The sequence below is a fragment of the Pseudomonas sp. P20 genome, from assembly GCF_016463925.1.
In the GTDB taxonomy this organism is placed as follows: domain Bacteria; phylum Pseudomonadota; class Gammaproteobacteria; order Pseudomonadales; family Pseudomonadaceae; genus Pseudomonas; species Pseudomonas aeruginosa.
In genome coordinates this window covers 112,735-160,522 of the sequence record NZ_JAEMVM010000001.1, presented here as the reverse complement: position 1 = coordinate 160,522, position 47,788 = coordinate 112,735, and the positions used below count along the sequence as shown (strand labels likewise).

Below are 47,788 nucleotides of genomic sequence, written 5' to 3'. Positions count from 1 at the left end.
CGGTAGGGCGAATAACGCCCCCAGGCGTTATCCGCCGTAGCCTCTGCCGAGCTGGCGGTTATTCGTCCTACGCCGGGCTTTCCTCCAGCGGCTGCTCGCGCAGCAGCTCCAGCCAGGCCTGCGCCGCCCGCGACAGGTAGCCGCCACGGCGCCAGATGAAGGCGATGTCCCAGCGCAGGTCCGGCTCCTTGAGCAGGACCCGCACCACTCCCGGGCGTTCGATCTCGCGAGCGATCACTCGTGGTAGCAGCACCACTCCCTGGTTGGCCGCCACCAGCGCGCCGAGGAAGTCGGCCTGGCCGCTGCGGCCGCCTTCGCGCGGGCTGAAGCCGGCCTCCAGGCAGGCGCGCAGCAGGCGGTCGTTGAGGGTGAAGCTCTGCTGGTAGAGCAGGAACGGGCTGTCCGCCAGTTCGCCGAGGGCGACGCTGGCGGCAGCGGCCTTGGGATGCCCGGCCGGCAGCAGCACGTCCAGCGGTTCGTTGCAGAACGGCTGGTAGTCGAAGCCGTCGTCCGCCGGGGTGAGGCTGCCGGCCAATTCCAGCTCGCCGGCCAGCACCGCCTGCTCCATGGTCTTGCTGCCGCCCTCCACCAGGTGCACGGCGATGTTCGGATAGCGCCGCCGGTATTCGGCGAAGCGTTGGGCGAACAGCGCGTCGGCACCGAGCAACGGCAGGCCCAGGCGCAGTTCGCCGCGGTTGAGCTGGCTGAGGTCGTCCAATTCGCTGAGCAGGTCGCGGCGCAGCCGCAGCATCTCCTCGGCGCGGCGAAACACCACGGCGCCGGCGTCGGTCAGGCGCACGTGCGGCCCGTTGCGTTCCAATACCTGCACGCCAAGGCTCTGCTCCAGTTGGGCGACCTGCTTGCTGATGGTCGACTGGCTGGCGTGGCGGACCTGAGCCGCCTGGGTGAAGCTGCCCTGGCGGACCACTTCGACGAAGCTGCGGAGTTGACGGAATTCCATTCTGGAATGGCTCTCATGCGGACAATTCGCTTTGGGGATGATAGGCCGGGCCTTATCCTTTCTCCATCCCCGATTTCCCAGCCAAGGCCTTTCCCATGTTGCCCCCGCTCGTCCGCCGTCTGTCCCGCCTTGCCGCCGAACTGGCGGTACTCATCGCCTTCTGGTGGGCTGGCGGCTGGCTGGCGAAGGCCATCGGCCTGCCGCTGCCGGGCGGGGTGGTCGGCCTGGCGGCGCTGTTGCTGCTGTTCGCCAGCGGCCTGCTGCGTCCGGCCTGGCTGCAGGCCGGGGCCGGCCTGTTGCTGGCGGAGATGTTGCTGTTCTTCATCCCGGCGCTGATGAGCCTGCTCGACTACGGCGCGCTGCTACGCAGCGAGGGCTGGCGCATCCTCCTGGTGATCATGCTCAGCACCCTGCTGGTGATGCTGGTCACCGCGGTGTCGGTGGAGTGGATGTGCCGCTGGAGGGCGCGCCATGAGTCTCGATAAGCAAGCCCTGTTCTGGTTGGCGGCGACCGTCGGCGGCTACCTGCTGAGCCGCCAGCTGTACCGCCGGGTGAAGTGGTACTGGCTGTCGCCCATCGTGTTCGTCCCGGTGCTGCTCTACGCCCTGGCGATTCCCACCCATACCCGCTACGCCGACTACGCCCGCGACACCAATTGGCTGGTGGCGCTGCTCGGTCCGGCGACGGTGGCCTTCGCCATCCCGATCTGGCAGCAGCGCGAGCTGCTGATGCGCCACTGGCCGGCGCTGCTGGCCGGGATGTTCGCCGGCACCGCGGTGGCCATCGGCAGCTCCTGGGCGCTGGCCCAGGCCCTGGCGCTGGACGGCCAGGTCACGCTGTCGTTGCTGCCGCGCTCGATCACCACGCCGTTCGCCATGGAGATGTCCCACGACCTGGGTGGCGTGCCGGAACTGACCGCCGCCTTCGTGATGATCACCGGGGTGTTCGGCGCGGTGATCGGCGGCACCCTGCTGCGCGTCCTGCGCTTGCGCACGCCGCTGGCCCGCGGCGCGCTGTTCGGCGTCGGCGCGCACGGCGCCGGCACCAGTCGGGCCTACGAGTTCGGCGGCGAGGAAGGTTCGGCGGCCGGTCTGCTGATGGTTCTCACCGGGCTGTTCAACCTGCTGGTCGCACCCCTGGTCGCCCACTGCCTGTAGCCTGCGCGCATAGGCCGGCTGAATCCTCCGCCATTCAGCCGGCGCGCGAGTGTAAGCCCGGCGACAGTCGCCGGAGGAGGGCGGGGCTAGACTGCGGGCATCCGATAACGACAAAAGAGGATGCCGCCGTGACCGCCGTTCACTCCCTGCCCGCCGATGTGCAAGCCCAGGTCTCCGCCGCCGAATGGCAGACCCGCGTCGATCTCGCTGCCTGCTACCGGCTGGTCGCCCTGCACGGTTGGGACGACCTGATCTTCACCCACATCTCGGCCAAGGTGCCGGGCACCGAGGACTTCCTGATCAACCCGTTCGGCCTGATGTTCCACGAGATCACCGCCTCCAGCCTGGTGAAGGTGGACGCCAGCGGCAAGAAGCTGATGGACAGCCCCTACGAGATCAACCCGGCCGGCTACACCATCCATAGCGCGGTGCACGAGGTCCGCCACGACGTCGAGTGCGTGCTGCACACCCATACCGCCGCGGGGATCGCGGTGTCCTGCCAGAAGCAGGGCCTGTTGCCGCTGTCGCAGCAATCGTTGTTCGTGCTCTCCAGCCTGTCCTACCACGCCTACGAGGGCGTCGCCCTGAACCATGAGGAAAAGGCCCGCCTGCAGGCCGACCTGGGGACCAGCAACTTCCTGATCCTGCCCAACCACGGCCTGCTCACCTGCGGCGGTTCCATCGCCGATACCTTCCTCATGATGTTCACCCTGCAACGCGCCTGCGAGGTACAGGTGATGGCGCAGAGCGGCGGCGCCGAGCTGATCCACATCCCGGGGCAGATCCTCGCCGGCGCGCGCGACATGATCGCCGGGGTGATGCGCAGCAAGACCGGCATGGGCGGCCAACTGGCCTGGCCGGCGCTGCTGCGCAAGCTCGACCAGCAGAACCCGGGCTACCGCCAGTGACCGCGGCGCTGCCCGGCATTCCCCTGGAGGCCTGGCGGAGGCGCGGCCGCACCCTGGATTTCAAGGGCTTCCCGATCCGCTACTGGGAAGCCGGGCAGGGGCGGCCGTTGCTGCTGATCCACGGTTTTCCCAGCGCCGCCTGGGACTGGCACTACCTCTGGGAGCCGCTGGCGCAGCGCTACCGCGTGCTGGTCTGCGACCTGCTCGGCTTCGGCGATTCGGCCAAGCCGCGCGCCCATCGCTACAGCCTGCTGGAGCAGGCCGACCTGCAACAGGCGCTGCTTGGCCACCTGGGAGTCGACGAGCCGCTGCACGTGCTGGCCCACGACTACGGCGACAGCGTCGCCCAGGAACTGCTCGCCCGCCATCACGAAGGCCGGCTGCGGCTCGCCTCCTGCGTGTTCCTCAATGGCGGGCTGTTCCCGGAAACGCACCGCCCGGTGCTCAGCCAGAAGCTGTTGCTGAGCCCGTTGGGCGGGCTGTTCGGCCGGCTGTTCGACCGCCGCGCCCTGGCGCGCAACTTCGCCAAGGTCTTCGGCCCGCGCAGCCAGCCCGGCGAGACCGAGCTGGATGCCTTCTGGAGCCTGATCGAAAGCAACCAGGGGCAGCGGGTGATGCATCGCCTGATCCGCTACATCGTCGACCGCCGCGAGCAGCGTGAGCGCTGGGTGGCGGCGTTGCAGCACGGCGGGGTGCCGTTGCGGGTGATCGACGGCGCCGTCGACCCGATCTCCGGGGCGCACATGGTCGAGCGCTACCGGCAACTGGTCGCCGATGCCGACTGCGTGCTGCTCGATGGCATCGGCCATTATCCGCAGATCGAAGCGCCGGCGGCGGTGCTCGAACATTACCTGGCGTTTCGCGCCCGACTGGATGATTCAGAGTTTTCTTAAGCGAGTTTGAGATTGCAGCAAGTGCCATCGCGCAAGGATCGGGGCTAGGGTGCTGGCGCCTCGCTGGACGAGGCGTTTCGTCACCCATGGAGGTCTCCATGCACGATCCCGTTTCTCCCTTGCGCGCGTTCGACGAGGGCTCCTGGTTGTTCCGCCAGATGGTGCAGGCGCAACCGTTCATCCGCCAGTCCGGGATGGTCCTCGCCGAACTCGGCCTGCTGCTGGCGCTCGGGCTCGGCTACCTGTGCTGGCAGGAAGGCAGTCGCTGGTACGCCGTCGGCGCCGGCCTCGCGTTGCTCGGCAGCCTGCTGCTGGTGGTGGTCCGGCACAACTACGACTGGTGGCTGTTCAAGCTCGGCCCGCGTGGCCGGCTGTACATTCCGTTCGACTGAAGCGGAACATCCCGCTGCCTTATCGGGCGCCATTCATGGCGGCGCGAAGCCTTGTCCCCGCCGGCGGGCTGGCCGACACTCGGGCAATCCTTCCTACTGCCCTGGAGTCCCGAACATGAGCGATGCCCTGCGTTTCGACGACCAAGTCGTGATCGTCACCGGAGCCGGCGGCGGCCTTGGCCGCGCCCACGCCCTGCTGTTCGCGAAGCATGGCGCCCGGGTGGTGGTCAACGACCTCGGCGGTAGCACCCATGGCGAAGGCGCCAGTGCCTCGGCGGCGGACAAGGTGGTGGCGGAGATCCGTGCCGCCGGCGGCACCGCGGTGGCCAACCACGACTCGGTCACGGACGGCGGCAGGATCGTGGAGAACGCGCTGGACGCCTTCGGTCGCGTCGACGTGGTGGTCAACAATGCCGGCATCCTGCGTGACAAGACCTTCCACAAGATGGAGGACGCCGACTGGGACCTGGTCTACCAGGTGCATGTCGAAGGCGCCTACAAGGTCACTCGCGCCGCCTGGCCGCACTTGCGCGAGCAGGCCTACGGGCGGGTGGTGTTCACCTCCTCGACCTCGGGCATCTACGGCAACTTCGGCCAAAGCAACTACGGCATGGCCAAGCTCGGCCTCTACGGCCTGACCCGCACCCTGGCCCTGGAAGGGCGCAAGAACAATATCCTGGTCAACGCCATCGCCCCCACCGGCGGTACGCGGATGACCGAGGGGCTGATCCCGCCGCAGGTCTTCGAGCAGCTCAAGCCGGAGCTGGTCAGCCCGCTGGTGGTCTACCTCGGCAGCTCGGCCTGCGAGGATACCTCGGGGCTCTATGAGGTCGGCGGTGGCTGGATCGGCAAGGTACGCTGGGAACGCAGCCTGGGCTTCGGCTTCGATCCGAAGGCCGGCTTCGACGCCGAGGACGTGGCCGCGCACTGGCAGCAGATCTGCGACTTCGAGAACGCCGCGCACCCGGCGGACAACGTCGAGGCGCTCCGTGAAATGATGGCCAACCTGCAGAAGCACGCGCTCTGAGACGCCCGGCGGATGCGGCGCGGCCGCGGGAAAAGGACTAAGGTGAAGACCGGCTGACGCCGGTCTTCTGCCATCCGGCCGGTGTCTTTTTTCGCTTTTTCCGCAGGGAGTCTGTCATGAGTGTCATCGTCGAACGCAACGGCCCGGTCACCACCCTGGTCATCGCTCGCCCTGAGCGGCGCAATGCGGTGGACCGGCCGACCGCCCAGGCCCTGGCCGACGCCCTGCGCGAGTTCGAAGCGGACGATACGGCGCGGGTCGCGGTACTCACCGGCAGCGGCGGCAATTTCTGCGCCGGCGCCGACCTGGCGGCGGTGGCCGAGGATGGCGAGCGGCGCAATCGCCTGGAGGCGGAGGGCGACGGACCGATGGGGCCGAGCCGCATGCAGCTCGGCAAGCCGCTGATCGCCGCCATCGAAGGCTATGCGGTGGCCGGCGGGCTGGAGCTGGCGCTGCTCGCCGACCTGCGGGTGATGGCCGAGGACGCTATCTGCGGAGTGTTCTGCCGGCGTTTCGGGGTGCCGCTGATCGATGGCGGCAGCGTGCGCCTGCCACGGATCGTCGGGCAGGGCCGGGCGCTCGACCTGATCCTCACCGGGCGTCCGGTGAAGGCCGACGAAGCGTTGCAGATCGGCCTGGCCAACCGGGTGGTGCCGAGCGGTTCGGCGCGAGCCGAGGCCGAGGAGCTGGCGGCGGAACTCGCCGCCTTCCCGCAGACCTGCATGCTCGCCGATCGCGCCAGCGTATACGCGCAGTGGGAACTGTCCTTCGACGTGGCCCTGGCCAACGAATTCCAGGGCGGGCTGGCGGTGATCGAGAGCGGCGAGACCCTGGAGGGCGCGCAGCGCTTCAAGGACGGCGAGGGGCGCCACGGGCGCTTCGAGTGACGCCGTCGCGCCGCCCGGGCTAGCGGTGGATGATCACGTAGCTCTTGCGCACGGTTTCCTGCACATCCCACACGCCAAGACTGTTCTCCGGCAGCAGCAGGGCATCGCCGGCCTCGATGCGGATGGTCTCGCCGCCGTCCGGGGTGAAGGTGCAGCGGCCTTGCAGGAAGTGGCAGAACTCCTGCTCGACGATCTGCCGCCGCCAGCGTCCGGGGGTGCATTCCCAGATGCCGGTTTCCACCTGGTCGGTGCGCTCCACGGCGTAGGCGCGGGTCTGCGCGACCGGCTCGCCAAGGGGCACCGCGACCGGGCTGGCGGCGCCAAGATCGGCGCCGGCGGTATTTTTCAGAAGGGTCAGGGCCATGCGGTTTTTCCTCTGTGGGAGGTGGAGGGGATTCTCAGCGCATCAGGCTTTCCATGCCGGCCGCGAGGGTTTGCGCCAGGCTGCGGCGCCAGGGCGCGCTGTGCGGGTCGGCAAGGACCCGGTCCTCATGGACGAAACTGCGGATGATCGCGTTGTAGCCGAGCCAGCGGCAGGGTTCCGGTTCCCAGCGGGCCAGGCTGTCCAGCGGACGCTCGCCCAGCACCCAGGGCTGCCGCAGCAGCTCGCTGTCCTCACCGAGGATCAGCGCGGCCAGGGTGCGGCCGCCGAGGTTGCTGGCGCCGACCCCTTCGCCGCCGTAGCCGCCGGAGAGGGCGATGCCACTGGCGCGGTCGAGCAACATGTGCGGGCGGAAGCGCCGGGCCATGCCGAGGTTGCCGCCCCAGGTGTGGCTGATCCTGGCGTCCTTGAGCAGCGGGAAGAGTTCGCCGAACAGGTAGCGACGCAGGCCGACTTCCTCGTCGTCGAGGCTGAAGTCGCTGCGCAGCTTGCCGCCGAAGCGGTAGCCGCCCCGCGCGCCGAAGGCCAGGCGGTCGTCGGCGGTGCGCTGGCCGTAGGTGACCTGGCGGCTGAATTCGCTGAAGGCCTGGCCGCGCTCCAGGCCGATCTCCGCCCAGACCGACGACGGCAGCGGCTCGGTGGCCACCAGCAGACTCTGCACCGGCAACTGGTAGTGGCCCAGCGGCGGCAGGCTGGCGGCGTAGCCTTCCACTGCCGGTACGATCCATTCGGCGCGCAGTTCGCCGCGCTCGGTGCGCAGCAGGCCGCGTTGCCAGTGCAGCACCCGGCTCTTCTCGAACAGCCGCACGCCCAGGCGCTCCACCGCGCGGGCCAGGCCGCGCGCGAGCCTGGCCGGCTGGATGGTGGCGCAGTGCGGCGAATGGATCGCCCCGTAGCTGCCGGGGATGCGCAACTGCTGGTCGAGTTCCTGCGGCGTCAGCCAGCGGTAGTCGCTTTCGTCCAGGCCTTCGGCATAGAGATCATGCAGATAGGCGCGCAGGCGGCGTTCCTGTTCCGGGTAGCGCGCCGCGCAGTAGAGCACGCCGCCCTTGCGGTAGTCGCAGTCGATGCCTTCCTCTTGCAGCACCCGCGCGACTTCGTCGGGAATCCCGTGCAGCAGGTCGTAGCCGGCCCGGCGCCGCTCCGGCGGCAAGCCGGCGAGCAGGCCGTCCTCGCCGAGCAGGTTGCCCATCAGCCAGCCGCCGTTGCGCCCCGAGGCGCCGAAGCCGGCGGTTTCTGCCTCGACGATGGCGACGCGCAACTGCGGCGCCCGGCGCTTCAGGTAATAGGCGGTCCAGAGGCCGGTGTAGCCGGCGCCGACGATGGCCACGTCGACCTCGAGGGATTCTTCCAGGGACGGGCGCGCTTCGAGCGGATCGTCCAGTTGATTCATCCACAGGCTGAGGTGGCGCCAGGCCGACATAGAGGGCTCCATAGCGAGAGGGAAGGGGGAATGCGGCGAGGGTAGGAAGATGCCGTGCGCCTGTCGTGCGCGCGGGTCCGCTGGGAAATCTCAGCGGCGCGACGACAGGCGCTTCAGGTATTCGCGCGGAGACTGGCCGGTGTGCTGGCGGAAGCAGCGGTAGAAGGCCGACAGCGAATTGAAGCCGGCGGCGAAGGCCAGTTCGTCGACCCGTCCGTGCAGCTCGCCGGAAAGCTGGCCGAGCAGGTGTTGCAGGCGGGTCTGGTTGACGTACTGGTAGAAGCTCAGGCCGAGCACCTGGTTGAGCAGGTAGGAAATCTGGTTGCGCGTATAGCCGGTGGCATTGGCCACCTGGGTCAGGTCCAGGTCCGGATCGAGATAGGGCTGGGCCTGTTGGAAGTAGTGCTCCAGGTCGCGTGCCAGCAGGCTCAGCTGCTTGGCCGAAAGCCCCAGGCGGCTGGCCGGCGGCCGGCCGTCGCCGCCGGCCTGGGCTCCGCCGCCGCTTTCGTGGACCAGCGAGGCGTATTCGTTGATACGCCAGATCAGGCCGTCGCGCACGGTGATCGCCTCGCTGGCGCGGAACGAAGCCAGGCGGCCGCTGAGGGTCACCCGCAGGCGGTACTGGATGAAGGCGGTATCGCCGTCGAAGCGGATACGGTCGGTGTGCTCCAGCGACTCGTCGGGGCCCTTGGGCATGGTCGCCTCGACGTACTCGCGGAGATCGGCCAGGCGCATCCGGCGGTTCTGGAAGAAGTCGTTGTATTCGACCTCGGGATGATAGAGCGCCATCACCGCGTCGATGTCGCGGTGCTTCCAGCTGAGGTGGTAGCGCATGACCGTCTCGCGGGTGGCGTCGGCGAGGTCGCGGTCGGCGGGAATGGTCTGTTCGGGCTGCATGCAGCGAAGGATGCCATCGCCGCCGCCGGCGGAACAGTGCCGCGCCGTCATCCATGCACTGGATGACGGCGTATCCATCCTGCATATGGCGTTCGCCGAGGCGCTTTCCAGGGCCCCTGTTCACTCTTTCGGGCGACAGCCGGAATACCTCCTTGGTGCGCTTACCGCCGTTCGGGCCGCTGGGTAGGGTGTAGCCACCTCGACCCTGTCAGGAGAGCCGCATGACAACAACAAAAAGGCGCGGAATCTTCCCTCTGCACGCACTCGCTGCGGCCACAGCCCTGGGTTGCGCCACCCAGGCCTCGGCCGTGTCATTCAACATCGGGGAGATCGAAGGGCAATTCGACTCGTCGCTGTCGGTGGGGGCCAGCTGGTCCATGCGTTCCGCCGACAAGGACTACATCGGCACCCGCAACGGCGGCCACGCCTCGTCGCAGACCTCCGACGACGGCCGGCTCAACTTCAAGAAGGGCGAAACCTTCTCGAAGATCTTCAAGGGCATCCACGATCTCGAACTCAAGTACGGCGACACCGGCGCGTTCTTCCGTGGCAAGTACTGGTACGACTTCGAGCTGAAGGACGAACACCGCCTGCTCTACGACATCGACGACCACAACCGCAAGGAGGGCGCCAAGTCCTCCGGGGCGCAGTTGCTCGATGCCTTCCTCTACCACAACTACAGCATCGGCGACCTGCCCGGCAGCGTGCGGGTCGGCAAGCAGGTGGTGAGCTGGGGCGAGAGTACGTTCATCCAGAACTCGATCAACAGCATCAACCCGATGGACGTCGCCGCGTTCCGCCGGCCCGGCGCGGAGATCAAGGAAGGCCTGATCCCGGTGAACATGCTCTACCTGTCCCAGGGCATCAGCGACGCGCTGACCGTCGAAGGCTTCTACCAGTTGGAGTGGGACCAGACGGTGATCGACAACTGCGGCACCTTCTTCTCCACCACCGACGTGGTCGCCGATGGCTGCGAGCGGATGGTCTATGCCGGCAGCGACTTCGACCCGAACCCGGCCAACGGCTACCGCTATCTGCCGCGCGCCGGCGATCGCGATGCCCGCGACAGCGGCCAGTGGGGCCTGGCCCTGCGTTGGTACGCGGCGGAGCTGAACGACACCGAGTTCGGCCTGTACGCGATGAACTACCACAGTCGCAACCCGTACTACAGTGTGATCGCCGGCAACGGCCTGGCCACCTCCGACCCGGTCACCGGGCGCTCCACCGGCTATTACTTCATCGACTATCCCGAGGACATCCGCCTCTACGGCCTGAGCTTCCAGACCAACATCGGCAGCACCTCGGTGGCCGGCGAGCTGAGCTACCGGCCGAACATGCCGCTACAAATCAACAGCACCGACATGTCGATCGCCGCGATCTACCCGACCACCCTGTTCGGCAACCCGATCTACGACAGCGGCTTCGCCACCCCGCGCGCCGGCGAGGTGATCAACGGCTACGTGCGCAAGCCGGTGACCCAGGCACAGGTGACCGTCACCCAGTTCTTCGACCGGGTACTGGCGGCCGACCGCCTGACCGTGGTCGGCGAAGTCGGCTACAACCACCTCAGCGGGGTCGACGGCGACGACCTGCGCTACGGCCGCGACGCCATCTACGGCATCGGCGAACTGCCGAACAACGCCTTGTGCACCGGCGCGCTCAACGTGGCCAACCCGCAGGAGTGCAACAGCCACGGCTTCTACACCCGCAACTCGTGGGGCTATCGCCTGCGCGGGATCCTCGAATATCCCAACGTGTTCGCCGGGGTCAACCTGAAGCCGAACCTGGCCTGGTCGCACGACGTCGAGGGCTACGGGCCGAACTTCAGCGAGGGCGCCAAGGCCGTCAGCGTCGGCCTCGATGCCGACTACCAGAACACCTATACCGCCAGCATCAGCTACACCGACTTCTTCGGCGGCAACTACAACCCGATCAACGACCGCGACTTCCTCGCGGTGAGCTTCGGGGTGAACTTCTGAGGTCCGCCGCCCCTCGGGGCGGCCGCTTTCGCGGATACGAACAAGGATAACGACGCATGAAAACAGCACGACTCCTGTCCTCCGGGGCGCTGGCCCTCAGCCTGCTGGCCGGTTCGGTGACGGCGGCGGTTTCGCCCGACGAGGCCGCCAAGCTCGGCAGCAGCCTGACCCCCATCGGCGCGCAGAAGGAAGGCAACGCCGACGGCAGCATCCCGGCCTGGACCGGCGGCCTCGCGGCCAGCGCCGGCAAGGTCGATGGCAAGGGCTTCCTTTCCGATCCCTTTGCCGACGAGAAGCCGCTGTTCACCATCACCGCGCAGAACGTCGAGCAATACAAGGACAAGCTCTCCGACGGCCAGTTGGCGATGTTCAAGCGCTACCCGGAAACCTACCGGATCCCGGTGTACAAGACCCATCGCACGGTGGCCCTGCCGGCCGAGATCGACGAGGCGGTCAAGCAGAGCGCGCTGAACGTGCAGCCGATCAACGACGGCAACGGCCTGTCGAATTTCGAGAAGAGCCGCTACTACGCCTTCCCGATTCCGAAGAACGGCGTCGAAGTGCTCTGGAACCACATCACCCGCTACCGCGGCGGCAACCTCAAGCGCACCATCGTCCAGGCCACCCCGCAGACCAACGGCAGCTTCACGCCAATCCGCTTCGAGGAGTCGGTGGCATTCCCGCAGAACATGCCCGACCTCGACCAGAGCAAGGCGGCCAACATCCTCACCTTCTTCAAGCAGCAGGTGACCGCGCCGGCGCGCCTGGCGGGCAACGTGCTGCTGGTCCACGAGACCCTCGACCAGGTCAAGGAGCCGCGCCTGGCCTGGGTCTACAACGCCGGCCAGCGCCGCGTGCGGCGCGCCCCGCAGGTGGCCTACGATGGCCCGGGCACCGCCGCCGACGGCCTGCGCACCTCGGATAACTTCGACATGTTCTCCGGCGCCCCGGACCGCTACGACTGGAAGCTGGTCGGCAAGCGCGAGATGTACATCCCCTACAACGCCTACAAGCTCAACGACCCGACCCTGAAGTACGGCGACATCATCAAGGCCGGGCACATCAACCAGGACCTGACCCGCTACGAGCTGCACCGGGTGTGGGAAGTGGTCGGCACGGTGAAGCCGGGTGAGCGGCACATCTACGCCAAGCGCCACATGTACATCGACGAGGACAGCTGGCAGATCGCCCTGGTCGACCACTACGACGGTCGCGGCCAGCTCTGGCGGGTCGGCGAGGGCCACGCGCAGTACCACTACGACCAGAAGGTCGCCGGCTACACCCTGGAGGCGCTCTACGACGTGATCGCCGGTCGCTACCTGGCGCTGGGCATGAACAACGAGGAGAAGCGCGGCTACGAGTTCGGCTTCAAGGCCTCGTCCGCCGACTACACGCCGGCCGCCCTGCGCAACGCAGGGGTACGCTGAGTCCCGGCCAGTCGCGACGAGCGTGGCGTCTTGTGCCGACGCGCTCGTACGTTATGACGGCCCATCACCCGGCGCAATCATCGTTCAGCAGCGGGGCAGGCGCGGTCTAGGCTCCCGGCAAGGCGCTTCGACAGAACAAGAGCACTGCCATGACCGAGCCGACCGAGCTGCCCGCCGCCTTGCCGCGGCTGCCGCCGCAGCACCTGCCGCGGCCCCGTTTGCACCAGCCGCTGCTGCGCGGCGAATGCCGCCTGCGACTGCTCTGCGCGCCCGCCGGCAGCGGCAAGACCGTCCTCCTCGGAGAATGCGCGCGGCGGGCGCCGCCTGGCGTGCAGGTGGTCTGGCTGGCGCTGGGCGGGGAAGCGCTGGACCCCGCGACCTTCCGCCGCCGCCTGGCCGGCGCCCTCGGCTTGCCCGAGGAAAGCGACGAAGCGCAGCTGTGCCGGCGGTTGCGCAACGCATCCGCGCTGTGGCTGCTGCTCGACGATTACCCACGGCACCCCGACCCCGCCCTCGACGCCTGCCTCGATCGCCTGTTGAGCGCGGCCTCGCCACGGGTGGGCTGGTGGCTGGCGAGCCGGCGGCGGCCGCAGTGCAACCTGGCGCGGTTGCTGCTGGAAGGGGAGTTGCTGGAGGTCGACGGCGGCCTGCTGGCGTTCGATGCCGACGAGGTCGCCGAACTGCTCCGCCTGCACGGTCGCAGCGCCGATGCCGCTGCGACCGGGGCGCTGCTGGAACGCAGCGGCGGTTGGTGCGCCGCGTTGCGCTTGCGCCTGCTGGTCGGCGAAGAGACGGCCGGACCGTTGTTGCAGGAATACCTCCAGCACGAGTTGCTCGACGAGCTGCCGCCGCCGCTGGCCGACGCCGCGCGTGCCCTGGCCTGGCTGCCGCAAGTCGGTCCGGAGCTGTTCCGCCGGCTGTTCGAGGAGCTGCCCCACGGGCTGGACGACCTGTTGGCGCGGGGCTTCCCCCTGCTGGCCGATGCGAACCAGCGCTACAGCCTGCCGCCGGCGATCCGCGAGGCCTGGCGCGAAGCGCCACAGCGCCCGCAGCGGGACTTCCACCGGGAAGCCTGCGAATGGTTCGCCGAACACGGCGAGACCCGCGAGGCGGTCGACCAGGCGCTGGCCGCCGACGAACCGGAAACCGCCGCCGGATTGTTGCAGAAGCTCACCGAGGAGCAATTGCTGCACGGCCACAACATCGGCATGGTCCTGGCCCTGCGCGACGAACTGCCGGCGGCGCTGCTGGCCAGCACGCCGCGCCTGGTGATCCTGAATGCCTGGGCGCTGCTCTACGCCGGACGCCTGGCCGAAGCCGAGGACTGCATCGGCCAGTTGGCGCGCTTCCTGCCGATGCCCTCGGCGTCCCGCCAGCGGGTGCTGCTGGCGCAATGGCAGGGCTTGTTCGGGATCCTCCTGCACTGCCGCGGCGAGCGCGGCGCCGCCGACTACCTGCGCGAGGCGCTGGAGCAACTGCCGGAGGACGCCTGGTCGCAGGGACTGATCTGCCGCTCGGCGCTGATGCAACTGGCGATGATCGAGGGGCGGATGGACCAGGCGCGGTTGATCGGCCGCGATGCCTTGCGCCTGGCGCGCGAGCACGACAGCCTGATCTTCGAGGCGCTGATCGAACTGGAGCGGGCGCAGTGGCTGGAGCAGCGCGGCGAACTGCTGCGCGCGGAAGGCGTCCTCGATCGCGCCCAGCGCTACCTGGAGGACCTCGGCCAGCAGGGCAGCCCGATGCTCGGCCGGATCGCCCTGCGCCGCGCGCGCCTGTGCCTGCAGCAGGGCCGCGAGGTCGAGGCCGGGCACTGGTATCGGCTGGGGCTGGAGCAGGCACGGGAGAATCTCGATCCCTGGGCGCTCTACGGCTACCTGGGACTGGCCTTGCTGGAGGCCGGGCAGGGCGACCTGGACGCGGCGTTCAACCGCCTGCTGGAGGTCGAGCGGCTGATGCAGCAGCGCCATGTCCCCGATCCGCTGTATCGCGGCGCGCTGCTGCTGGTCAGCTCCGCCCTGACCCTGCAGCAGGGAAGGCCGGCGCAGGCGCGGGAGATCCTGCTGCGGGTCCGCGCCTACTTCCAGCCGGGACGGGCGCGCCTGTCGCCGCCCTCCGAACCGGAGCTGGAAGCGCGGGTAGAGCACCAATTGGCACTGGCCGAACTCTACAGCGGCGAGGCAGCCGCCGCCGAAGCGCGGCTGCGCGGGCTGCTCGCCATTCTCGAGGCGCAGGGGCGGCAGACGCTGCTTTGCGAAGTGCGCATGGGTATCGCCGAGTGCCAGTTCCTCTCCGGACAATTGCCCCAGGCCCAGCAGACCCTGCGCAGCGGCCTGGAGCTGGCGGAGCGGCTGGGCCTGCAACTGCCGCAGCGGCGACTGCGGGATCGCCAGCCGCAACTGTTCGCCGCCCTGCCGGGGGAAGAAGAGGAGGGGCTCAGTCCGCTCAGTTGTCGGGAGCTGGCGGTGCTCGGCCTGATCGCCCAGGGCTGCTCCAACCAGGAGATCGGCGAGCAACTGTTCATTTCCCTGCACACGGTGAAGACCCACGCCCGGCGGATCAACGGCAAGCTCGGGGTGGCCCGTCGGACCCAGGCGGTGGCGCGGGCCAAGGCCCTCGGCCTGCTCGCCTGAGCGGACTCAGTGCAGTGCGCGGCCGGTCGGCGGGGCGAGTTCGCCCAGGCGCTGGCCGAGGCGCAGTTGCTCGGTGGGATCGTCGCTGAGCAAGAGCGCGCGTTCCAGGTCGTAGCGTTCCGCCTGCGGGCAATCCAGTTGCCGATAGAGGCCGGCGCGGGCCTCGTGGTCGGCGGCGCCCACCGGGCCGAGTTCGATCACCCGCTGGGCATCCTTCAGCGCGGCCAGCGGCTCGCCGGCGGCGCTGTGCAGTTGTCGCAGGTTGCGCGACAGACGCTGGAGGATTTCCCCGGGAGAGGCCTGCTTCAGGTAGGCGGCCTGCAGCTCGCTCTTCGGCCCCTGCAGGCGCAGCAGCAGTTCGCGGCAGTCGGTGGGATAGAGGCGCCGTCCGGTGGCCGGGTCGAGCAGATGGTCGGCCTGCGGCACGCGCAGCAGGAAGCGTCCCGGGAAGTTCACTCCGACCAGCGGAATGTCCAGCCGCCGCGCCAGTTCCATGGCCACCAGCGCCAGCGACAACGGCTGTCCCTGGCGCCGCTGCAGCACCAGCGGGAGCAGGGCCGAGCGCGGTTGCAGGGGGAAGTCGTCGTCTTCGCAGAAACCCTGTTCGCTCATTCGCCGCAGCAACCCCTGGGCGCGCTCGCTGGCCGAGGCGCGGTCGTCCAGGCTGGCGCCGATCTGCCGGACGAGTTCGTCGAGCTCGCGCAGGGCGTGGGCGGGCGAATACGCCGGGAGGTGCTCCGCGGCGATCCACAGGGCCGCCTCGAACAGCGCTGGCGGTTCCTGGGCGAGACAATCGAGGCAGGCTTGACGCGGGTCCATGGCTTTCCTCCTGGTGCGCCTGGATCGCTGCGGACGGGCCGTTCGGAGCACGCCGGGGCCGGTTTCGAGCGGGCGGACCCCAAGGTTGTAACCGTCCGCCGAAGCTTCGTCCAGTACCCGGCACGGCGAGCGCCGCGGCCTGGTCGTCGGCCTTGCGGGCGTTTCGCCGACGCCTGCCTATACTGAAGGTGCCGGGCGGCAACGGCCCGGCCCGGACAACAAGCAGCAAGCAGGGGAGCCCCAGCATGTTCGACATGATGGACGCGGCCCGGCTCGAGGGTCTCCACCTCGCCCAAGACCCGGCCACGGGACTCAAGGCCATTATCGCCATCCACAGCACGCGACTCGGCCCGGCGCTGGGTGGTTGTCGCTACCTGCCTTACCCCAACGACGAAGCCGCCATCGGCGACGCCATCCGCCTGGCCCAGGGCATGAGCTACAAGGCGGCCCTGGCCGGGCTGGAGCAGGGCGGCGGCAAGGCGGTGATCATCCGCCCGCCGCACCTGGACAATCGCGGCGCGCTGTTCGAGGCCTTCGGGCGCTTCATCGAAAGCCTCGGCGGACGCTACATCACTGCGGTGGACAGCGGTACCTCCAGCGCCGACATGGACTGCATCGCCCAGCAGACCCGCCACGTCACCAGCACCACCCAGGCCGGCGACCCCTCGCCGCATACCGCCCTCGGCGTGTTCGCCGGGATTCGCGCCAGCGCCCAGGCGCGCCTCGGCAGCGACGACCTGGAAGGCCTGCGGGTCGCGGTGCAGGGGCTCGGCCACGTCGGCTACGCATTGGCCGAGCAACTGGCGGCGGTCGGCGCCGAGCTGCTGGTCTGCGACCTCGATCCCGGCCGGGTGCAACTGGCCGTCGAGCAGCTCGGTGCCCATCCGCTGGCGCCGGAGGCATTGCTCTCCACCCCTTGCGACATCCTCGCGCCCTGCGGCCTGGGCGGCGTGCTCACCAGCCAGAGCGTCAGCCAGTTGCGCTGCGCGGCGGTGGCCGGGGCGGCGAACAACCAGTTGGAGCGGCCGGAGGTCGCCGACGAGCTGGAGGCGCGCGGCATCCTCTATGCGCCGGACTACGTGATCAACTCCGGCGGCCTGATCTACGTCGCCCTCAAGCACCGCGGCGCCGACCCGCACAGCATCACCGCGCACCTGGCGCGGATTCCCGCGCGGCTCACCGAGATCTATGCCCATGCCCAGGCCGACCACCAGTCGCCGGCGCGGATCGCCGACCGTCTGGCGGAACGGATTCTCTACGGCCCGCAGTGACGGGCCGGCGTTTCCGGCGAGGCCGCCAGCGGGCCTCGCCAGCGGCAGTGCGGGCCACCCCCGCCGCGCCGCGCGTGCACGCCGCCACCCGCGGCGCGACCCTGAGCGGCACGCCTACCCGGCGTGCGGAGGAGGTTTGCGATGGTTCACAACCGGATCGACCCGCCTTTCACCCGCTACCTCGACAGCGACGGTCGGCCCCTCGGCGAGTTGCCCGCCTGGGCCGGCGACAGCGATGCGCTGGTCGGCCTCTACCGGCAGATGCTCCTGACCCGCCTGTTCGACCAGAAGGCGGTGGCCCTCCAGCGTACCGGGCGGATCGGCACCTATGCGCCAACCCTCGGCCAGGAAGCCATCGGAGTGGCCATCGGCAGCCAGATGCGCGCCGAGGACGTGCTGGTGCCGTATTACCGCGATACCGCCGTGCAATTGATGCGCGGCGTGCGCATGGAGGACATCCTCCTCTACTGGGGCGGCGACGAGCGCGGCAGCGACTACGCCGAACCGCTGGCGGCGCAGGACTTTCCCATTTGCGTGCCGATCGCCACCCAGGCCCTGCATGCCTGCGGGGTCGCCTCGGCGTTCCGCATCCGCGGCGAACACCGGGTGGCGGTGACCACCTGCGGCGACGGCGCCACCAGCAAGGGCGATTTCCTCGAGGCGCTGAACGTGGCGGGCGCCTGGCAGTTGCCGGTGCTCTTCGTGGTCAACAACAACCAGTGGGCGATCTCGGTGCCGCGGCGCATCCAGTGCGGCGCGCCGACCCTGGCGGAGAAAGCGGTGGGTGCCGGCTTCCCCGGCGAACAGGTGGACGGCAACGACGTGCTGGCGGTCGCCGAACGCGTCCGCGCGGCCCTGGAGCGCGCGCGCCAGGGCAAGGGGCCGACCCTGCTGGAGTGCATCAGCTATCGCCTCTGCGACCACACCACGGCCGACGACGCCAGCCGCTACCGTTCCGCCGAGGAGGTCAACCAGGCCTGGCGCGAGGAGCCGATCAAGCGCCTGCGCGCCTTCCTCGCCGGCCGCGGCCAGTGGGACGAGGAGCGCGAGCAGGCGCTGGTGGGCGAGTGCCAGGCGCGGGTGCAGGAGGCGGTGGAGAGTTTCGAGACGTTCGCCGCGCAGGCGCCGCAGGCACTGTTCGAGCATGTCTACGCGCGCTGGCCGGCGGTCCTGGAGGAGCAGCGCGAGCAATTGCTGGAGCGCGCCGCGCGGCGGCAGGGAGGGGCCGAACATGAATGAGCGCAACGGCGAAGCGAAACGCCTGGCCCTTCTGGAGGCGGTCAACCTGGCGTTGCACCGGGCCATGGCCGAGGACGAGACGGTGGTGGTGCTGGGCGAAGACGTCGGGGTCAACGGCGGGGTGTTTCGCGCCACCCTCGGCCTGCGCGAGCGCTTCGGCTTCAAGCGGGTGCTGGATACGCCGCTGGCGGAGAACATGATCGCCGGGCTGTCCATCGGCATGGCCGCCCAGGGCCTGAAGCCGGTGATGGAGATCCAGTTCATGGGCTTCATCTACGCCGCCATGGAGCAACTGGTGTCCCATGCCAGCCGCCTGCGCAATCGCACCCGCGGCCGCCTGGCCTGCCCGTTGGTGCTGCGCACGCCGATGGGCGCGGGGATCCGTGCGCCGGAGCACCACAGCGAGGCGACCGAGGCGATGTTCGCGCACATCCCCGGCGTCCGCGTGCTGGTGCCGTCGTCGCCGGCGCGGGCCTACGGCCTGCTCCTGGCGGCGATCGACGATCCCGATCCGGTGATCTTCCTCGAGCCGACCCGGCTCTACCGGATGAACCCGCAGCCGCTGGCGGACGACGCCCGGCGCCTGCCGCTGGACAGTTGCTTCACCCTTCGCGAAGGCGGCGACCTGACCCTGGTCAGCTGGGGCGCCAGCGTCCACGAGACCCAGCAGGCCGCCGAGCGCCTGGCGCAGCGCGGCATCGAGGCCGAAGTGATCGACGTCGCCTGCCTCAAGCCGCTCGACCTCGACACCCTCGAAGCCTCGGTGCGCAAGACCGGTCGCTGCGTGATCGTCCATGAGGCGCCGAAGAGTGGCGGCCTCGGCGGGGAAATCGCCGCGAGCCTCTACGAGCGTGTCCTGTTCGACCTGCGGGCGCCGATCCAGCGGGTCGCCGCGGCCGATATCCCGCCGCCGCTGTACCGCCTGGAAGCGCTGTACATGCCCGCCGTGGAGGACATCCTGGCGGCCTGCGACACCGTGCTCGGCTACGCCTGAGCCAAGGGGAGACGACCATGAAGCACTTCAAGCTGCCCGACCTGGGCGAGGGCCTGCAGGAAGCGGAAATCGTCGAATGGCACGTCAAGGCCGGCGACAGCGTGCGCGCCGACCAGCGCCTGGTCTCGGTGGAAACCGCCAAGGCGCTGGTGGACATCCCTGCGCCCTACGATGGGGTGGTGGGCAAGCTGTTCGGCGCCGAGGGCGACATCCTCCACGTCGGCGAACCGCTGGTGGGCTTCGAGGGCGAGGAGGCGGACGCCGGTACCGTGGTGGGGCGCCTGGAGGGCGGCGGTAGCGCCCTGGAGGACCGTTTCTTCATCGGCGCCGCACCGTCCACCCGCGAACACCTGGCACCGCGCGCGACCCCGGCGGTGCGCCAGTTCGCCCGCCAGCAGGGCGTCGAACTGGCCGGCCTGAGCGGCTCCGGCCCGGATGGCCTGATCACCCGCGCCGACGTCGAGGCCGCCGCCCAGGGCGCCCGCGAACGCTTCGGCGGCGAGCGCTTGCGCGGGGTACGGCGGAGCATGGCGCTGAACATGGCGCGCTCGCATGCCGAGGTGGTGCCGGTGACGATCTACGGCGACGCCGACCTGCATCGCTGGAAGACCGCACGCGACCCGTTGATCCGCCTGGCCCAGGCGCTGGCCGAGGCCTGTCGCGCCGAGCCGACCCTCAACGCCTGGTTCGATGGCGCCTCGTTGTCGCTGAAACTGCATGAGCGGCTCGACCTGGGGATCGCCGTGGACACCCCGGACGGCCTGTTCGTGCCGGTGCTGCGCGACGTCGGTGCGCGTTCGGCGGAGGACCTGCGCGCCGGTATGCGGCGCCTGCGCGAGGATGTCCAGGCACGCTCGATCCCGCCGGCGGAAATGCTCGGCGCGACCCTGACCCTATCCAACTTTGGCACCCTGTTCGGCCGCTACGCCAACCCCGTGGTGGTGCCGCCGCAGGTGGCCATCCTCGGCGCCGGCGGCATCCGCGACGAAGTAGTGGCCTGGCGCGGCGAGATGGCGATCCACCCGATCCTGCCGCTCTCGCTGACCTTCGATCACCGCGCCGCCACCGGTGGCGAGGCGGCGCGTTTCCTCAAGGTACTGGTGAACGCCCTGGAGCAGCCCGACGGCTGATCAGCGCCGGCGCTCCAGCCACCATGCCAGCAGCGCGCCGAGGGCATAGGCGAGCAGGTCGAAGCCGTCGGCGGTGCTGCCGAGAACGATGCGCAGCACGGGGCTGGAGAATTGCCAATGCAGTTGCGCCGCCAGGTACTGGCCCAGTTCCAGCAGCGCGCCGACGGCAAAGGCGGCGTATGCCAGCCAGGCGGCCGGCGCCCTGAGCGCGCTGCCCATCAGGTAGTAGAGCCAGACCACCGCCAGCAGGTCGCCGCCGAAGCTGCGTATCCAGCCCCAATGCCGGCCCAGGGTGGCGAGCAGGACCAGCAGGCCGAACAGCAGCAGTGCCAGCAGCAGGCTGCGCCGGTCCAGGCGCCAGCGTCGGGAGCGGACGGGGGAGGCGGGGAGAGCGGGCATGGGGCCTTCCTGGTCGATGGGGGTCGGACAAGCGCCGCGCGGACTCAGCGGCGTCGCAGGCTGGCGAGCAACTGCTCGACGAAGGCGTCGCTGCCGGAGCTGTCGAGGTAGTGCACCTGGGGACCGTCGAGCAGGTAGAGCGCGTGGTAGGGCTTGCCGGCCTGGCTGCCGCGCAGGCGATAGACCTCGGTGCCGGCCACGCGGTAGCGGCTGACGCTGGCGCGCCGGTCGCACAGGCCGAGGGCCTGGCGCTGCGCCTGGAGACGCTCGCGCTCGGCGTCGGGCAGGCCGTCCAGCGGCAGGGCTCCGAACAGCAGGCGAACCTGTCGCGGAAGGTCGAGCCGTTCGCCCTCGTCCGCGCCCATCTCGTTGCCTTCGAGCAGGCGGTGGGCGAGGTAGTGACCCTCGGCGTAGCGGGCGATCAGCAGGTCGCCGCTGTGCAGCAGAGTGGCGGGGGCCCGTTGCAGGTCGAGTTGCAGCCTGCCGGCGCCGCCCAGGGCCAGGACCTGCGCGGCGCCGGCAGAGGCTGCCGGTGTCTCGGCGTCCGTGGCCCGGAACGGGCAGGCGAGGGCAGGGGCACCGGCGAGGCCGAGGAGGATGCACAGCAGGCCGGCAAGTTGTCGCGGCATGTTTCGGCTCCTTGCGCTTTGCTTGCAGCGGCGGCTCATTCGTCCGCGGCGTTTTCCTCGAACAGTTCGTTGAGGGCGTCCGGCTGGTTCTTGAAGGCGCGGGCGAAGGCGTCGCGGTTCTTCGCCATGAAGATGCCGAGTTCTTCCACCTGTTCCTCCTTCAGCGACGGCACCGCCTTCTGCAGCACCTCGGCCAGCGTTTCCGCCAGCTCCAGCATCTTGTCGTAACGATCGGCTTCAGCCTTGTCCATGAACAAACGCTCCTGATCCCGGCTGCTGCGGTACACCACTTCGACGGCCATTCATCACCTCTGTGCCTTCTGAGTCGCAAGGTTGCTTTGACTGGTTATCCATACAGTATATGGCGTCTTGCCGTCCGTGGATAGCGCCAGGATTGCCGGCGCATTGCCGGGGCGGTCGTCGTCTGACAGAAATGTCACGCCGGGCTCATGAGCCTGACAGTCTCCGCAGCGTAGTTTCAGGCTGAACGTTCTACCAAGGAGACATCCTCATGAGAGTGATCCCGTTGGCACTTGTCGCGCTGCTCGGCCTGGCGCCGCTGGCCCAGGCGCAGCAGCAGCCCTACGGACCCAACCCGGACTCGAAATCGCTCCGCCAGCACTACGTGGAAGGGCGCCTGGACATCGCCCGGGTGATCTACAAGACCGACCTGTGGAGCGCCTGTGGGATCGTCCCGGCGCGCCTGGTCTACGAGGACTCGCAGGGCGAGCGGCATACCGTCGAGTACAAGGCCTGGGGCAGCGGTTGCAGCGGCAATTGAGCGAACCCGGCGCGGCACGGGCCGCGCCGGGTTTTCCTCGGCTCCCGCGCTTCTGCTAAGGTTGCGCGCCTGCCGCCCGTTGCGCGGCGCATACCTTCCGCCCCGCAAGGATGCCCGGCATGCAAGACTTCGGTTTCGCCCTTCTGCTCATCGGCTACGTCTGGTCCGTGGCCAGCGGCGGTCGCCGTTCGATCCCCTGCGCATTGCTCTGCCTGCTGCTGTTTCCGCTGGCGCAACTGGCCTTCGCCATCAACGACGCGCCGATGCGCCCGCCGCTGGCGCTGGCGGCCCTTGGCGCGGGCCTGGCCTACCTCGGCGGCGGCTCGGTGTTCGGCTGAGCCCTGCATCTCACAAGAATACGATTGAAAATCATTATCATAAAAAATATGCTGCTGCCCTTCTGAAAGGACGTGGGTGGATGCGCCGTTGGCGGAGCAGGATCTCAAGGCACTGTTTCTCAGGCATGCCCGGCAGTTGCAGTCGTATCTGTTGCGCAAGACCCGCGATCCGCACCTGGCGGCGGACCTTGCGCAGGAGAGCTTCCTGCGCCTGGCCGAGCAGCGGCACAAGGAGCCGATCGAGCATGTCGACGCCTATCTCTACCGCACCGCGCACAACCTCACCATCGACCATTACCGGCAGGAACGGCGGCGCCGCACCGAGACCCGGCCCAACGACGACCTCGCCGGGTTCGTCGCCGACCAGCCCGGCCCCGAGGAGTCCGCGGTGGATGCCGATGCGCTTGCCCGCCTGCGCGAGATAGTCGCCGAACTGCCGCCGCGCACCCGTGAGATCTTCCGTCTCAACCGTCTGGAGGGGCTGACCCATGCCGAGGTGGCGAGACGCCTGGAAATCTCCGATAGCTCGGTGCAGAAGCACCTGGCCCGCGCCCTGGCCCATGTGATGCAGGCACTCGAGGATTCCCGCTGAATGGATTACCGAGTCTTGCCGGTTCGCGCGTCTGAACCTCTATAACGACCAACGAGAGCCGCACGTGAACAGCCCCCAGGAACAACAGCAGATCCGCCAGCAGGCCGCCGAATGGGCGATCCGCCTGGACGGCGGCGACCTCGACCGGTCCCGGCGCGAAGCGCTGGACGGCTGGCTGGCGGCCGACCCCCGGCACCCGGCCGCGCTGGCGCTGGCGCAACGGACCTGGAAACAGCTGGGATCGCTGGCCGAACCGCGGACGATGGTTCAGACGCCGGTCGCCAGCGCGCCGCGCCGCGCCGGGGGGCGGCGCAAGGGCTGGCGCGGCTGGGCCGCGGCGGCGGCGGTGCTGCTGGCCCTGGGCAGCGCCTGGAACGAACGCGACGCCGGCGTGAGCTGGCTGGCCGACCACGCCACCGGCAAGGGCGAGGTGCGCATCCTGCGGCTGGTGGATGGCAGCGAGGTCGAACTGGACGCACAGAGCGCCATCGATGTCGCCTACGACAGCCGCGAGCGACGGGTGCGCCTGCTCGAAGGCAGCGCGATCTTCCGCGCCGCCCCCCGCGCGGGCCGGGAGACCCGGCCCTTCGTGGTGGAAAGCGCCGGCGGCAGCACTCGTGCGCTGGGCACTCGGTTCCTGGTCAGCCGCAACGACGACGGCAGCGTCCAGGTCGGGGTGCTCGAACACCGCGTCGCGGTGGCCCTGGCGCATCCGCGCACGGGGACCGTCGGGCGCCGCGAGCTGGGCGAGGGCGAGAGCCTGCGCTACAGCGCGGAGGGCGGCGTCGAGGCGCCGCTGGGCGGTCGCCTCGACGACCTGACCAGTTGGCGGCGCGGCCTGCTGGTCTTCGACGAGCAGCCGCTGGGCGAGGTGGTGGCGCGGCTCAATCGCTACCGGCCGGGGCATTTGCTGGTGGCTCCCGGTGCGTTGGCGCAGCGGCGGGTCAGCGGCGTATTCCGGGTCGCCGACCTGGAGGCCTCGTTGCAGTCGATCAGCGATGAGCTGGGAGTGCGCAGCCTGGGCCTGGCGGGAGTGACGCTGCTGTACTGAGCGGCGCGATCGCTTCCGAGAGCCTCGACCACGGGCCGGGCAGTCGCCCCGCGCGCTTGTTCCGGCAGGGGCCGGGAAGCGCATTTTCGAGCCGTGGATCCCGCCGGCGAAAAATTTTCTCGATTTCCGTTACTGACTTTCCCTGCCTCCATCGTTCTCTTAACGAGACTGATTCTTATTACACAAAACGATGGAGTGTAGGCGCTGTCATGAAACATCGTGGATGGAGTGCCGTGCGAGGCGGTCGCAAGGGGGCGCAACTGGCCCTGGGGCTGGGCCTGGTCCTGCTGGGAACGGCCGCGCTACCGCTGCATGCGCAAGACGGGGCGGACTCGGCGAGCCAGCAGCAGACCGCGCTGCGCCGGGTCCGGCTGGACATCCCGGCACAACCGCTGAACCGCGCCCTGCTGCGATTCGCCGAGCAGGCCGGGGTCCAGGTGTTCTTCGACAGCCAGCGTTTCGCCGGTCTCGGCAGCGCGGCGGTGCACGGCGAATACGTGCTGGCCGACGGCCTGAGCCAGATGCTCCAGGGCAGCCCGGTGGAATACCGCTTCTCCGGCAAGGACCAATTGAGCCTGATCCGCGTCAGCCAGGACGACCTGGTGCAGATGTCGCCCTCGGTGATCTCCGCCGCGCGTCCGGACGACTGGGTCTACCAGACGCCGCATTCGGTCAGCGTGATCGGCCGCGAGCAGATCGAGCGCAACCCGCCGCGGCATGCCGCCGACATGCTCGAGGAAACCCCCGGGGTGTACTCCTCGGTGAGCCAGCAGGACCCCGGCCTGTCGGTGAACATCCGTGGCATCCAGGACTACGGGCGGGTCAACATGTCGGTCGACGGCATGCGCCAGAACTACCAGCAGAGCGGCCACCAGCAGCGCAACGGGACGCTCTACGTCGATCCCGAGCTGCTCAGCGAGGTGGTCATCGACAAGGGCGCCAGCTCGGCCATGGGCGGCGCCGGGGTGATCGGCGGGATCGCCAACTTCCGCACCCTGGAGGCCCGCGACCTGGTCAAGCCGGGCAAGCAGGTCGGTGGCCGGGTGCGCCTCACCAGCGGCCTGGGCGGCGACGCCAACGGCACCCACTTCATCGGCAGCGCGGCCTTCGCCATCGGCACCGAGGCCTGGGACATGCTGGTCGCCGCCAGCGAGCGCCACCTGGGCGACTACGACCCGGGGACCAAGGGCAGCATCGGCGAGCTGCGCACCGGCGCCTGGTTCAATCCCGAGGCCGGGCAGCGGGTCAAGCATTCGCCGGTGGCCTACTCCGGCTATGTGATGCGCTCGCGACTGGCCAAGCTTGGCGTCGCCCTGCCGCAGGACCAGCGCCTGCAGTTCAGCTACCTGACCACCCAGGTGTCCTACGACGACGCCAACATGCTCAACACCGAGAACCAGGCGCTCTGGGAAAAGCTCGGCAGCAGCGACGTGCGTGCGCAGAACTTCGCCATCGACTACGGCTACGCGCCGGACAACCCGTTGGTGGACTTCAAGGCCAAGCTCTACTACGTCGACAACCGCAACCGCCAGCAGACCCTGCAACGCGGTATCACCCCCGGCTACTCGATCACCTACCAGACCGACACCTACGGCGCGCAGGCGCAGAACACCTCGACCTTCGCTCTCGACGATCTCTCCACGCTGCGCGCCAACTATGGCCTGGAGTTCTTCTACGACAAGGTGCGGCCGGACTCCAGCCAGCCGCGGGCGAGCACCTCGGCGGTCGGCTTCCCTGCGGCCGAAGGCATGACCCCCAAGGGCGACCGCGCCCTCGGTAGCCTGTTCGCCCGTCTCGACTACGACTACGACGACTGGCTCAACCTCAACGCCGGGCTGCGTTACGACCGCTACCGCCTGCGCGGCGACACCGGCTTCAACGCGCGCACCTTCATCCTTGGCACCACCCGGCAGACCGACATGCCGCTGCAATACGACGTCGACCGCGAGGAGGGGCGCTTCTCGCCGACCTTCGGCCTGTCGGTCAAGCCCGGCGTCGACTGGTTGCAGTTGTTCGCCACCTACGGCAAGGGCTGGCGCCCGCCGGCGGTGACCGAGAGCCTGATCACCGGCCGCCCCCACGGCGGCGGCGCGGAAAACATGTACCCCAACCCGTTCCTCAGTCCGGAGCGCTCGAAGGCCTGGGAAGTCGGTTTCAACGTGCTGAAGGAGAACCTCTGGTTCAGCGACGACCGCCTGGGCCTGAAGGTCGCCTACTTCGACACCCGGGTCGACGACTTCATCTTCATGGGCATGGGCATGCAGCCGCCGGGCTACGGCATGGCCGGGATCGGCAACAGCGCCTACGTCAACAACCTCGACAGCACGCGCTTCCGTGGCGTCGAGTACCAGCTCGACTACGATGCCGGGCTGGCCTACGGGCAGCTCTCCTACACGCACATGATCGGCAGCAACGACTTCTGTTCGAAGACCGCCTGGCTCGGCGGCGTCACCCAGACGGTGAAGGGCAGCGGTCGCCGCCCGCCGGTGATCGACATGCGGCCGGACGAGCAGGCCAACGCCGCCACCCATTGCAGCGCGGTGCTCGGCTCCGCCGAACACATGCCGATGGATCGCGGCTCGCTGACCCTGGGCATGCGCTTCTTCGACCGCAGGCTGGACGTCGGCGCCCGTGCCCGCTACAGCGAAGGCTACTCGGTGGCTGGCGGCGCCACGGTGTCGCAGGCCGGCGTGTACCCGGCGGACTGGAAGGAATACACCGTCTACGACCTGTACGGCAGCTACCGGGTGAGCGATGAACTGACCCTGCGCCTGGCCATGGAGAACGTCACCGACCGCGCCTACCTGGTGCCGCTGGGCGACGTGCTGGCCTTCACCCTCGGTCGCGGGCGGACCCTGCAAGGCACCCTCGAATACCAGTTCTGACCCCCGTTTTGCCCAGTGAAGGGCAAAACCGGAGCGGGCATCCGTGCGCTCCGGCATTCACCACTCGTTGAATTGGAGTTTTGGCATGAGCATTTCGATTTCCTACAGCACCACCTACAGCGGCTGGACCGTAGCGGATTACCTGGCGGACTGGTCGGCCTACTTCGGCGACGTCAACCATCGTCCGGGCCAGGTGGTGGACGGCAGCAATACCGGCGGCTTCAACCCCGGTCCGTTCGACGGCAGCCAGTACGCGCTGAAGAGCACCGCCAGCGACGCGGCCTTCATCGCCGGCGGCGACCTCCACTACACCCTGTTCAGCAACCCCAGCCACACCCTGTGGGGCAAGCTGGACAGCATCGCCCTCGGCGACACCCTGACCGGCGGCGTCTCCAGCGGTGGCTATGCCCTGGACAGCCAGGAGGTGAGCTTCAGCAACCTGGGCCTGGATTCGCCGATCGCCCAGGGCCGCGACGGCACCGTGCACAAGGTGGTCTACGGCCTGATGAGCGGTGACAGCAGCGCCCTGCAGGGGCAGATCGACGCGCTGCTGAAAGCGGTCGACCCGAGCCTGTCGATCAACTCCACCTTCGACCAGTTGGCCGCGGCCGGCGTCGCCCATGCCACCCCGGCTGCGGCAGCGGCGGAAATCGGCGTGGTCGGCGTGCAGGAACTGCCGCACGACCTGGCCCTGGCGGCCTGAGCAACTGTCCACGATAGCGTTCGTGGACTGCTTGCGCTAAAGGCCGGAGAGGAGTTGGCGCTCCTCTCCGGCGCACGAACCGCCGTCGCTGCGCCTCGCACCCGTGGCGACGGCGGCCCCCGGATTGTTCCTCCGCCGGCCGTGCCCGGCAAGCGGAGACTGCCGCAATGTCCTCCGGGCCCGCTCGCGGCCCGGACACCCACAGGACCCGACTCCGATGAAGCTCCGGCCGGCCTCGCCGCGCAATGAAATCCTCGCCACCCTCGGCCGCTTCCGCCCGGCGCTGCGCAGCGTCGCGCTGTTCACCGCGGTGATCAACCTGCTGATGCTGGCGCCGTCGCTGTACATGCTGCAGGTCTACGACCGGGTGCTCGGCTCCGGCAACCACATGACCCTGCTGATGCTGACCCTCATGGTGCTCGGCCTCTACCTGCTGCTCGGCGCCCTGGAGTGGGTGCGCAGCCTGGTGGTGATCCGCCTCGGCGGCCAGCTCGACATGCAACTCAACCAGCGCATCTACGACGCCTCGTTCCGCGCCAGCCTGGAGCGCGGCGAGCAGGCCGTCGGGCAGGCGCTGAACGACCTGACCAGCCTGCGCCAGTTCCTCACCGGCAACGCCCTGTTCGCCTTCTTCGACGCGCCCTGGTTCCCGCTCTACCTGCTGGTGATCTTCCTCTTCAGTCCCTGGCTCGGCCTGCTCGCCCTGGTTGGGGCGCTGCTGCTGGTGCTGCTCGCCTGGGTCAACGAAAGCCGCTCGCGCGAACCGCTGGCCGAGGCCGGGCAACTGTCGATCCTCGCCACCCAGCAGGCCTCGGCCAACCTGCGCCAGGCGGAAACCCTGGCGGCAATGGGCATGTTGCCGGCCATGCGCGCGCGCTGGTTCGCCCAGCACCAGGCCTTCCTTGCCCGGCAGAACCTCGGCAGCGAGCGCAGCGCGGCGATCGGCGCGACCTCCAAGGGCGTGCGCCTGGCCTTGCAGTCGCTGGTGCTCGGCCTCGGCGCCTGGCTGGCGGTGGAAGGCCTGATCACCCCGGGGATGATGATCGCCGGCTCGATCCTGATGGGCCGCGTGCTCAGCCCCATCGACCAGTTGATCGCGGTCTGGCGCCAGTGGAGCGGCGCGCGGCAGGCCTACCAGCGGCTGGCGCGGCTGCTCGAGGAGAATCCGCCGGCTGCCCTGGGCATGCCGCTGCCGGCGCCGCGCGGCGCGTTGCGCGTCGAGCGGCTCTGCGCGGCCGCGCCGGGACGCGAGCAGGCATTGTTGCAGGACCTCGGTTTCGCCCTGGAGCCTGGCGAAGCGCTCGGCGTGATCGGGCCGTCCGGTTCCGGCAAGTCGACCCTGGCGCGCTTGCTGGTGGGCGCCTGGCAGCCGCTGTCCGGCGCGGTGCGCTTGGACGGCGCCGACCTGCGGCAGTGGAGCGCGGCGGCACTGGGGCCGCACATCGGCTACCTGGCCCAGGACGTGCAACTGTTCGCCGGCAGCATCGCCGAGAACATCGCGCGCTTCGCCGAGGTGGATGCCGAGAAGGTGGTGGCGGCAGCGCGCCTGGCCGGCGTACACGACCTGGTGCTGCGCCTGCCGCAGGGCTACGACACGCGCCTTGGCGACGGCGGCGCTGGACTCTCCGGCGGCCAGCGCCAGCGCATCGGCCTGGCCCGCGCGCTGTACGGGCGACCGGCGCTGATCGTGCTCGACGAACCCAATGCCAGCCTCGACGAGGCGGGTGAGGCGGCCCTGGCCGAGGCCATCGCGGCGATGCGCCGGCACGGCAGCAGCCTGGTGCTGGTCACCCACAAGCCGGCGGTGCTGGCGCTGACCGACAAGCTGTTGTTGCTGCATGGCGGACGCCTGCAGCGTTTCGGCGCGACCGCCGAGGTGCTTGCCAGCGCCTCGCCGCCGGCCGCTGCGGCCCCGGCGCCGACACGGCCGACGCCGGCGTTCGGTTTCGGCTACCGGCCGGGACCGGGGATGCCGGTCGGCGGTGTGCCGGGAGGAGCGGCGCGATGAGCGGGCAGGCGCGGTTGCGCGAAGTCGGCGCCGGCGGCGCGGCGCTGGAACTGGACGAGAAGCGTTTTTCCCGGCTCGGCTGGGGGCTGGTGCTGCTCGGCTTCGTCGGCTTTCTCCTGTGGGCCGGGTTGGCCCCGCTGGACAAGGGCGTCGGGGTCTCCGGCACGGTGATGGTGGCCGGTAGTCGCAAGGCCGTGCAGCACCCTACCGGCGGCCTGGTCAGGCACATCCGCGTGCACGAAGGCGAGCGGGTGGAGGCAGGACAGGTGCTGCTGGAGATGGACGCTACCCAGGCCCGGGCCCAGGCCGATGGCCTGTTCGCCCAGTACCTGGCGGCGCTGGCGAGTCTGGCGCGGCTGAGCGCCGAGCGCGATGAAAAGGCGCGGATCGAGTTTCCCGCCGAGCTGCTGGCGCTGGACGACCCGCGCCTGCCGACCCTGCTGGAACAGCAGCGGCAGTTGCACGACAGCCGTCGGCGGGCGCTGCGCCTGGAACTCGATGGTCTCGCCGAGACGGTCGCCGGCAGCCAGGCGCAACTGGACGGCCTGCAAGCCGCGCTGCGCAGCAAGGAGCAGCAGCGCGCCGCCCTCGAGGAACAGTTGCGCGGCCTGCGCCAACTGGCCAGCGAGGGCTACGTGCCGCGCAACCGCCTGCTCGACAGCGAGCGCCTGCTGGCCCAGGTCAACGGCGAGATCGCCGGCGACCTCGGCAGCCTCGGCAGTACCCGCCGGCAGATCCTCGAACTGCGCCTGCGCATGGCCCAGCGGCGGGAGAAGTTCCAGGAAGAGGTGCGCGCCAGCCTGGCCGACGCCCAGGTGCGCGCCGAGGAGTTGCGCAATCGCCTGGCCAGCGCGCGCTTCGACCTGGCCAACAGCGAGGTACGGGCGCCGGTCGCCGGCCTGGTGGTCGGCCAGGAAGTGTTCACCGAGGGCGGCGTGATCGCGCCCGGCCAGCAACTGATGGAAATCCTCCCGGAGCGCCAGCCGCTGCTGGTGGACGCTCGGCTGCCGGTGGAGATGGTCGACAAGGTCCGCGTCGGCCTGCCGGTGGAGCTGATGTTCAGCGCCTTCAACCAGAGCACTACGCCGCGGGTGGAGGGCGAAGTGACCCTGGTCTCGGCCGACCGCCTGCTGGACGAGCGCAGCGAGGCGCCGTACTACCGGGTGCGCATCCGCGTAGGCGAGGAGGGCGTACGTCGCCTGGCCGGCCTGGAGATCCGCCCGGGGATGCCGGTGGAGGCCTTCGTCCGCAGCGGCGAGCGCTCGCTGCTGAACTACCTGTTCAAGCCGCTGGCCGACCGTACCCACCTGGCGCTGGGGGAAGAATGAATCGCCTGCGAGCCTGCCTGCTGTCCTCCGCGCTGCTTTCGGCCTCCTCGGCCCAGGCGCTGGGCCTGCTGGACGCCTACCAACTGGCGGTGCGCCACGACCCGACCTTCCAGGCGGCGCTCCACGAGCGCCGCGCCGGCAGCGAAAACCGCGCCATCGGCCGTGCCGGCCTGCTGCCGAGCCTGCGCTACGACTACAACAAGGCGCGCAACGACTCCACCGTCAGCCAGGGCGACGCCCGCGTCGAGCGCGACTATCGCAGCTACGCCTCGACCCTCAGCCTGGAGCAGCCGCTGTTCGACTACGAGGCCTACGCGCGCTACCGCCAGGGCGAGGCCCAGGCGCTGTTCGCCGACGAACAGTTCCGCGGGCGCAGCCAGGAACTGGCGGTGCGCCTGTTCGCCGCCTACAGCGAAACCCTGTTCGCCCGCGAGCAGGTGCTCCTGGCCGAGGCCCAGCGGCGCGCCCTGGAAACCCAGCTGGCGTTCAACCAGCGTGCCTTCGAGGAAGGCGAGGGCACCCGCACCGACCTGCTGGAGACCCGCGCCCGGCTGAGCCTGACCCGCGCCGAGGAGATCGCCGCCGGCGATCGTGCGGCGGCGGCGCGGCGTACGCTGGAAGCGATGCTCGGGCAGGCACTGGAGGATCGCGAACTGGCCGCGCCCATCGAGCGTTTCCCGGCGTTGCGCCTGCAACCGGCGACCTTCGAGGGCTGGCGCCAGGTGGCCCTGCAACGCAGCGCCGAGCTGGGCGCCCAGCGCTATGCGCTGGAGGCGGCGGCCTACGAGGTGGAGCGCAATCGTGCCGGCCACCTGCCCAGGCTCAGCCTCTACGCCAGCAGCAGCAAGACGCACTCGGCTTCGGAAAGCACCTACGAGCAGAAATACGACACCGACAGTGTCGGCCTGCGTCTCAGCCTGCCGCTGTTCGAGGGCGGGCGGGTGTCGGCGGCGACCCGCCAGGCCGGCGACAAGTACGCTCAGGCCCAGGCCGAGCTGGATGCCCAGGTGGCCAGTGTGATCAATGACCTGCACAGCCAGTTCGACCTGACCGCCAGCAGCCTGGCCAAGGTGCGTGCCTATGAGATGGCGGTGGCGGCGGCGCGCGAACAGGTGACGGCGACGCGGCGCAGCGTCGCCGGCGGGGAGCGGGTCAATCGCGACGTGCTGGACGCCGAACAGCAGTTCTACGGCGCCCGCCGCGACCTGGCGGAAGCGCGCTACGCCTACCTCAACGCCTGGCTGCGCCTGCGCCAGTTGGCGGGGGTGCTGGAAGACCGCGACCTGGCGGTGCTGGCCGCCTATTTCGGCGCCGGCGAAGGACGCGCGCAGGTCGCCGCTGCCATCAGATAGCTATCGGCCAGCGTGCCTTGCCTTGGGTCATCGCCTGCAACAGTTGCGGCGCGCTGGTGCCGTTTTCGATGGCGATGCCGAAACGGATGCTCTCGATCATCCGCTGCAACTGCTCCAGGTCATGCAGTTGCGCCGGTCGGATCAGGCGCTTGGCGGCGACCCCGCGTTCGTTGGAGAGGGTGAGGACGATGCTGCCGTCCGGCCGCTCCAGGCTGAGGTTGACCCGGTACTCGGCCTGGAAGGCCTCGGTGAGGAGCTGGAAAGGGCTGCTGTCGGTCATGGCGGACCACCTGAATGCTGTCGTGCTGGTTGGGACTGGGTGTCGCCCGGAAAGTTCTTTGTCACCGCCGGGCTGTACCCTGCGCCGACGTGCGGACGTCTATCTGCGCACGTGCCTTGGCCTGGGCCTTGCACGCTTCGGGCCAGGTGGCCGTCGTCTTTGTCGGGAGAAGCTATGAAACAGAATTGGGCCGAGCGCCTGCGCGCAAGCATGCACCACCAGGCGGAGAGCCTCGGCAACCTGCTGGTGGAGGCGTTCCACTACCTGGCCCTGTTCGCCATCGGCGCCACGGTCTTCTGGGCGGCTGGCGCGGCCTTCCTGGGGATGGTGAACAAGGGGCATGCGTCGATCGACGACATCCTCCTGCTGTTCATCTACCTCGAGCTGGGCGCGATGGTCGGTATCTACTTCAAGACCAACCACATGCCGGTACGCTTCCTGATCTACGTGGCGATGACCGCGCTGACCCGCCTGATGATCGCCGACATCCAGCACAACCATACGCCGGACGATGGCATCATCCTGGTCTCGGTGGCGTTGCTGCTGCTGGCGCTGGCGATCCTGGTGGTGCGCTTCGCCTCGGCGCGCTTCCCTTCGGCGAAGTCCGACGGCGCCGCCGCGCGGCGGGTGGCGAGCGAGGACGCCGAAGGGGAAGCCTGATTCGTCGCCGCGCCGGAGCCGGTCTCCGGCGCGCTTCCGGCCAGCGCAACGGCCTGGCAATGTACTACCATCGCCCGGTCGTGTTCAGGAAGCCTGCCCCATGAAGGGATGGAAACTCTTTACCCCGCTGCTGATCCTCGCGATCGTCGCCATCACCCTCTACCTGCGCCTGCACAATCCGCCCCTGCTGTTGCAGGGCGAGGCGGACGCCACCAACGTCATCGTTTCCTCCAAGGCCAAGGGCCGGGTCCAGGTGCTGCACGTGCGGCGCGGCGACGAGGTGAAGCAGGGCGACCTGCTGATCAGCCTCGACAGCCCCGAGCTGGAAGCCCAGCTCGATGCCTTGCACGCGGCGCGCAACCAGGCCCAGGCGCAGCTCGACGAGTCGCTCCACGGTACCCGCGAGGAGAGCATCCGCGCGCTCAAGGCCAGCCTGGCACAGGCCGAGGCCGAGTTGCGCAACGCCGAGTCGGATTTCCAGCGCAACCAGCAGATGGTCGAGCGCGGCTTCCTCTCGCGGACCCAGTTCGACCTCTCGCGGCGTGAGCGCGATGTCGCCCGCGACCGCGTCGCCGAGGCGCGGGCCAATCTCGACGAAGGCCTCAAGGGCGACCGCGAGGAGCGCCGCCAGGCGTTGCAGGCCGCGGTGCGCCGGGCCGACGCGCAGATCGCCGAGCTACAGGCGCAGATCGACGACCTGCAGGTGCGCGCGCCGGTCAACGGCGAGGTCGGGCCGATCCCCGCCGAACAGGGCGAACTGATCAACGCCTACAGTCCGCTGCTGACGCTGGTGCGGCTGGACGACAGCTACTTCGTCTTCAACCTGCGCGAGGACATCCTGGCCAAGGTGCGCAAGGGCGACCGCATCGTCATGCAGGTGCCCGGCCTGGGCGGCGCCGAGGTCGAGACCGAGCTGCGCTACATCGCCCCGCTGGGCGATTTCTCGACCAGGCGCGCGACCCGCGCCACCGGCGATTTCGACCTGAAGACCTTCGAGACCCGCTTCTACCCGTTGCAGCCGACACCCGGCCTGCGCCCGGGCATGAGCGCGCTGTGGCGCTGGACGAACTGAGCGATGGCGTGGGCCGCGCTGAAGCGCAACGCCAGCCGTTTCGTCCAGGCGTTCAACACCGAGACGCGGATCGCCTGCCGCAGCTGGACCATCCACTGGCTCGGCTGGTGCTGGCCGCTGCTGCTGTTCGGCGTGATCAGCGGCGTCTACCAGGCCGGTACCCTGCTGGACATGCCGCTGGCGGTGATCGACAAGGACCATAGCCAACTGTCGCGCAAGTTGATCCGCGAACTCGACGCGACCTCCCACGCCCAGGTGATCACCGTTCCCGCCGGCGTCCAGGAGGGGCTCGACGCGATCCGTCGGGCCGATGCCTACGCCTTGCTCTACATCCCGCCGGACTTCGAGGCCGACGTGCTCGGCGGGCGCGCGCCGAAGGCCGAGCTGTACTACAACGCGCTGCTGTATTCGGCCGGCTACGCCGCCACCCAGGACTTCTCGGCGCTGGTCGCCAGCCTCAACGGCGAATTGCGTCCGCGCCTGGCCGCCGGGATGCCGGCGGCGCTGCCGCACCTGGCGAGCATCAGCGTGTCCTACGACAGCCTGTTCAATGCCAGCGGCAACTACATCTATTACCAGCAGTTCGCCGCCATCGTGCACCTGCTACAGCTGTTCGTGATCGTCACCATGGTCCATGTGCTGGCCCGCGAGGCGCCGGAACTGCGCGCCTCCTCGCCGCACATCCTGCGGGCCAAGGCCCTCGGCGTACGCCTGGTGGGCAAGCTGGCGCCCTACACGCTGCTGTTCACCGCGCTGCTGATGCTGGAAATCTTCCTGCTGGTGGCGTTCTCCGGCGCGCGCATCAACGGCAGCCCGCTGGCGATGCTGATGATCACGCTGTTCTACGTGATCGCCGCGCAGAGCGTCGGGCTGGTGCTGTTCGTCTTCACCGCCAACCGCTTCACCGCCTATTCGCTGGTGGGCATGCTGATCGGCGTCGCCCAGACCTACTCGGGAGTGCTGATCCCGGAACTGGCGATGCCGACCCTGGCGCGGGTGATCGCCGAGGCCGAGCCGCTGACCCACACCCTGCACGGCCTGTTCGACCAGTTCCTGCGCCAGGCGCCGCCCAGTTCGGCGCTCTACACCTGCGCCAAGCTGGCGCTGTACCCGCTGATCGCCTACATGATCGCCAAGATGCGCCTGCGCAGCCGCCTGGACCTGAGCCCGATATGAAGAACTACCTGCAAATCCTCCGGGAAACCCTGAAGGCCATGCTGTCCAAGCCGATGTGGCTGATGGTCGTGGCCTCGGTGTGCATCACCTCGCTGCCGTACATGAACCACACCGCCCTCGACCTGCCGGTGGCGGTGGTCGACGAGGATCACAGCGACGTGTCGCGCGAGCTGGTCCGGCTGCTCGATTCGGCGCCGAAAGTCGCCGTGGTCGGCTACGACAGCCTGCCGCAGGCCAAGCGCGACCTGGCCTGGCGCGAGCTGTACGCGATCATCGTGATCCCGCTGAACTTCGAGAAGCGCCTGCTGCGCGGCGAGGCGCTGGTGATCCCGTACTTCGGCGATGCCACCAACCGCATGGCCAACGGCCAGATCCAGCAGGACATCTCGGCGGTCTACAGCGCGCTGACCAACCGTTACAACGCCGCTCTGCTGGAACGCGAAGGCTTCACCGCGACCCAGGCGCAGGTGGTGCTGAGCCCGCTGGTAGGGCAATTGACCGACCTGTTCAACCCCGGCATCAGCTTCGCCGCGATCGTCCTTCCGGGGCTGCTGTCGCTGATCCTGCAACACAGCCTGCTGCTCGGCTGCACCCGCGGCAACATCATGCTGCGCGGCGGCACCCCGCGCTACATGCGCCAGCCGCTGTCGACCCGCTTCGGCCGCTACAGCGCGCAACTGCTGATCTGGTCCGTGCTGGCGATGCTCTTCTACGTGATCTGGCCGCACCTGCTGGGCTATCGCCAGTCGGCCTCGTTCTTCATGCTGCTGGGGATCGTCCTGCCGTTCCTAATCGCGGTGATCGCCCTCAGCGAGTTCATCGCCGAGCTGCTGCCCACCGAGGAATCGGTGTACCTGACCATGACCTTCATCACCCTGCCGCTGTTCTACATGGCCGGCTACAGCTGGCCGGAACAGGCCATGCCGGACTGGGTACGCTGGCTGGCCGACGCGATCCCCTCGACCTGGGCGATCCGCGCCATCGCCGAGATGAACCAGATGGACCTGCCGCTGCGCGAAGTCAGCGACCATGCCCTGGTGCTGCTGGGCATGGCCGCCACCTATGCGTTGCTGGGTACGCTGCTGTACCAGTACCGCAACTGGCGCTGGGACAACGTCAAGGGTTGGTGAAGCGGCGCAAGGCCGGCCATACTCGGCTGGCGTTCGCACAGGGAGATGAAGGAATGTTTCGTTCGGGGCTTTCTTTGCTGGTGCTTCTGGGGCTCGCCACGCTCGGCGGGTGCGGTTCCGTCAACACGCTGGTGCGCGACGACGCCAGCGCCGCCCACGACTTGCGCCTGAAGGCGACCGCCTGCACCAGCCTGCCGCGGGTGTACAGCGGGGTCAGCTACACCTTCTGCCGGCTCAACGTGAAGACCGGGTCGCCGGTGGCGCCGGCGCAAGCCGACGGCATCCTCGAGGTGCTGGCCCTCGACTTCGCGCTGTCCGGGGTGATCGACACCCTCGCGCTGCCCTATACCTCGTACCGCCAGTACCGCGACGGCAACCTGTCCCTGGCCAACTGAGTCAGGGAATCAGCGGCAGCACGATCTCGTCGCTGCGGCTGATCCCGGCGGTCTCGCTGCGGCACAGGTCGAGGAACTCGCGCATGGTCGCAGTCTGGTACTTCTGCTTGTGCCAGATGAAGTAGAACTGCCGGCGCAGGTCCAGGCCGGGCGTTTCCACCGGCACCAGGCTGCCGCGGCGGAAAGCGTCGCGCAGGGCCAGGCGGGAAATGCAGCCGATGCCCAGGCCGGACTCCACGGCACGCTTGATCGCCTCGGTGTGCTCCAGCTCCAGGCGGATGTTCAGCGGCCGCGGGTGATGACGCATGGCCTGGTCGAAGGTCAGGCGGGTGCCGGAGCCCTGCTCGCGGAGGATCCAGGCCTCCCGCGTCAGCCGTTCCAGGTCGGCGCCGCCCCGCCGCGCCAGCGGATGCTGGGGGGCGCAGAACACCACCAGTTCGTCCTCCATCCAGGGTTGCACCTCGATGTCCGGATGCCGGCAGTCGCCCTCGATCAGGCCCAGGTCCAGCTCGTAGTGGGCGACCTGCTGCACCACCTGGGCGGTGTTGTGCACGTGCAGGCGCACCCGGCAGTCCGGCTGGCGCTGCATGAAGGCGCCGATCAGCAGCGTGGCCAGGTAGTTGCCGATGGTCAGGGTGGCGCCGAGGTCGAGGGAGCCGAAGGCGGTCTTGCCGTTGAGCAGGTTCTCGATTTCCTCGCCGCGGTCGAGCAGCGCCACCGCCTGCGGCAGCAGTTGGCGGCCGAGGGCATTGAGGGTCAGGCGCTTGCCGGCGCGGTCGAACAGCTTGCAGTCGAACTGCCGCTCCAGCTCGCCGAGCGAGGTGCTGGTCGCCGACTGCGACAGCGACAGCCCCTCGGCGGCGCGGGAGACGCTCTCCTGCTGGGCCACGGCGACGAACACCTCGAGCTGGCGGAGGGTGAATTTCATCCAGGCTTCCTCGTCTAGAGCGAAAGGCCCCGCGACATTTTGCCGTTCCGTCGGCGGGGTTGGCTCGGTTATCCTTGCGCCCCGTCCGCGGGAGCGATGGGAGCCCTCGGCGGCCGGCGGCCGACCGATATCGTGTTATCCCATATCCATATTCTGGATAAGCATTATCCAGACAATTCATTTTGCGGATATTTTGGCAACCGATAAAATGCCGCGCAACTGCGTCACGTCTGCTGCTGTTGGTGTGCGCCCGCGTTTTCCTAGGAGTCTTTGATGAGCAATCTGTACACCGAGCGCGTTCTCAGCGTGCACCACTGGAACGACACCCTGTTCAGCTTCAAGACCACCCGCAACCCGGGTCTGCGCTTCAAGACTGGCCAGTTCGTGATGATCGGCCTGGAAGTCGACGGTCGTCCGCTGATGCGCGCCTACAGCATTGCCAGCCCGAACTACGAAGAGCACCTGGAGTTCTTCAGCATCAAGGTCCCGGACGGCCCGCTGACCTCGCGCCTGCAGCACCTGAAGGAAGGCGACGAGCTGATGGTCAGCCGCAAGCCGACCGGCACCCTGGTGCACGACGACCTGCTGCCCGGCAAGCACCTCTACCTGCTCAGCACCGGCACCGGCATGGCGCCCTTCCTCAGCGTGATCCAGGACCCGGAAACCTACGAGCGCTACGAGAAGGTGATCCTGGTCCACGGCGTTCGCTGGGTCAGCGAACTGGCCTACGCCGACTTCATCACCAAGGTCCTGCCGGAACACGAGTACTTCGGCGACCAGGTGAAAGAGAAGCTGATCTACTACCCGCTGGTGACCCGCGAGCCGTTCCGCAACCAGGGCCGCCAGACCGACCTGATGCGCAGCGGCAAGCTGTTCGAGGACATCGGCCTGCCGCCGATGAATCCGCAGGACGACCGTGCGATGATCTGCGGCAGCCCGAGCATGCTGGAAGAGACCAGCGCCGTGCTCGACAGCTTCGGCCTGAAGATCTCGCCGCGCATGGGCGAGCCGGGCGACTACCTGATCGAGCGCGCCTTCGTCGAGAAGTAGGCCTCCGCCGCGCCTCGTCGCGCCAGGCGAAGAAAGCCCCTGCCGTATCCGCGGCAGGGGCTTTCTGCTTTCCGGCCCACGCTCAGTGCGCCGGGTGCCGGTGCGGGTGGTCGCCGCCCACGCCTTGCAGCACCGCCTGGTCGATCTCGTCGAAGCGCAGTACCCGGCCGCCTTCCTCGGCCGCCAGGCGCGTCGCGGCCTCTTCGTCGGCGAACGAGGCGAGGGTGGCGCCCATGCCGCCCGGCCGCTGGATGCCGACCACGTAGTAGGCGCGGGTGGCGTCGATCAGGCGGGCGTCGTCGGGGTGCCGCCAGTCGGCCTGGCTCATGTCGTGGACATACAGGCGCGCCTGGCCCTGGCGGTTTTCCGGTTGCAGCCACCAGCCGAACAGTTCGGCGGTGGAGCAGAACTTGCGCACCGCGCCGGGAAGCACCGACTCGCCCTTGGGACCGGGCATTTCCTCGATGAGCATGCCGCAGACGTGGCATTCGTCGCCGCTGGCGATCGGCACCGGGCCGAGTGCCGTGGCGTCGTCCCGCGACGCATCGCAGCCGGCCAGCAGCAGGCCGAGCAGGAGCGTGCCGAGCAGAGGGCGCAGGGGGAGGGTATGACGTTGCATGGCGGAACCTCGTGAGTCAGATGGGGCGGCGGCGGAACAGGCCGTGGGCCAGCGCCAGGGCAGCGCCGGCCCAGAGGGCCAGGGCCAGCCAGAGGGCGCTGGCGGACACCGGCAGGTCGCTGGCCAGGGGAACCACCCCGCCGGCGGCGGCTGCGTCGAAGCCGGACAGGTTGATCAGCCGGTAGAGGTCGGTCGGGTTGAGCAGCAACAGCCAGGGCAGCAGCCGCGGGCTCAGGTGACCCTGGCTGAGGACCAGGATCGCCAGCAGGGCCAGGTCGAACAGCAGGACGAAGAAGAACCACAGGCCGAGCGCCTGCCCGGCGGCGCTGGATTTCTCGCTGGCGCGGCTGCTCAGGGCGTAGGCCAGGGCGAGGAACACGCAGCCGAGCAGCAGCGAGGAACCCATGAAGCGGCCGAAGGCGCCCAGCAGGATGGCCGCCTCGACCTCCGGCACCAGCGCGAGGATCGCCAGCGCCGCGCTGCCGAAGCCGATCAGGGTGGCCAGGGCGAGGATCAGGCCGTGACCGAGGAACTTGCCGAGCAGCAACTGGCCGCGCCCCAGCGGGTAGGTCAGGAGCAGCAGCAGGGTGCCGCCTTCCTCCTCGCCGACGATGGCGTCGTAGGCCAGCAGCAGGGCGATCAGCGGCATCAGGAAGGTGGCCAGGCTGGTCAGGCTGGCGACCGTCGCCGGCACCGAGGTGAAGCCGACCTGGCCGGCCGCGGCGGCGCCGAACCAGGCGATGCCCACCGAGAGCAGGGCGAACAGCAGGCTGATCGCCAGCAGCCAGCGATTGCGCAGGCCGTCGGCCAGTTCCTTGCGGGCGATGGTCCAGACTACGGGCATGGCGTGGCTCCGGCGGGGGCGGGGGACATGTGGTGGCGATAGAGGTCCTCCAGCGACGGCGGCAGGATTTCCAGGTCGAACTCGCGCGCGGCCAGCAGCGCTTCCAGCACGCCGTCGCGCTCGGCATCGTCCAGCAGTACCTCGATGCGCTGGTCGTCCAGTCTCCGCGCCGCCAGGCCGGCCCGGTGCCAGCGTTCGAGCCACTGCGGGTTATGCGGGCTGGCCAGGCGCACGCGGGTCGGCAGAGCCGCCTTGCGGCGCAATTCGGCGAGGCTGCCGGCCACTTGCAGGCGGCCGCCGGCGAGAATCGCGGCGCGGTCGATGTGCGTCTCGACGCCGGGCAGCACATGGGAGCAAAGGACGATCCCGGTGCCCTGGCCGCGCAGGCGGTCGAGCAATTGGTAGAGCTCGACGGTGGCCAGCGGGTCGAGGCCCACCGTCGGTTCGTCGAGCAGCAGCAGGCGCGGTTCGCCGAGCAGCGCCTGGGCCAGGCCGAGGCGCTGGCGCATGCCCTTCGAGTAGGTTTTCAGGCGTCGCCTGGCGGCATGGCCGAGGCCGACCTGTTCCAGCAGGCGCGCGGCTTCGGCCGGCGCCACGCCCTTGAGGCGGGCGAAGTGGCGCAGGGTTTCCGCGCCGCTGAGCTGCGGGTAGAAGGTCACGTTCTCCGGCAGGTAGCCGAGCTGGCGGCGCGCCTCCAGGCTCCTCGCATCGTGGCCGAGGACCCGCACGCGGCCTTCGCTGGGGGCCAGCAGGCCGAGGACCAGCTTGATGGTGGTGGTCTTGCCGGCGCCGTTGTGGCCGAGCAGGCCGAGCACCTCGCCGGGCTCCAGGCGCAGGTCGAGCCCGCTCAGGGCGGTGAGGGCGCCGTAGCGCAGGGTCGCGCCGTCGATCTCGACCAGGCTCATGGCCTCGGCTCCGCGGCGGGCATCCGCATCAGCGGATGGCTGTCGCGCACGCCGGGCGAGCGCACCACCGGGAAGGCGCGCTGGACCCAGCGCAGCAGCTCGATGCTCGGGCTGTTCAACAGCAGGCGTACCTGCGGGTACAGCCAGATCAGCCGGTCGACGTTGTCGTTGGGCTCGTAGGCGACGTCGCCGAGACCGTCGTCGTCGCGGTCCCAGCCCAGGTAGTCGCTCCAGTAGTTGCCGCGGCCGTCGGCGGACCACTCCTGCTCGCGGCTGGCGACGTACTTGACCTGCTGGCGGTTGCCTATGAAGGCGTTGCCGGCGATGCGATTGTCCTCCGAGCCGGCGGTGAGGTGGATGCCCAGGGCGCTGTCGGCGAAGCTGTTGCCTTCGATGCGGTTGAACAGCGAGTTGTAGATGAACAGCGCCTTGCCCTCGGCGCCGGAAATCATCGCGTCGCCGGTGCTGCCGCTGCGCACGCCCTCGACGCGGTTGCCGGCCAGGGTCGAGTAGGTGATGTAGTTCATCAGGATGCCGTAGTTCTCGTCGTCGATGGAGCGGTTGCCGGTCACGGTCAGCTTGCGGCTCTGCATCAGCGCGTAGCCGGTGCGGGTGCGCCGGGTCAGGTTGTCGGTCACCCGGCTGTTGTGGGTGAACATGTAGTGCACGCCGTAGCGCAGCTCCTCGAAGCGGTTGGCTTCGATGCTGCTGTCGTTGGAAGTGTCGATGTAGACCCCGTCGCGGGTGTGGCTGACCCGGTTGCCGCGGACCAGGGCGTCCTTCACCGCATAGAGGTGGATACCGTTGCCGCGATCCTGGGAGCGCACGCTTTCGTCGCCCTCGATGCGGTTGTCGAGCACCTGCGCGCCCGCCGTGGCGTCGAGCCAGACGCCGAAGCCCGCGCCGCGCAGGTCGTTGCCGCGGATCACGGCGTCGCTGGCGGCCTTGCCGACGAAGATCGCGGCGTCGAGTTCGGTCAGGTTGCGCCCCCAGTTGCGCAGCCGGCAGCCCTCGACGGTGATCCCGGGGCTGGTCAGGGTCAGCAGGCTGCCGTGGCCGCCGCCGTCCAGTTCGGCGCCGGCCTCGCAGCGTAGGTGCAGCGGCCGGTCGATGACGAAGTTGCCGGCGTAGCGGCCCGCCGCCAGGCTCCAGCGGCCATCGCCGTCGGCCCGCAGCGGCAGGCCGTCGACCGGCTCCGCGCGGGCCGTGGCGAGGCCGAGCAGGAGCAGGGCGAGGAGCGGCCCCGCCCGGCGCCCGGCCAGCGACCGCGCTGCGTGGATCAAGCCTTTTCCACCAGCATCCGCCCGCACATTTCCATGTGCAGGGCGTGGCAGAACCAGCTGCAGTAGTACCAGTGCACCCCGGGCTTATCGGCGACGAAGGTGATCGACGAGGTCTGTTGCGGGCTGATCTCCATGCAGACGCCGTGGTTGACCATGACGAAGCCGTGGGTCACGTCCTCGATCTCGTCGAGGTTGGTGATGGTCACGGTGACTTCGTCGCCCTGCTTCACCTTGAACTCGGTGAGGCCGAAGGAGGGCGCCATCGAGACCATGTAGACGCGGACCTTGTTGCCCTCGCGGATGACCTTGTTGTCCTTCATCAGGTCGATGCCGTCCTTTTCCGCGCGCTTGACCGTCTCGGCGAAGAACGGGTCCTTGCGGTCCCAGATCTTGCGGGTCTTGATCTGGTCGCGGCGGGCGAGGATGCAATCGTGCGGTTCGGCGAAGGTCGGGCCGTCGTGGACCAGCTTCATTTCCTCGCCGGAAATGTCGATCAACTGGTCGTTCTCCGGGTGCAGCGGACCGGTGGGCAGGAAGCGGTCCTTGGAGAACTTGCTGAGCACCACGATCCACTTGCCGTCGGCTTCGCTGGTCTCGCACAGGGTGGCGTGGTTGTGCCCCGGCTGGTACTGCACGTCGAGTTTCTGGCGGATGTAGTCGACCTTCTCGCCCTTGTAGGCGCGCACCGCGTCGGCCAGGTTCCACTTCACCAACTGGCTGTCGATGAACAGCGTGGTATAGGCGTTGCCTCGGCCATCGAAAGTGGTGTGCAGCGGGCCGAGGCCCAGTTCCGGCTCGCCCACCACCACGTCGCGCGGGTCGGCCAGCTTGCCGGCGAACAGGTCGCCGAGGCGCTCGATGGCGATCATGGTGCAGGTCGGCGAGAGCTTGCCGTTGGCGATGAAGTACTTGCCGTCCGGCGAGGTGTTCAGCCCGTGGGGGTTCTTCGGTACCGGGATGTAGCGGGTCACCGGGCTGTCCTTGCCGTCCTTGCGCCGGCCGTCGACCACCGGCACCTTCGAGTCGCCGAGGGTGACGAAGCGCTTCGCCTTGATCTCGGCCTCGATGCGCGGGATGTCGAACACCACCACCCAGTCGCGCTCGTTGCGCATCATGCCGCCGAGGTCGACGGCCTTTTCCGAGTTGTAGCAGGTGGAGGCGGCGAACCTGCCGCTGTAGTCCATGTCGGTGTTGTCGAGGTTGCCGTCGACGATCACCTGCCAGGCCACTTCCATGGTCTCGGCGTCGATGGCGTTGTACAGGGTGAAGGCGTTGTCGCCGGACAGGTCGAAGGTCGAGCCGTCGTTGGGATGGGGGATGATGAACTCGGCGTTGCAGAACACGTAGCGGGTATGCGGCACCTTTTGCAGGCGCAGGCCGTGGATCGCCTGGACGTTGGGAATGGTGACGATGCGGTCGCATTTCATGACGTCCAGGCGGATGCGCGCGACCCGGCTGTTGGCCTTGTCGTTGATGAACAGGTACTTGCCGTCGTACTTGCCGTCGGTCATCGAGATGTGCGGATGGTGGCAGTCGCCGTTGAGGAAGCGCGCGCTGTCGCCGAGGATCCGCTTGCTCTCGTTGGTCAGGCCCCAGCCGGTGGCCGAGTCGACGTTGAACACCGGTATGCGCATCAGCTCGCGCATCGACGGCACGCCGAGCACGCGTACTTCGCCGGAATGTCCGCCGCTCCAGAACCCGTAGTACTCATCCAGTTCGCCGGGGGCGACCTCGGCCTTGCTGCGCTCGCCCTTGCCCGCGGCCCGGGCCTCGCGGCCGACCACCGCGCTGCCCAGGGCGCTGGCGCCAACCAGGGCGGCGGCTCCGGTCAGCGCCGAGGCGCCGAGGAAGCCGCGGCGGTTCAGGCCGTGGGTTTCTTCGTGGGGGCTTTTCGTGTCGTCGCTCATCTCGTGTCGTCCTCAAGGGCAGTCAGGGGAAAGGGAGCCAGGTCAGAGGTTCTCCGCGGGTATCCGCGCGTTGTCCGCCGGCGCGCTCTTCGCGCGCTTCTTGCGCTTGTTCACCAGCGGCGGGCACTTGTCCTGGTCGTGGTAGGTCATCTGGCAGTCGAGGCAGTAGTGGCATTCGTTGGCCTCGATGCGGCCGTCGGGATGGATCGCCTGGATCTCGCATTCGCGGGCACAGAGCTGGCAGGGCCTGCCGCATTCCGCGCGGCGCTTGAGCCAGTCGAACAGGCGCGCCTTGGCCGGGATCGCCAGGGCCGCGCCCAGCGGGCAGAGGTAGCGGCAATAGACCTTGCGGGTGAACAGGTTGACCACCAGCAGCGCGACGGCGTAGGCGACGAACCACCACTGGCGGTCGAAGCCGAGGGTGATGGCGGTCTTGAACGGCTCCACCTCCGCGGCCTGCTCGGCCAGCGCCAGGGATTCCAGGGAGAGACCGAAGAGCACCAGCAGGATGATGTACTTGATCGCCCAGAGCCGCTCGTGCACGGCGAACGGCACCTGGAACTGCGGCACGCGGAGCTTGCGCGCGAGTTCGTTGAGCAGTTCCTGTAGCGCACCGAACGGGCACAGCCAGCCGCAGAACACGCCGCGGCCCCAGAGCAGCAGGCTGGCTGCGGTGAAGGTCCAGAGGATGAACAGCAGCGGGTCGCTGAGGAACAGCTCCCAGCGGAAGCCTTCGAACAGCGCGTGGACGAAGGTCAGCACGTTGACCACCGATAGCTGGCCGAGGCTGTACCAGCCCAGGTAGACCAGGGTGAACGCCAGGTAGCCGGTGCGCAGTCGCTGCATCAGGCGCGGCCGTCGCACCAGGCGGTCCTGGAGGAAGAGGATCGCCAGGAGCAGGACGAGGGCGGTACAGAGGACCCCGACCTGGAAACTCTTCTGGTACCAGACCCGCAGCCACAGCGGCCGGGCAGCCTCTTCCAGGGCGGCCAGTTCCTCGGCCGTTGGCTGCGGCCGCTCCAGGTATTCCTCGGGCGTCTGGCAGGCCAGCTCGAAGCTGGTGAATACCCCCGCCACCGGGCCGGTCTGGCGCCGCACGAGCAACTCCAGGGTCCAGGGCGAGCCCGGATCGAAACGCTGGCTGGCGCGGGCGACGAAGATCGCCATCTCGCGGAACTCCGGCATGCCTTCGGCATAGACGTCCGACAGGCGCTGGTAGTCGAGGTCGCGGAAGCTGATGATGTCGCCGAACTGGCGCAGTTGGACCCGATCGAAGATGCCACCGCGCACGTAGCCGGAACCCTTGAAGGAATACTCGCCGTCGCCGAGCACGACGAAGGCGTATTCGCCTGGCTTCAGCGACGCCATCAGTTCGCGGTACTGGTTGTCGCCGAGCAGGCTGCGGCCCACCGCGGGAGGGTTGAGCAGGGCGCTGTAGAGATCGATGAACGGCTCGTCGCGGTGCGCCGCGTCGGCTTCGCCGATGCCTTCGGCCTCGCTGCCCTTGAAGGCGTCGTCGATCTGCCCGCGACTCAACTGCAGGCGGCGGATCGCACCGTTGCCGAGCAATTCGCTCCAGCTCGCCGTCGCTGCCGGTTGCTGGCGCACCTGCGCCGGCTTGGGCCGCACATTGCCGCGGTCCTCGATCAGGCCGAGGGAAACCGCCACTGTATGTGCGGCGCGCATGACGATCTCGTTGACCACCATCACCGTCACCGTGGCGCCGCTCACCGCGTCGACGGTAACCGCCTGCGGGTCGCTGGAGCGGCCGACCACCACCCGCTGGTCGGCGCGCACGCCGTCGTACCTGGCGCTGAAGGCGTGCAGCTTCTCTTCCGGGATGCCGATCAGCAGGATCGGTTCGTGGTGTTCGAGGACGTAGGCGTCGCGGATAACCGCCTGCGGATCGAGGATCACCTGCAGGTTGATCGGCTTGCCGGAGTAAGCCGGGATGTCGGTGACGCTGAGGGTCTGGAAGGCGTAGCCGAGGGTTTCCTCGCCCTTGCTCAGGCGGCGTACGCCGTAGTCGCCTTCGGGGTCGCCGATCCGCTCGACCGCGGGGAATACCTGGGCGATGCGCAGGCGCTCCAAATCGCTGAGTTCGGCACCCTGGGCGGCGAGGCCGACCAGCAGGAGCATCCAGGCGAAGACACACCGCCACGATCCGGCGGAAAAACGAAGGGCGCGCATAGGTTCCATCTACTACTGGCTACCGGCGAAAAAAGGGACGCCGCGCTGCGGTGGGGTCTGCGCCTGGCGGTGGAATCGCTTCCGTTGCCGGATGCTAGGAGGAGCGGGGGCGGAACGCGCTTGATGAAAGTCAAGAAGTGGAGATGAGGAACAAGCGAGGTTGCTGGCACTCAGTGTACCGAGTCGCCCCTCTCCCTTCAGGGAGAGGGGAGAGGGCTGCCCGAGGCTCAGGCCAGGCGTTGCCCGGATACCGCTGGATGGTACAGCGGCTGCACCTTGTTGCCCGCCGGGTCGAGCAGGTGGAAGCTGCGCGCGCCGTCGCCGTGGTCGAAGGGGTGGTCGAGCAGGGTCACGCCCAGCGCCTTCAGGTAACGGTACCAGGCCTCCAGTTCCTCCACGCTGTCGACGACGAAGCCGTAGTGATCCATGGTCTGCAGGCCGTTGCTGGCAGCGTGGGCGCGGCCAAGGGAAAGGTTGTCGTTGCCGCAGGTGAGATACACCAGGTCTTCGTTGGCGCGGTTCAGCACTTCCATGCCCAGTACGTCGACATAGAAGCGCTCGCATTCTTCCAGGTTGGGCACCAGCAGGGCGAGGTGACGCAGGCCGTTGAGGCGGGAGGGGCGGGCAGGGCGGTCGGACATGGGTTTGCTTCCTTTTTTGTATACAATAATTTTATAAATCTAAAACAAAAGGAAGTTTCCGTGTACTGCATCTTTATCAAGACCCGCCTCAGGCCCGGCTGCGCCGAGGCTTTCATCGATGCCATCCAGGTCAACGCCGCCGCTTCCGTGTCCACCGAGCCCGGCTGCCTGGTGTTCGACGTTTCCCGCGACCGACAGGACCCTGACCTGGTCTATCTCTAC

Annotated in this window: 47 protein-coding genes (1 of these 47 cut by a window edge); 30 read left to right on the top strand and 17 right to left on the bottom strand. The window is 68.8% G+C overall.

From position 1 onward, the window contains the following. Positions 1-67 precede the first annotated feature (67 nt). Positions 68-961: a LysR family transcriptional regulator gene (locus tag JHD77_RS00745; protein WP_003102321.1), complete on the bottom strand. Its 894-nt coding sequence runs from the start codon at positions 959-961 to the stop codon at positions 68-70. A 95-nt stretch (positions 962-1,056) separates the two neighbouring features. On the opposite strand from JHD77_RS00745, the gene JHD77_RS00740 reads away from it, so the two are divergent. The 7 genes from JHD77_RS00740 (at position 1,057) to JHD77_RS00710 (ending at position 6,226) form a co-directional block, all read left to right on the top strand. Then, complete coding sequence (locus JHD77_RS00740; RefSeq protein WP_003091885.1) at positions 1,057-1,446, top strand: CidA/LrgA family protein; 390 nt, start codon at positions 1,057-1,059, stop codon at positions 1,444-1,446. Next, the gene (locus tag JHD77_RS00735; protein WP_003102323.1) at positions 1,433-2,119 is read left to right on the top strand and encodes an LrgB family protein; all 687 of its coding nucleotides are present in this window, start codon (positions 1,433-1,435) and stop codon (positions 2,117-2,119) included. The genes JHD77_RS00740 and JHD77_RS00735 overlap by 14 nt, the downstream gene beginning before the upstream one ends. Before the next feature lie 128 nt (positions 2,120-2,247). After that, on the top strand, positions 2,248-3,027 hold the full coding sequence (locus tag JHD77_RS00730) for a class II aldolase/adducin family protein (RefSeq protein WP_003091880.1): 780 nt from the start codon (positions 2,248-2,250) through the stop codon (positions 3,025-3,027). Continuing rightward, on the top strand, positions 3,024-3,920 hold the full coding sequence (locus JHD77_RS00725) for an alpha/beta fold hydrolase (RefSeq protein WP_019484490.1): 897 nt from the start codon (positions 3,024-3,026) through the stop codon (positions 3,918-3,920). Before JHD77_RS00730 ends, JHD77_RS00725 begins: the two co-directional genes overlap by 4 nt. Before the next feature lie 98 nt (positions 3,921-4,018). Further along, positions 4,019-4,312, top strand: a complete 294-nt coding sequence (locus JHD77_RS00720) for a hypothetical protein (protein WP_003114489.1) — start codon at positions 4,019-4,021, stop codon at positions 4,310-4,312. Positions 4,313-4,427: 115 nt separating this feature from the next. Beyond that, on the top strand, positions 4,428-5,339 hold the full coding sequence (locus tag JHD77_RS00715) for an SDR family oxidoreductase (protein ID WP_003111019.1): 912 nt from the start codon (positions 4,428-4,430) through the stop codon (positions 5,337-5,339). 116 nt (positions 5,340-5,455) lie between these two features. Continuing rightward, complete coding sequence (locus tag JHD77_RS00710) at positions 5,456-6,226, top strand: crotonase/enoyl-CoA hydratase family protein (RefSeq protein WP_003091874.1); 771 nt, start codon at positions 5,456-5,458, stop codon at positions 6,224-6,226. A 19-nt stretch (positions 6,227-6,245) separates the two neighbouring features. Here JHD77_RS00710 and JHD77_RS00705 read toward each other — a convergent pair whose 3' ends face one another. The 3 genes from JHD77_RS00705 to JHD77_RS00695 all read right to left on the bottom strand — a co-directional run bounded on the left by JHD77_RS00705 (position 6,246) and on the right by JHD77_RS00695 (position 8,865). Beyond that, positions 6,246-6,590 (bottom strand): cupin domain-containing protein, encoded by a 345-nt coding sequence (locus JHD77_RS00705; protein WP_003091873.1) that lies wholly within the window; start codon positions 6,588-6,590, stop codon positions 6,246-6,248. Positions 6,591-6,624: 34 nt separating this feature from the next. Then, complete coding sequence (locus tag JHD77_RS00700; protein WP_003102335.1) at positions 6,625-8,031, bottom strand: NAD(P)/FAD-dependent oxidoreductase; 1,407 nt, start codon at positions 8,029-8,031, stop codon at positions 6,625-6,627. Positions 8,032-8,121: 90 nt separating this feature from the next. Beyond that, positions 8,122-8,865, bottom strand: a complete 744-nt coding sequence (locus tag JHD77_RS00695; protein ID WP_073655380.1) for an AraC family transcriptional regulator — start codon at positions 8,863-8,865, stop codon at positions 8,122-8,124. Positions 8,866-9,149: 284 nt separating this feature from the next. On the opposite strand from JHD77_RS00695, the gene JHD77_RS00690 reads away from it, so the two are divergent. The 3 genes from JHD77_RS00690 (at position 9,150) to JHD77_RS00680 (ending at position 14,967) form a co-directional block, all read left to right on the top strand. Then, positions 9,150-10,907, top strand: a complete 1,758-nt coding sequence (locus JHD77_RS00690) for a DUF1302 domain-containing protein (protein ID WP_003102337.1) — start codon at positions 9,150-9,152, stop codon at positions 10,905-10,907. Between the two features lie 56 nt (positions 10,908-10,963). Continuing rightward, positions 10,964-12,334, top strand: a complete 1,371-nt coding sequence (locus JHD77_RS00685) for a DUF1329 domain-containing protein (RefSeq protein ID WP_003102338.1) — start codon at positions 10,964-10,966, stop codon at positions 12,332-12,334. Between the two features lie 149 nt (positions 12,335-12,483). Continuing rightward, positions 12,484-14,967 carry a LuxR C-terminal-related transcriptional regulator gene (locus tag JHD77_RS00680; RefSeq protein ID WP_031755562.1) on the top strand — a complete coding sequence of 828 codons (2,484 nt, stop codon included), beginning with the start codon at positions 12,484-12,486 and terminating at the stop codon, positions 14,965-14,967. Between the two features lie 6 nt (positions 14,968-14,973). Here JHD77_RS00680 and JHD77_RS00675 read toward each other — a convergent pair whose 3' ends face one another. Further along, on the bottom strand, positions 14,974-15,786 hold the full coding sequence (locus JHD77_RS00675) for a SirB1 family protein (RefSeq protein WP_003091860.1): 813 nt from the start codon (positions 15,784-15,786) through the stop codon (positions 14,974-14,976). Positions 15,787-16,031: 245 nt separating this feature from the next. Here JHD77_RS00675 and JHD77_RS00670 point away from each other — a divergent pair, with 245 nt between their 5' ends. The 4 genes from JHD77_RS00670 to JHD77_RS00655 all read left to right on the top strand — a co-directional run bounded on the left by JHD77_RS00670 (position 16,032) and on the right by JHD77_RS00655 (position 20,420). Beyond that, positions 16,032-17,057: a Leu/Phe/Val dehydrogenase gene (locus tag JHD77_RS00670; RefSeq protein ID WP_003091859.1), complete on the top strand. Its 1,026-nt coding sequence runs from the start codon at positions 16,032-16,034 to the stop codon at positions 17,055-17,057. Between the two features lie 141 nt (positions 17,058-17,198). Continuing rightward, the gene (gene pdhA / locus JHD77_RS00665) at positions 17,199-18,296 is read left to right on the top strand and encodes a pyruvate dehydrogenase (acetyl-transferring) E1 component subunit alpha (protein ID WP_031756200.1); all 1,098 of its coding nucleotides are present in this window, start codon (positions 17,199-17,201) and stop codon (positions 18,294-18,296) included. Next, a complete protein-coding gene (locus JHD77_RS00660) occupies positions 18,289-19,290 on the top strand; it encodes an alpha-ketoacid dehydrogenase subunit beta (protein WP_003106981.1) in 1,002 nt (333 codons plus the stop codon). Before pdhA ends, JHD77_RS00660 begins: the two co-directional genes overlap by 8 nt. 17 nt (positions 19,291-19,307) lie before the next feature. Next, positions 19,308-20,420: a dihydrolipoamide acetyltransferase family protein gene (locus JHD77_RS00655; protein ID WP_003117550.1), complete on the top strand. Its 1,113-nt coding sequence runs from the start codon at positions 19,308-19,310 to the stop codon at positions 20,418-20,420. Here the strand turns inward: JHD77_RS00655 and JHD77_RS00650 are convergent, their stop codons facing one another. Genes JHD77_RS00650 through JHD77_RS00640 form a run of 3 tightly spaced genes read right to left on the bottom strand, consistent with a single transcriptional unit; the run spans position 20,421 to position 21,750 of the window. Then, positions 20,421-20,819, bottom strand: a complete 399-nt coding sequence (locus JHD77_RS00650) for a DUF2809 domain-containing protein (RefSeq protein ID WP_009876868.1) — start codon at positions 20,817-20,819, stop codon at positions 20,421-20,423. Positions 20,820-20,863: 44 nt separating this feature from the next. Next, entirely contained in the window at positions 20,864-21,448 is a 585-nt protein-coding gene (locus tag JHD77_RS00645) for a hypothetical protein (protein WP_023117056.1), read from the bottom strand. A 35-nt stretch (positions 21,449-21,483) separates the two neighbouring features. Beyond that, a complete protein-coding gene (locus JHD77_RS00640; protein ID WP_003091854.1) occupies positions 21,484-21,750 on the bottom strand; it encodes a YebG family protein in 267 nt (88 codons plus the stop codon). Between the two features lie 209 nt (positions 21,751-21,959). On the opposite strand from JHD77_RS00640, the gene JHD77_RS00635 reads away from it, so the two are divergent. The 9 genes from JHD77_RS00635 to JHD77_RS00595 all read left to right on the top strand — a co-directional run bounded on the left by JHD77_RS00635 (position 21,960) and on the right by JHD77_RS00595 (position 32,486). Next, entirely contained in the window at positions 21,960-22,229 is a 270-nt protein-coding gene (locus JHD77_RS00635) for a DUF2790 domain-containing protein (RefSeq protein WP_003091850.1), read from the top strand. A 119-nt stretch (positions 22,230-22,348) separates the two neighbouring features. Then, the gene (locus tag JHD77_RS00630) at positions 22,349-22,567 is read left to right on the top strand and encodes a hypothetical protein (protein ID WP_003107534.1); all 219 of its coding nucleotides are present in this window, start codon (positions 22,349-22,351) and stop codon (positions 22,565-22,567) included. Positions 22,568-22,643: 76 nt separating this feature from the next. Then, positions 22,644-23,159: an RNA polymerase sigma factor gene (locus JHD77_RS00625; protein ID WP_003107536.1), complete on the top strand. Its 516-nt coding sequence runs from the start codon at positions 22,644-22,646 to the stop codon at positions 23,157-23,159. Between the two features lie 64 nt (positions 23,160-23,223). Next, entirely contained in the window at positions 23,224-24,210 is a 987-nt protein-coding gene (locus JHD77_RS00620) for a FecR family protein (RefSeq protein ID WP_003138216.1), read from the top strand. 209 nt (positions 24,211-24,419) lie between these two features. Next, positions 24,420-27,095, top strand: a complete 2,676-nt coding sequence (hasR, locus tag JHD77_RS00615) for a heme uptake receptor HasR (protein WP_191519414.1) — start codon at positions 24,420-24,422, stop codon at positions 27,093-27,095. An 85-nt stretch (positions 27,096-27,180) separates the two neighbouring features. Continuing rightward, positions 27,181-27,798 carry a heme acquisition protein HasA gene (hasA, locus tag JHD77_RS00610; protein WP_031756904.1) on the top strand — a complete coding sequence of 206 codons (618 nt, stop codon included), beginning with the start codon at positions 27,181-27,183 and terminating at the stop codon, positions 27,796-27,798. A gap of 217 nt (positions 27,799-28,015) precedes the next feature. Beyond that, positions 28,016-29,806 (top strand): type I secretion system permease/ATPase, encoded by a 1,791-nt coding sequence (locus tag JHD77_RS00605; protein WP_003453185.1) that lies wholly within the window; start codon positions 28,016-28,018, stop codon positions 29,804-29,806. Continuing rightward, entirely contained in the window at positions 29,803-31,134 is a 1,332-nt protein-coding gene (locus tag JHD77_RS00600; RefSeq protein WP_003098666.1) for an HlyD family type I secretion periplasmic adaptor subunit, read from the top strand. The genes JHD77_RS00605 and JHD77_RS00600 overlap by 4 nt, the downstream gene beginning before the upstream one ends. After that, a complete protein-coding gene (locus JHD77_RS00595) occupies positions 31,131-32,486 on the top strand; it encodes a TolC family outer membrane protein (RefSeq protein ID WP_004345209.1) in 1,356 nt (451 codons plus the stop codon). The genes JHD77_RS00600 and JHD77_RS00595 overlap by 4 nt, the downstream gene beginning before the upstream one ends. Here the strand turns inward: JHD77_RS00595 and JHD77_RS00590 are convergent. After that, positions 32,479-32,766 (bottom strand): DUF3509 domain-containing protein, encoded by a 288-nt coding sequence (locus JHD77_RS00590; RefSeq protein ID WP_003091839.1) that lies wholly within the window; start codon positions 32,764-32,766, stop codon positions 32,479-32,481. The two genes, JHD77_RS00595 and JHD77_RS00590, sit on opposite strands and share 8 nt — an antisense overlap. 174 nt (positions 32,767-32,940) lie before the next feature. Between JHD77_RS00590 and JHD77_RS00585 the strand changes: the two genes are divergently transcribed. The 5 genes from JHD77_RS00585 to JHD77_RS00565 all read left to right on the top strand — a co-directional run bounded on the left by JHD77_RS00585 (position 32,941) and on the right by JHD77_RS00565 (position 37,199). After that, complete coding sequence (locus JHD77_RS00585) at positions 32,941-33,426, top strand: phosphate-starvation-inducible protein PsiE (RefSeq protein WP_003091838.1); 486 nt, start codon at positions 32,941-32,943, stop codon at positions 33,424-33,426. 100 nt (positions 33,427-33,526) lie between these two features. After that, positions 33,527-34,498 (top strand): HlyD family secretion protein, encoded by a 972-nt coding sequence (locus JHD77_RS00580; RefSeq protein ID WP_003091837.1) that lies wholly within the window; start codon positions 33,527-33,529, stop codon positions 34,496-34,498. Between the two features lie 3 nt (positions 34,499-34,501). Then, complete coding sequence (locus JHD77_RS00575; protein WP_003098671.1) at positions 34,502-35,674, top strand: ABC transporter permease; 1,173 nt, start codon at positions 34,502-34,504, stop codon at positions 35,672-35,674. Further along, on the top strand, positions 35,671-36,804 hold the full coding sequence (locus JHD77_RS00570; RefSeq protein ID WP_003119608.1) for an ABC transporter permease: 1,134 nt from the start codon (positions 35,671-35,673) through the stop codon (positions 36,802-36,804). The genes JHD77_RS00575 and JHD77_RS00570 overlap by 4 nt, the downstream gene beginning before the upstream one ends. Before the next feature lie 53 nt (positions 36,805-36,857). After that, entirely contained in the window at positions 36,858-37,199 is a 342-nt protein-coding gene (locus JHD77_RS00565; RefSeq protein ID WP_003098676.1) for a YceK/YidQ family lipoprotein, read from the top strand. Position 37,200: 1 nt separating this feature from the next. Here the strand turns inward: JHD77_RS00565 and JHD77_RS00560 are convergent, their stop codons facing one another. Beyond that, positions 37,201-38,127 carry a LysR family transcriptional regulator gene (locus JHD77_RS00560; protein ID WP_003091833.1) on the bottom strand — a complete coding sequence of 309 codons (927 nt, stop codon included), beginning with the start codon at positions 38,125-38,127 and terminating at the stop codon, positions 37,201-37,203. Positions 38,128-38,400: 273 nt separating this feature from the next. Between JHD77_RS00560 and fpr the strand changes: the two genes are divergently transcribed. Beyond that, on the top strand, positions 38,401-39,177 hold the full coding sequence (fpr, locus tag JHD77_RS00555) for a ferredoxin-NADP reductase (protein ID WP_003091832.1): 777 nt from the start codon (positions 38,401-38,403) through the stop codon (positions 39,175-39,177). A gap of 82 nt (positions 39,178-39,259) precedes the next feature. On the opposite strand, the gene JHD77_RS00550 is transcribed toward fpr, so the two are convergent. The 7 genes from JHD77_RS00550 to JHD77_RS00520 form a co-directional block, all read right to left on the bottom strand. After that, on the bottom strand, positions 39,260-39,796 hold the full coding sequence (locus tag JHD77_RS00550; protein ID WP_003113109.1) for a nitrous oxide reductase accessory protein NosL: 537 nt from the start codon (positions 39,794-39,796) through the stop codon (positions 39,260-39,262). Between the two features lie 16 nt (positions 39,797-39,812). After that, on the bottom strand, positions 39,813-40,640 hold the full coding sequence (locus tag JHD77_RS00545) for an ABC transporter permease (protein WP_003113110.1): 828 nt from the start codon (positions 40,638-40,640) through the stop codon (positions 39,813-39,815). Next, positions 40,631-41,545: an ABC transporter ATP-binding protein gene (locus JHD77_RS00540; RefSeq protein ID WP_003113111.1), complete on the bottom strand. Its 915-nt coding sequence runs from the start codon at positions 41,543-41,545 to the stop codon at positions 40,631-40,633. The genes JHD77_RS00545 and JHD77_RS00540 overlap by 10 nt, the downstream gene beginning before the upstream one ends. Further along, positions 41,542-42,828 (bottom strand): nitrous oxide reductase family maturation protein NosD, encoded by a 1,287-nt coding sequence (locus tag JHD77_RS00535; protein ID WP_010793262.1) that lies wholly within the window; start codon positions 42,826-42,828, stop codon positions 41,542-41,544. Before JHD77_RS00535 ends, JHD77_RS00540 begins: the two co-directional genes overlap by 4 nt. Further along, a complete protein-coding gene (gene nosZ, locus JHD77_RS00530) occupies positions 42,825-44,735 on the bottom strand; it encodes a TAT-dependent nitrous-oxide reductase (protein WP_031756903.1) in 1,911 nt (636 codons plus the stop codon). Before nosZ ends, JHD77_RS00535 begins: the two co-directional genes overlap by 4 nt. Before the next feature lie 42 nt (positions 44,736-44,777). After that, a complete protein-coding gene (gene nosR, locus JHD77_RS00525; protein ID WP_023101807.1) occupies positions 44,778-46,925 on the bottom strand; it encodes a transcriptional regulator NosR in 2,148 nt (715 codons plus the stop codon). Positions 46,926-47,152: 227 nt separating this feature from the next. Next, positions 47,153-47,566 carry a VOC family protein gene (locus JHD77_RS00520; protein ID WP_023114558.1) on the bottom strand — a complete coding sequence of 138 codons (414 nt, stop codon included), beginning with the start codon at positions 47,564-47,566 and terminating at the stop codon, positions 47,153-47,155. A 60-nt stretch (positions 47,567-47,626) separates the two neighbouring features. Between JHD77_RS00520 and JHD77_RS00515 the strand changes: the two genes are divergently transcribed. Further along, positions 47,627-47,788: the 5' portion of a putative quinol monooxygenase gene (locus JHD77_RS00515; RefSeq protein WP_003098690.1), read on the top strand. Its footprint extends 141 nt past the window's final position; 162 of the gene's 303 nt are visible here — the first part of the coding sequence; it begins with the start codon at positions 47,627-47,629; the stop codon falls past the right edge of the window.

Coding starts and splice junctions, on each gene's coding strand:
- JHD77_RS00695 (WP_073655380.1), bottom strand. CDS start 8,865: ATGCGCTACCACCTCAGCTGGAAGCACCGCGACATCGACGCGGTGATG.
- JHD77_RS00540 (WP_003113111.1), bottom strand. CDS start 41,545: ATGAGCCTGGTCGAGATCGACGGCGCGACCCTGCGCTACGGCGCCCTC.
- JHD77_RS00605 (WP_003453185.1), top strand. CDS start 28,016: ATGAAGCTCCGGCCGGCCTCGCCGCGCAATGAAATCCTCGCCACCCTC.
- JHD77_RS00670 (WP_003091859.1), top strand. CDS start 16,032: ATGTTCGACATGATGGACGCGGCCCGGCTCGAGGGTCTCCACCTCGCC.
- JHD77_RS00565 (WP_003098676.1), top strand. CDS start 36,858: ATGTTTCGTTCGGGGCTTTCTTTGCTGGTGCTTCTGGGGCTCGCCACG.
- JHD77_RS00590 (WP_003091839.1), bottom strand. CDS start 32,766: ATGACCGACAGCAGCCCTTTCCAGCTCCTCACCGAGGCCTTCCAGGCC.
- JHD77_RS00740 (WP_003091885.1), top strand. CDS start 1,057: ATGTTGCCCCCGCTCGTCCGCCGTCTGTCCCGCCTTGCCGCCGAACTG.
- JHD77_RS00575 (WP_003098671.1), top strand. CDS start 34,502: ATGGCGTGGGCCGCGCTGAAGCGCAACGCCAGCCGTTTCGTCCAGGCG.
- hasA (WP_031756904.1), top strand. CDS start 27,181: ATGAGCATTTCGATTTCCTACAGCACCACCTACAGCGGCTGGACCGTA.
- JHD77_RS00720 (WP_003114489.1), top strand. CDS start 4,019: ATGCACGATCCCGTTTCTCCCTTGCGCGCGTTCGACGAGGGCTCCTGG.
- JHD77_RS00690 (WP_003102337.1), top strand. CDS start 9,150: ATGACAACAACAAAAAGGCGCGGAATCTTCCCTCTGCACGCACTCGCT.
- fpr (WP_003091832.1), top strand. CDS start 38,401: ATGAGCAATCTGTACACCGAGCGCGTTCTCAGCGTGCACCACTGGAAC.
- JHD77_RS00660 (WP_003106981.1), top strand. CDS start 18,289: ATGAATGAGCGCAACGGCGAAGCGAAACGCCTGGCCCTTCTGGAGGCG.
- hasR (WP_191519414.1), top strand. CDS start 24,420: ATGAAACATCGTGGATGGAGTGCCGTGCGAGGCGGTCGCAAGGGGGCG.
- JHD77_RS00700 (WP_003102335.1), bottom strand. CDS start 8,031: ATGTCGGCCTGGCGCCACCTCAGCCTGTGGATGAATCAACTGGACGAT.
- JHD77_RS00710 (WP_003091874.1), top strand. CDS start 5,456: ATGAGTGTCATCGTCGAACGCAACGGCCCGGTCACCACCCTGGTCATC.
- JHD77_RS00680 (WP_031755562.1), top strand. CDS start 12,484: ATGACCGAGCCGACCGAGCTGCCCGCCGCCTTGCCGCGGCTGCCGCCG.
- JHD77_RS00705 (WP_003091873.1), bottom strand. CDS start 6,590: ATGGCCCTGACCCTTCTGAAAAATACCGCCGGCGCCGATCTTGGCGCC.
- JHD77_RS00520 (WP_023114558.1), bottom strand. CDS start 47,566: ATGTCCGACCGCCCTGCCCGCCCCTCCCGCCTCAACGGCCTGCGTCAC.
- JHD77_RS00545 (WP_003113110.1), bottom strand. CDS start 40,640: ATGCCCGTAGTCTGGACCATCGCCCGCAAGGAACTGGCCGACGGCCTG.
- nosZ (WP_031756903.1), bottom strand. CDS start 44,735: ATGAGCGACGACACGAAAAGCCCCCACGAAGAAACCCACGGCCTGAAC.
- JHD77_RS00630 (WP_003107534.1), top strand. CDS start 22,349: ATGCAAGACTTCGGTTTCGCCCTTCTGCTCATCGGCTACGTCTGGTCC.
- JHD77_RS00655 (WP_003117550.1), top strand. CDS start 19,308: ATGAAGCACTTCAAGCTGCCCGACCTGGGCGAGGGCCTGCAGGAAGCG.
- JHD77_RS00580 (WP_003091837.1), top strand. CDS start 33,527: ATGAAGGGATGGAAACTCTTTACCCCGCTGCTGATCCTCGCGATCGTC.
- JHD77_RS00635 (WP_003091850.1), top strand. CDS start 21,960: ATGAGAGTGATCCCGTTGGCACTTGTCGCGCTGCTCGGCCTGGCGCCG.
- pdhA (WP_031756200.1), top strand. CDS start 17,199: ATGGTTCACAACCGGATCGACCCGCCTTTCACCCGCTACCTCGACAGC.
- nosR (WP_023101807.1), bottom strand. CDS start 46,925: ATGCGCGCCCTTCGTTTTTCCGCCGGATCGTGGCGGTGTGTCTTCGCC.
- JHD77_RS00715 (WP_003111019.1), top strand. CDS start 4,428: ATGAGCGATGCCCTGCGTTTCGACGACCAAGTCGTGATCGTCACCGGA.
- JHD77_RS00735 (WP_003102323.1), top strand. CDS start 1,433: ATGAGTCTCGATAAGCAAGCCCTGTTCTGGTTGGCGGCGACCGTCGGC.
- JHD77_RS00560 (WP_003091833.1), bottom strand. CDS start 38,127: ATGAAATTCACCCTCCGCCAGCTCGAGGTGTTCGTCGCCGTGGCCCAG.
- JHD77_RS00550 (WP_003113109.1), bottom strand. CDS start 39,796: ATGCAACGTCATACCCTCCCCCTGCGCCCTCTGCTCGGCACGCTCCTG.
- JHD77_RS00675 (WP_003091860.1), bottom strand. CDS start 15,786: ATGGACCCGCGTCAAGCCTGCCTCGATTGTCTCGCCCAGGAACCGCCA.
- JHD77_RS00600 (WP_003098666.1), top strand. CDS start 29,803: ATGAGCGGGCAGGCGCGGTTGCGCGAAGTCGGCGCCGGCGGCGCGGCG.
- JHD77_RS00570 (WP_003119608.1), top strand. CDS start 35,671: ATGAAGAACTACCTGCAAATCCTCCGGGAAACCCTGAAGGCCATGCTG.
- JHD77_RS00650 (WP_009876868.1), bottom strand. CDS start 20,819: ATGCCCGCTCTCCCCGCCTCCCCCGTCCGCTCCCGACGCTGGCGCCTG.
- JHD77_RS00595 (WP_004345209.1), top strand. CDS start 31,131: ATGAATCGCCTGCGAGCCTGCCTGCTGTCCTCCGCGCTGCTTTCGGCC.
- JHD77_RS00745 (WP_003102321.1), bottom strand. CDS start 961: ATGGAATTCCGTCAACTCCGCAGCTTCGTCGAAGTGGTCCGCCAGGGC.
- JHD77_RS00585 (WP_003091838.1), top strand. CDS start 32,941: ATGAAACAGAATTGGGCCGAGCGCCTGCGCGCAAGCATGCACCACCAG.
- JHD77_RS00685 (WP_003102338.1), top strand. CDS start 10,964: ATGAAAACAGCACGACTCCTGTCCTCCGGGGCGCTGGCCCTCAGCCTG.
- JHD77_RS00640 (WP_003091854.1), bottom strand. CDS start 21,750: ATGGCCGTCGAAGTGGTGTACCGCAGCAGCCGGGATCAGGAGCGTTTG.
- JHD77_RS00645 (WP_023117056.1), bottom strand. CDS start 21,448: ATGCCGCGACAACTTGCCGGCCTGCTGTGCATCCTCCTCGGCCTCGCC.